Source organism: Arthrobacter sp. AOP36-C1-22, from assembly GCF_052377515.1.
Lineage (GTDB): Bacteria > Actinomycetota > Actinomycetes > Actinomycetales > Micrococcaceae > Arthrobacter_H.
On record NZ_JBQSWW010000001.1, the window covers coordinates 1 to 56,619 of the forward strand.

The following is a 56,619-nucleotide window of genomic DNA, read 5'->3' on the forward strand; positions in this document are numbered from 1 at the left end:
CCCCCTCAAAGGACTCCGCAACCCAGGAGGAGTCCGACGGCGGTGTCGCAGCTGTTTCGGCGCCCGCCGGCGGGGGTTGTGCCTGCGGTGGACACGACGAGGAAGGTCTGGCGGAGCTGGACACCCGGGTCATCCCGCATGCCATCCGCCATGCGACGATCTTTGGTGCGTTGGAGGGCTTGGCCCCGGGCCGGGGCATCTTGCTGATCGCCAACCACAACCCGTTGCCGCTCTTGGCCCAACTGGAGCAGCGTGCCGCCGGTCAGTTTGCCGTGGAGTATGTCGAGGAGGGGCCGGAGACCTACCGGTTGTCGATGATCCGCCGCTAGCCCCCCACCGTCGCTCCCGCGGGAACGCCAGCAACCGAAGAATTCCGGGCACTACTGATCTCGATCAGTAGTGCCCGGAATGGTTTTAGCAGCCTTCCGGATGCCGCTTCCCGACCGCAGGAAGGGGTTGCTAACCCAGGGTGTGGGCCGTCGCCCCCGGGGCTTCTCCCGCTGCGACGTCCTCGTCGGCCGGATCTTGTGCCTGCGCGCCAAGGTTGCCGCTGGTGAGCTTATTCATGATCATCGCGATGGCGCCATCGCCGGTCACATTCGTGGCCGTGCCGAAGCTGTCCAGAGCAATATAGGCGGCGAACATGAGCCCCACCTCTGCCTCGCCGAACCCGAGCATCTGCGTGAGCAGCCCGGCAGCCGCGGCGATCGCCCCGCCGGGCACGCCCGGAGCGGCAATCATCATGACACCCAGCATCAGGATGAACGGCAGGTAGGAGCCGAAGCTGGTTTCCCCGCCCGTGAGTAGCAGGACGGCGAACGAGAAGCAGGTGATCTTCACCATCGACCCGGAGAGGTGGATGGTGGCACACAGCGGAACCACGAAGCCCGCAATGGAGTCGGAGACGTTATTCTTTTTCGTCGAGGCCAGGGTCACCGGAATCGTCGCCGCCGACGAGGAGGTACCCAGCGCGGTGAAGTACGCGTCACGCATATTCCATAGGGCCTTCAACGGGTTCACCCCGGCCATTCCGCCGGCCACCGAGTACTGCGCCAGCAGCACGACGAAGGTCAAGGCAAAGGAGACCACTGCCACGAGCAGGAACTTCGTGAGGACCGTGACCGCGGAGCCGCTGGCGGAAAGATCCATGAAGATCCCGAAGATGAACAGGGGCAGGGCCGGCACAATGATGCGCCGAATCACGATCTCGATGATGGTGCGGAACTCGACGGCTCCCCGGAACAGCACCTTGCTGCGGAATGCCGTCAGGCCGATGCCGATGATAAAAGCCAGGACCAGCGCGCTCATGACACCGATGACCGGTTCTAGAACGATTTCCGTGGCAGAATCTCCTGCGCTGGCCACCACCGTGAGGTAGGGGCTGAAACCGGATCCGGAATCTTCGCCGATGGTATCCAGGCCCCCGCCCGCCAGCGACGAGGTGAACAGCCAACGACTCACGAAGTAGGCCAGCAGTCCAGCCAACACCGTGGAGCCATACGCGATCAACGCCGTCACCCCCAGCCATTTGCCGGCGCCCTTACCGAGTTCGGCGATCGCGGGCATGACGAGCCCGAGGATAATCAGCGGCACGATGAAGCCCAGGAAGCCAGAGAAGATCGAGTTGTAGGTCATGAAAACCCCGCCGAGCCAGGCAGGCATCACGGGGCCGGTCAGGACTCCCAAGACGATGGCGATGATGACCCAACCGAGCAGCGGGAATGATTTGAGCAACTTGATGACGGTCCTCCGGTCAACTGAATTACAGCGCGCCGGAATGCACGACGCGATTGTGGCGCAGACCACGCCTCGGCAATATTAGACGGAGCGTGGCAAAACACACAATCCAGCACAGGGCCCTGCTGGCGGCGGCTGGTTCCCCCCCCGGGCCGGAACTGCGAGGGAACGCCAGATCCCGCGGATCAGCGGGCCGGGCCCTGGCCGTCGTCGTCGTTCTCGGTCCCGTCGCCGAAATGAATACTGCCATCGGGGCCCGGGTTGCTGCGTGGCGGGAACTCGTCGCTGGCCGCCTGGCGTTCGCGCCCGCGTTCCACCAATTCGTTTTGGCGTTCCTCAGCGGTTCCGGCATAACGGACCCGCCGGATGCGCCGTGTCATGTCCCTGATCAGGAAGATCACCACGATCACCATCGCCGCGGTGGCAACGAAACCCGCGAAGCCCGGGCCGATCTCACGGGCGGCATCTCCGGTGGGGACAGCCGGAGCGGAGCTGGCGGCGACCAGCACTGAAGACAACAGGTTCACTTTTGCTCTTTCTTGGTGGGTACCGGCCCTGGCCGGCCCGCCTAGTCTACCCGTGAGGCGGACAACGGCAGACTTAGCGTAGACCCGCGAAAAGATCTGTTTCGGGTGTCGGGGCTTCGACACGGGAGGTGACCAACGTGTAGTCCTCCCAGGGCCAATACTTTTCGTAGACCCACGTGGGAACGGCAAAGAAGAAGCCCGCCGGGTCGATCTGCGTCCGGTGTGCCACCAAGGCGCGGTCACGGGCTTCAAAGAAGTCGGAGCAGGCGATCTGCGTCGTGGTCTCGTGCGGGCTGACCCAGCGGAACATCTCTTCGTCGGGGTGCGCTTCAAAGGCCTTGACCCGCTCTTCGTAGGGGGAATCAATGCCGTTCTCCACCATGGCGTAGTGCAAGGTGCGAATACGGTCCGGGCTGAAGGCGCGGTCGTAGTAGAGCTTGGAGACCTCCCACGGCTCACCCAGTTCGGGGTAGCGGGCGGGATCGGCAGCTGCTTCGAAAGCCTCGACGGATACCCGGTGGGTCATGATGTGGTCCGGATGCGGGTATCCCCCATTTTCGTCGTAGGTGGTCATCACCTGGGGACGGAACTCACGAATCAATTTCACCAACGGGGCGGCAGCCCGCTCGAGGCTCTGGGTGGCGAAGGACCCGAAAGGCAGCGGTGGCAGCGGGTCCCCCTGCGGAAGGCCCGAGTCCACGAAACCGATCCACCGGTGCTCGATGCCCAACGCGGCGGCGGCTTCGGCCATTTCCTTGCGACGCAGGCCCGCCAGATCCCGGTGGGCGTGGGCCAGTTCGCCTGCGGACGCGTTGAGAATGTCTCCGCGTTCCCCACCGGTGCAGGAGGCCACCATGACACGCGCCCCGGCATGGGCGTAGGCGGCCATCATGGCCGCACCCTTACTGGACTCGTCATCCGGGTGGGCATGGACAGCCAGAAGTCGGAAACCCTCTGACGGCGGGACGGGAACGACCCGGGATTCTTCCACGATGAGCTGCTCCTCAATGCCATCAGGACGGCCGGTTTGCCGTCCTGCGAAAAGACCTAGACTGGTGGGGATGAACACCCAGCAGCCGGCGCCCCCTCCTTCAACGGACGACGCGCCACCGTCCAGCGTAGCCAATCGTTATGGCGCACCCAAGCGCGGCCTGACCCGGCGGCGCAAAATCGTCATGATCTCCGTGGCCCTCGTCCTGGCGATCATCGCCGCAGGCGTGGTCGCCTGGTGGAACGTCAAGCCCTATTCGAGCAAAGATGTTGCGTTCGACATCACCTCAAACACGAGCGCCAACGTCACCATCCAGCTGGAAAAGAAGCCCCGGGACACCGTTTCATGCAATGTGCGGGTGATGAATGAGTCCTACGCCGTCGTCGGTTGGAAGACCGTCACGTTCGGGGCCACCGAAGGCACCGGACGCGAAACGATCATCAAGGACTTTGACCTGCGCACCGAATCGCTCGGAGTCACCGGTGGAGTGACCACCTGTTGGGTCGCCGGCTAGGCCAAGTATGACCACCGTGGGGTAGGCCACTTGGGGTTTCGCCGGATAATGGCTAAAATCGTTCACATACGATCCACCCCGCCTTGAACTGGTGACGGACCGCGGTTCTTCACCACGTATGGCGGGGTCTTTGCTTGCATCGCCTCGGGCGGGGCAAACACTGCAGTTCAGTGGCCGGTCATCCGACCGGCCCATTTACTACAAGGAGAAGTACGTTGACCACCAACCATGAACCGGCTCTCTGGCTCACCCAGGAGGCATACGACCGCTTGTCCGCTGAACTTGAGCACCTGCAGGGTCCCGGCCGCGCTGAGATCGTCGACAAGATCGAGCAGGCCCGTTCCGAGGGCGACCTGAAAGAAAATGGTGGCTACCATGCCGCCAAGGAGGAACAGGGCAAAGCCGAAGCCCGGATCCAGTACCTCTCGGACTTCCTGCAGAAAGCCGAAGTCGGCGACGCCCCGGCCGATGATGGCGTGGTGGAGCCCGGCATGCTCGTCGAGGCGAATATCGCCGGCGACAAAACCACCTTCCTCTTCGGCAGCCGCGAAGTCGCCGGCGACTCGGGTCTCGAGGTCTACAGCGAAAAGTCACCCATCGGCGCTGCCGTCCATGGCAAGAAGGTCGGCGATAAGCTCAGCTACACCGCGCCGAACGGTAAGTCGATCGACGTGGAGATCATTTCCGCGACGCCTTACGTCGGCTAAGTACCTGCCGCTGCGGCCTGCATCTCCCCCCGGGGAGATGCAGGCCGCAGGTTTTTAACCAGAAAACCTGCTCAGGTGGTGATGATGAGCGGCTGGAAGCCTTCCGCGCGCAAGTTGTCCAGCACCTGTTCGGAATGCAGGTGGCCCTTGGTCTCCATATCAATGGTGATGGCCACATCCCCCATCGACAGCGAACCACCGATCCTGGTGTGGTCCACTCCGGTGACGTTGGCATCGGATTCGGCGATCACCCGGGAAATCGTGGCCAGCTCTCCGGCCCGGTCATCGAGCATCATCCGCACCGTCAGGTAGCGTCCAGCGACCGCGAGGCCACGCTGGATCACCTTCAGCAGCAGCAACGGGTCGATATTGCCTCCCGAGAGGACGACGGCGGTGCGCTGAGAATCGATGCCCAGTTCGGCCAGTTTGCCCTCCAACAGGGCCGCGACCCCGACGGCGCCCGCCGGTTCCACCACGAGTTTGGAGCGCTCCAGCAAGAACACCAGGGCCCGGGCCAGCGCATCTTCGCTGACCGTCACGACGTCGTCCACCAGCTCACGGATGATCGTGAACGGCAGTTGGCCCGGACGGCCCACGGCGATGCCGTCGGCGATCGTGGAAACCTTCTCCAAGGGCACGAGCGCGTCGGCGGCCAGCGAGGGCGGATAGGAGGCAGCATTCTCGGCTTGGACGCCGATGACCCGGATCTCCCGGCCCTGTTCGCGGGCCTTGGCTTTCACCGCCGTCGCCACGCCGGCCAGCAGGCCTCCCCCACCGACTCCCATGAGCACGGTGTCGACGTCGGGCAGTTGTTCCAGCAGCTCCAACCCGATGGTTCCCTGACCGGCAATGATGTCGGCGTTGTCGAAGGGGTGCACAAACACCGCTCCGGTGGCGTCGGCATAGCGTTGGGCCTCCGCAAGCGCCTCATCGACGTTATGCCCGTGCAGGATCACTTCGGCACCGTGATCCTTGGTCGCGGTGAGTTTGGGCAGGGCCACACCCAACGGCATATAGATCCTGGCGGTGATACCCAGTCGTGCGGCGGCCACGGCGACACCCTGGGCGTGGTTGCCGGCCGAAGCGGCGACGACACCGCGGGCCTTCTCTTCCTCGCTCAGCCGGGCCATGCGCACATAGGCGCCACGGACCTTGAAGGAACCAGCACGCTGGAGGTTCTCGCATTTGAGGTAGACATCGCTGCCGGTCAAGGTTCCCAAGGCACGGGAGTGTTCCACCGGGGTGTGCGCGATGACGCCCTCCAGGAGCTCGGCGGCTGCTTCGATATCGGCCAGGGAGACGGGCAGGGTCTGGTGGGTGGTGGTATCGGGTGGCTGCTGCATGGGGACGCTTTCATCAAGGGAGTCGGTCACCGGGGGGGTTCTCCGGTGCGGGGGCCGGGCGACGGGACGGCATCGGTTTCGCCGTCGAGGTCTGCCGGCGCAGTGAATGGCGCGCTGGGACCCGGGGGCGGATCGCCATCCACGGCCCACGCCCCGGGGGTTTCCCAGCCGCGCGCCGAAATATAGCGGATCATGGTGTTCAGCACGGCCATCACCGGCACGGCGAACAGGGCGCCGGTGATACCGGCAATGAGCGTGCCGCCGGTCACGGCCAAGACGACGGCCAAGGGGTGGAGGCTCACCGCCCTGCCCATGACCAGCGGCTGCAAGATATGAGATTCTGCCTGCTGGACCAGCAGGACGACGGCGAGCATGACGAGCGCGTTGATCCAGCCGTTGGCCACCAGGGCCAAGAGGACGGCCAGGGCGCCGGTGGCCAGCGCACCGATGATGGGGATGAACGAGCCCAGGAAGACCAGTCCACCCAACGGAAAGGCCAGCGGTACCCCGAGGATGGCGGCACCAACACCGATACCGACGGCGTCGATGAAGGCGACAAAGAGCTGCACCCTGGTGTAGTTGACCAGGCTGATCCAGCCCCGGCGTCCGGCGCCATCGGTCGCGGCGCGGGCCCGACGGGGCATCAGCCCCACCACGAACGTCCAGATGCGTTCGCCTTCGAGGAGGAAGAAGACCAACGAGAAGAGGGCCAGCAGCAGGCCGGCGGCACCGTGCCCGAGCGCACTGCCCCAGGACACGGCACCGCTGAGGATCGTGTCACTATTGGATTGCAGCTGGCTCAGGGCCCCGTCGAGGTAGCGATCCAGGTCTTGGTTGCTCAGCTGGAGGGGCCCGTCCGATAGCCAGTGCTGGACCTGGGAAACGCCGGCCAGTGCCTGCTGCCATAGGCTCATCATGCCCCGGGCCATGGTCCGCCCCACCAGCGAGAGCAAAATGGTGATGACGGCCAAAAACAGCAACATGGTGACCCCGGTGGCCAACCCGTTGGGGAGCTTCCACCGCCGCAGCAACCGCACCACCGGCATCAGCAACCCGGCCAGAAGTGCAGCGATCATCAGGGGGATGACCAGCAGGGAAACGTGGCTGAGGAGCCAGAGCATCAGGCCCGTCGTGGCCACGATGATGGCTACTCGCCAGCTCCAGGCTGCGGCCATTCGCACACCATACGGAAGATCCCCGGTGACGTTGCGGTGTCCCGGCTCGGGGGTTAGAGCCATGATTCGATGCCCCAACGCCCGATCAGGTGCTCATGTGGGGCCAACCAGGTCAGTCCGTCACCTGAATTGAAGGCATTCGCCGGCGCCGTCATCGGCTCGATGGCCACCGCCAACGGCTGGCCGGCGTACCCCTCGGTGACGAAGACTTGGGCGTACCCGAAGCCGGCATCGGCCCACAGCCCGACGGCCCGCCCGTCGGGCGCGGTGAGACGGTGGTGGTGTACCCCGTCGTCGTGCAGGGTCAGTCCGGTCAAGCCGATATCGATGCGCAGGTCTCCCACGCGGCGTCCGGCGCGCAGATCAGTATCCCCGTCCACGGGCGAGGTCCCGGTGGGGATGAGTCGTTCGTCGGTTTCCAGGACGGTGTCGGCCTGCACGGTCACCAGCAGTTCTTCGGTGGGCACCTCCCCCAACCGTAGATAGGGGTGGGCCCCGAGTGCTGCGGGGGCCTTGCGTTCACTGTGGTTCAGCAAATCCTGGGTGACCGAGAGCCCGCCTTCTGCGTCGAGGGCGTAGGTCACGGTATGGGTCATCCGGAAGGGGAAACCGTGCTGCGGGAAGATCTCGGCCGAGAGGCAGATCAACGATTCGCTGGAGGCCTCGAGGCGGTATCCGGTATTGCGCAGCAGGCCGTGGATGGCGTTGCCGTTGGCCACCTCGGTCAGGTCCAGTTGCTGGGTCTGCCTGTCCAGTTCCCACCGCCCGTCACGGATCCGGTTCCCCCAGGGGGCCAGCAGGATTCCCGAGCCGGAGGGCGGCAATTCGTGTTCACCGAAGGGCTGGGCCAGGTCGATGCCGTTCCGGCGGTAGATGCGCAGGGCCGCAGCCAATTCGGTGACGACGGCTTCGGCTCCGCCGCCGCGGATCGTGAACTGCCGACCCGTGGGCGCGGCCGTGGTTCCACTCATCGCTGTTCCCTTCCTGGCTGGATGTTCTCCTACGATATCGCCGCGGGGAACCGGGTGCCGCATACATGACGACGGCGGCACCCTGAGGGGCACCGCCGTCGTCCGTGATGGATTCGTGCCTAGAGTTCTCGCATGATGGCGATGATGCGCAGAATCTCCACGTACAGCCACACCATGGTCACGGTCAGGCCGAAGGCTGCGGTCCAGGCGAACTTCGCCGGGGCGCCCTGTTCGACGCCGCGCTGGATCTGGGTGAAGTCCAGCACCAGCGAGTAGGTGGCCAGCAGGACGGCCAGCGCACCGATCGCGAGGCCCATCCATCCCGAACGGAGTCCGAACATGGAATCGGTGACGCCGAACAGCATCAGGCCCAGGTTCACCAGGCTGAACAGCAGGTAGGCGCCCATGGCGATGGTGAACATCTTGGTCATCTTCGGGGTCGCCCGGTATTTGCCGGAGCGGTAAAGCAGCAGGGTCACGGCGAAGACGGAGAAGGTGGCCAGTACCGCCTGGACGGCAATGCCCTCATACATGCCGTTCAACACCGCCGAGATGGCACCGAGGAACACGCCTTCGGCCGCGGCATAGAGCATGATCAACACCGGGGAGGGCTCGCGCTTGAAGATGTTGACCAGCGCCAGCACGAAGCCGACGAGCATCCCTGGAAGCATCAGCGCCGGGACCTGCCAGCCGATCACTGCCGTGATGACCAGGAGGCCCCACATCAGCACGGTCTTGGAGACGACGTCGTTATAGGTCAGCCGTCCGGTCTGGGCCGGTGAGGCTGACGGTGAGTTGTAGAGATCCTGCAGGGACTGCGAGCTCATCGGCTCGGCCGTGCGCTGGTCACTGGTGGTCGTGTTCCCCTCGGGCCGCATTTGCTCGCGGAACGCCTTGGACTGGAACATCGGGTTGCCCCCACGGGCCATGGTGTTCTCCTCAATAAGTTCGTTTCACTGATCCTACCGGGTACAACGCATGGGCCGACAAAAATGATCCCCGAAGTGACAACGGTTTTTCCGGCGCTCTTCCCGCCGTCGCCGCTCCGCCACGGACGCCGCCTACTCGCTGATCGTGGCGAGCACCTCGACGAGTCGGGTTGCCGCGTTTTCCTCGGCCACGGCCAACGGCTCCACCCGGTCGGCGATGGCTGCGAAATGCCCGCTTCGTTCATCCGGGTCGATATCGGGATCAATCATGTCGGTCAGCTCATCCCACTGTCCGGCCACAGCCCGGTAGTCGGGGCTGCACTCGGCCAGCCGTTCAAGGCCCGGCAGCTCCGAGGCCTCGTCGAGGAAGTCTGCGTAGAGTCCCCGCAGTCCTCCCGGGCCTCCGTAGCGTCCATCGGTGAGGAACTCGACGACCGTGTCCAAGGCGTGGGCCAGCCGGCCCGGTTCGGAGAGGAGCCCGGTCCACCCCTGAGCCGAAGTGGTGTCACGCAGTTGCCCGGCCCAAGTGCGCAGGCCGGTAATCCCCACCTGTGGGGCGAAGTGTGCCGGCAGGTCGTTCAGATCGCTGGTCCCCAGCAGACGCCCGGTGGTCTCTTCGATGGCTTGAAGGATGTTTCTTTTCAGCGTTTCAACATCGGGCCCACCGGAAGAAGGCACCCATGCCTGCCAGTTCTTCAGGGCCTTGAGTCGACTGCGGGCAGCGGCCAAGGTTTCGGGGGCAATCAGCTGCAGTTCCCCGGAGCCGTCATCGATGATCAGCTCCTCCTCGTCATGTTCGCCGAGTACCGCCACATCCACTGGTTCGTCCTCATCGGCGATGCCGATCTCCATCCACGGCAGGGAAGCCCTGCTGATCCGGACGACGACGGCACGGCCGGCGTCCAGTCCGGCGTCCAAGTATTGGGCAGCCAGCCGGGCGCTGCCGGTCTTCTGCTCGCGAACCTTTGCCCCGCTGCGGGTTAACAGATTCGCCGTATAGGGCTCGGGGTGGGCCCGGGTGACCACCGTGGCGGTCGTGGTCGATGCATCGTCGAAGACGAACACCATGAAACCGATGCCCCCGGCCAGGCCGGCCAGCAGTGCCTCGCTGAGCGGCTGGCCGGTCAGCGGGTGGGCCACCCCGGCCTGGGTGAGCACCCGGTGCCAGAGACCTGCGTCGTACTGGGTCACCCCAGCCGGTGCCGGGTACTCCGGTAGCTCATGAGGATCCGCCGCCGGTTGACCCGACCGGGCAGCCGGATCGCCCGCGCGTATCGGGGTACCCGCTGGAGCGGGGCGCGCCGAGGGACGTTCGGGACGGCCGTCGAGGAGGGCCTTGCGTGCTGTGGTGTAGGACTCCCCCGTACGCTCCATGCGTTCACGGGTGAGCTTCTTGAGCTGCTTCGGCTGGGCCACGTGGTTAGCGCGTTCGGTAGTTCGGGGCTTCGACGGTCATCGTGATGTCGTGGGGGTGGGATTCCTTCAGCCCCGCAGCGGTGATGCGCACGAATTTCCCACGCTCCTTCAACGCCGGAATCGTGCGTCCGCCGACGTAGAACATGGTCTGGTGAAGCCCGCCGACCAACTGGTGTGCGACGGCTGCGACCGGGCCGCGATAGGGAACCTGGCCTTCGATGCCTTCGGGGATCAGCTTCTCGTCCGAGGGGACGTCGGCCTGGAAGTAGCGGTCCTTCGAGAAGGACGTGTTCTTCCCCCGGGTTTGCATGGCGCCCAAGGAGCCCATGCCGCGGTAGGCCTTGAACTGTTTGCCATTCATGAAGACCAGTTCACCCGGGGATTCGGCCGTGCCGGCCAACAGGGAGCCGAGCATCACCGAATCGGCGCCGGCGACCAGGGCCTTGCCGATATCGCCCGAATGCTGCAGACCGCCATCGGCGATCAGTGGCACGCCTGCGGGGATGGCCGCCTTGGCGGATTCGTAGATGGCGGTGATCTGCGGGACACCCACGCCGGCGACAATACGCGTGGTGCAGATCGAGCCCGGACCGACCCCGACCTTGATCGCGTCCGCGCCGGCATCGATGATCGCCTGGGCCCCCTCACGGGTGGCCGCCTGACCGCCGATGACATCCACATGGGCTGCCGCCGGGTCCTTCTTCAGCCGGGCGATCATATCCAGCACACCCTGGCTGTGGCCGTTGGCCGTATCCACGACCAGGACGTCAACCCCTGCCTCGACCAGGGTCATGGCGCGGTCGTAACCTTCACCGAAGAAGCCGACGGCTGCACCAACGCGCAGACGCCCCTCCTCGTCCTTGGTGGCCAGCGGGTACTGCTCGGCCTTATCGAAGTCCTTGACGGTGATCAGGCCCTGCAGGACGCCGGCGTCGTCGACCAGCGGGAGCTTCTCGATGCGGTGCTTGCTCAACAGTGCGATGACTTCATCGCGGGGAACACCGACCCTCGCGGTGATCAGCGGCATCGCGGTCATCGCCTCGTAGACCTTGGTGGTCAGGAACTGTTCGAGGGGGATGAAGCGGGTGTCCCGGTTGGTGATGATGCCCAGCAGCTTCTTTTCCGCATCCACGACCGGCAGTCCGGAGACCCGGTAGTGGCCACAGAGGTCATCCAGCTCCTGCAAGGTAGCATCCGGGCTGATGGTCACCGGGTCGGTGATCATCCCTGATTCACTGCGCTTGACCTGGTCGACCTGGCGGGCCTGGTCGTCGATGGAGAGGTTGCGGTGGATGATGCCGATGCCGCCTTGGCGGGCCAGCGAGATCGCCATCGGCGCCTCGGTGACCGTATCCATGGCCGCGGAGAGCAACGGGATGTTGATGTTGATCCGCTTGGTCAGCCGCGTGGAGGTATCCGCTTCCGAAGGGATGACGTCCGTGGGCCCGGGCAGCAGCAGTACGTCGTCGTAGGTGAGGCCTTCAAGGGCAAAGGGATTGAACTCGGACACGGGGAACCTTTCGAAGCCGTCAGAGGATTGCTTACATCCTAGGACCTTCGGCGCCCGACTGACACGCCTTAGCTCCGGTGGTGTGTGCAACGCAACCCTGGGGCGGGGTGCCTTTACCAGTCCAGTGCCGATTTCAGTCGGCGTTCGAACACCTCGGAGGTGCTGCGCGCGTAGGTCTTGGTCAGATGGGATTTGTCGAGATAGACCAACACGTTGCCGATGACGGGGCGGCAGATTCCGTCCGGGCAGAGTTCGCTGGTCATATCCAAAAAGCCCAGGTCGCCCGGGAGTTCTCCCCTCATGGCTTCGGCGTGGAGGTCATCCAGCGGGGAGTCGGCGGCGATGAGCTCATCTCGGGGGACCTGGCATTGTTCGGAGTCCGGCCCGTTGAGGTCCACGCATTCGGGCACACCGAGCCCGAAGCGGGGGGTATCGCGCATCGCAATGACCTGTTTGCCTTGTTCGAGGAAGGGCCGGATTCCTTCTTCGTAGCCAGGGACGACGGTCTCCTCATCGGCAGGGGTGCGCTCATCGGTGGACCCGTAGGCCTGCGTGAGAGTACCGAGCGTCAGTACGGCGTCTGCCTCGTGGTCCAGCACGTAGTCGGTGGCCGCCTCGTTGAATTCGTTGCATTCGGCATCACGGCTGCGGTCCTCGGCGCCGAACCGGCAGGCGTTGCGGTTGATCAGCACCCACGCCCAGTTGTTCTTCTGGGCCGCCTGGTCCAGTGCGCTGGTCCAATGCTGGGCGTGCGAATCCCCCAGGACGATGATGGTCTGATCGGCGGTCTGCGGATCCCCGCCCATTTGGCAAAATTCCATGACCGGGTCCGTGAGTTCATAGCCCTGGCCACATTCACCGCCGTAGTTCGCCCACTCCCCCGAGAGTTGGGTCGCTAGTGGACGCACCATGGCTTCGGGGTCTCCGGTGGGCTCGTAACCCGGCGTCAAGGATGCGGCACCGGGGTTGTCCAGCTTCGGTTGGGACTGGGCTGCCGTTTCGTCGGCGGCAACCCGAGCCTGCCAGCCGCTCAGGGGCATCGCGACCATGCCCACCAGCAGACCGACGACGAGTCCGAGCCGTCGGCGCCGTAGCGTGGGCCACCGCCAGCCGTGGAATGGGGTCTCAACGCCCTTGGTCGTCACCCAAGCCAGCCCCAAGGACAGTCCGATGACGCCAAGACCACCCAGAAAGTCGGGTTCATCGAGTCGATTCACCGACAGATAGATCACCAGGATGGGCCAGTGCCAGAGATACAGCGCGTATGAAAGGTCCCCCAGCCGGGTCAGCGGGCGGGCCGCCAACAACCGGTCGACGCCGAACGGATGTCCCGTCCGTCCGGCGGTGATGATCGCCGCAGCCGACAAGGTCGGCCAGAGGGCGATGTATCCGGGAAACTGCTGCTGGACCTGCAGCAGGATGCCGCAGGAAAGCATCGCCAGCAGGCCAGCCCACCCCAGGGCCACACGCACCGCCATCGGCAATTGGCCGATATGGGGAAGGAGCACGGCCAGCAAGGACCCGAGAGCAAACTCCCACAGCCGGGCCCCGGTGTCGAAATAGGCCCAGGACTGGCTGGTGCTCGTGATGTGGATCGAGTACGTCAAGGAACCGATGAAGACGAGGCCGAAGGCCACCGCTAGGACGGAGCCGAATCCTACGTGTGGACGAGCCCTGCGGAGCAGTTTCCAGACGAGTGCGGCCGCTCCGATGACCAGCGGCCACAGGATGAAGACCTGCCCTTGGATCGACAGCGACCAGAAGTGCTGCAAGGGGCTGGCGGCTCCATGGTTTTCGGCGTAATAGTCCACCGATTCCCGCGCCAGCGTCCAGTTCTGCGTATAGAAAAGAGTCGACCAGGTCTGTTCGAAGACCTCGCCCCACCGGGTCCTGGGCAGCAGCGCCGCGGTAGCTAGAAGAACGGCCAAGAGGACGACGACGGCTGCCGGCAACAGTGATTTGAACCGGTGCAACCAGTACCTCAGCAGCCCGATCGGCTTCCCCGCGGACACTTTATAGGCGAACGATGAGGTCAGCAGGAACGCCGAGATCAGCAGGAAGACATCGACGCCTCCGGAGACGCGTCCCAACCAGACGTGGTAGGTGACCACCATGAGTACGGCGAAAGCGCGAAGGCCCTGAACTTCGGGGCGGTAATGCGGTTTGCTCGGGGCCGGAGTCGCGGTTCCGGGTCGGTAGCGGCGTGGATCAGACATGGTTTCGCCGCCTTCCTGTGGCTGGTACCTAACATCCGCCGGGGTCCGCCCCTGCCCGGCGTCCACCACTCTAGCAGCCCACCGTTACCGAACTGTTACAGGACGGGTGGGTCCAACCGAGGGCCACCACTGCTCAGGCGGCACAGCCCACCCCCGTTAACGCAGGAGACCCTCCCACCGCAGTTGATGCGGGGAGAGGGTCCTGCGTCGCGTGACGACCTAGTGCTGATGGCCGTCGCTGTCGTCGTCTTCCTGCTTATCGGCGACCAGGGTCTCGGTCGTGAGCACCAGGGCGGCGATCGAAGCGGCGTTCTGAAGTGCTGAACGCGTCACCTTCACCGGGTCGATGACACCGGCTGCCAGCAGGTCCTCGTACTCACCGGACTTGGCGTTGAAGCCCGAGTTCACCGCCGACTCGGAGACGTGGTTCGCCACGACGTAGCCGTCGAAGCCTGCGTTCTGTGCGATCCAGCGCAGCGGCTGAACCAACGCACGGCGGACGATCCCCACCGCAGCGGCGGCGTCGCCTTCGAGCGCGGTCACGTTCGGGTCGGTGTCGAGCACGGAAAGCGCATCGACCAGGGCGGTACCGCCACCGGCGACAATGCCTTCCTGGATCGCGGCACGCGTGGCGGAGACTGCGTCTTCGATGCGGTGCTTGCGTTCCTTGAGCTCAACCTCGGTGGCTGCGCCGACGCGGATCACGCCGATACCGCCGGAAAGCTTGGCCAGACGCTCCTGGAGCTTTTCCTTGTCCCATTCGGAATCGGTGCGGCCGATTTCGGCCTTGAGCTGGGCCACGCGATCATCAACATCAGCGGTGTCGCCGTTGCCGTCGACAATCGTAGTGTTGTCCTTGGTGACCGTGATGCGGCGGGCGGAACCGAGAACCTCGGTACCGACCTGGTCCAGCTTCAGGCCGAGGTCCTGGGACACAACCTGGGCACCGGTGAGGATCGCAATGTCCTGCATCATGGCCTTGCGACGATCGCCGAAGCCCGGTGCCTTGATGGCCACGACGCTCAGCGTGCCACGCAGCTTGTTGACCACCAGCGTGGACAGGGCTTCGCCCTCGACGTCCTCGGCAATGATGAACAGCGGCTTATTGGCCTGCAGGACCTTCTCCAGCAGCGGCAGGAAGTCCTGCACTGCGGAGATCTTGCCGGAGTGAATCAGGATCATGGCGTCTTCGAGGACGGCCTCCTGACGCTCCGGGTCGGTCACGAAGTGCGGGGACAGGTAGCCCTTGTCGAACTGCATGCCCTCGGTGATGCTCATCTCGGTCGAGGTCGTGTTCGATTCCTCAATCGTAATGACACCCTCGGCTCCGACCGTGCCGAACGCCTTGGCCAGCAGTTCGCCGATCTCGTCGTCCTGAGCGGAGATCGCGGCCACGTTGGCCACGTCCTCGCCTTCGACGGGGCGGGCGTTCTCTGCCAGACGGGCCGTCACGGCCTGGACCGAGGCCTCGATGCCGCGCTTGATCTCGCCCGGCGCAGCGCCGGCCGCGACGTTGCGCAACCCTTCCTTGACCAGTGCCTGAGCGAGCACCGTGGCGGTGGTGGTTCCGTCACCGGCGACATCGTTGGTCTTGGTGGCGACCTCCTTGGCGAGCTGGGCTCCGAGATTCTCGTAGGAATCGTCAAGCTCGATCTCGCGGGCGATGGTCACACCGTCGTTGGTGATCGTGGGTGCGCCCCACTTCTTGTCCAGGACCACGTTGCGGCCGCGCGGGCCGATCGTGACCTTGACGGTATCGGCCAGCTTATTGATGCCGGCCTCGAGCGCCTTGCGGGCGTCGTCGTTGAATGAAAGCTGCTTTGCCATGTTGCTACTCCTTGCTCACCGCGTGAAGCCCCGGCCGCTGGGGCCAGGGCTTCACGCTCGGGAACTACTTGACGACGATGGCCAGAACGTCGCGGGCGGAGAGGACGAGGTACTCGGCGCCGCCGACCTTGACCTCGGTGCCGCCGTACTTCGAGTAGATGACGACGTCGCCCTCGGCGACATCGACGGGAACGCGGTTGCCGTTGTCGTCAACGCGACCCGGGCCTACTGCCACGACCTTGCCCTCCTGGGGCTTTTCCTTGGCGGTGTCAGGGATGACCAGGCCGGAAGCCGTGGTCTGTTCTGCCTCGAGCGGCTGAACAACGATGCGATCCTCGAGAGGCTTAATGGAGACCGACATGCGGATCTCTCCTTTGCGTGAGTTACCAATGGTTACGGGGCCGTTGGGGTGTACCAACCGTCGTCGCGGTGCCAGCTGGCAAGTACCTCAGGCTTTAGCACCCGATGACTTCGAGTGCCAATACAGACTCTATGAGGTCGCTGGCACTCGGTCAAGGCGAGTGCCAAATTGTACGGCCGCGGCAGGCCCTCCATCGGGTGGGACGGTGCCGGTCTAGTCTTCGCGGCGGATCACGGTCCGGCGTTCGCCATCGGGATTCTCCACGGGCGGCCCCTCAGTTCCCCCGGGCTGGTATCGGGGATCGACGCCGAGGCGGCGATACAGGGCACCACCAGGACGCATGGCCCGTGAGTACCGGTCCTCCCCTGCCCGCATTTTCCTGCGGGTTTCCTTGATCCAGGCGGGAAGCATGAAAGAGGGCAGCCAGAACATCCCGATGATGCCGATCCCCAAGGAGGGGAACAGCGTGAAAAAGATGGCCAATATGAGTAGCGGTGGTCCATGGTCCAGCACCAGCGGCGAGACGCTCAGCAGGGTGAATGCCACCCCAAGATATAAGGATGCCAGTCCCGGCCAGCCCGGGAACGGACCGCCTTTGAGCAGCAGCCACGCCTGGTATCGGCCACGATAGGCCTGGATTCCGGCGATCAGGTTGACCAGCCCGATGGCTGCTGCCACCCAAGGCGCCCATTCTTCTGCTGTCATCGTCCACTTCCTCGTCGTTCTCTGCCCGCCCAGCGGAACGCGGCCCCGGATTCCTCACGCCTGGTCGACGCCGTGTCCGGGCTGAACGCCGGCTCCCTGATCGAATACCCGCCTGGGCCGGAGGGGGCTGTCGTCGGGCACCGCCGGTTTACCGGGCCCTTGCGAGTTCACCGACATCCTGCAGGAGGGCCTGCCAAACAACAACGGAGGGCACGGCCGAGAGCACCATACCGTCGCTCTCAACTCCCATCGCATAATACCCGGCCGCACCGGCATTGAGCCAAGCCCTGGCCAGGTGCGTGGCTTCGGCGGTCAACCGCCAGGCAAACCACGGTTCTGCCCAGAGGCGGGCCAGGAGCTCATCACTGGCATCAGGCACCGGCGCAGAACCCTCCATCCGCTGCCCGAAGGTCTCCATATCAATCCGGTCCGGACTCATTTGCACCGTCCAGGCAGGAGCCAGCCCCGTCCATGAAGCGATCACCCCGGGTAGCTGGGCCGGATCCACGACATCGAGCCGGACCTTTTCCAGATCGATGGCGTCCTCCTCACTCCCGAGCACGATCTGCGAGTAGGAGGGCCCCGCAGCGATGAGGGCCTGATCCCACCCCATCCAGACGGTCAACGAGGTATCAATGGCCCCGTAGTGGGCTTCGATCTGGATCAAATGCGGCGACTGCTCCAACGCGAGCGCGTGGAAACGAAACCGGTCAGTCAACTGGCCGCGAGGGTCCATGAAACCGGCATCGACGAGCTCGGCGCGTAGTTTGCCGATCCTCAGCAACTGGAACTTTCCGAGCTTCTTGGCGCTTCGATGATCCAGAAGGAACTGAACGCCTTCCTCGGAGACAACGGGGCCCTGACTTGTGAACGGCTGTGCCGTACCGATGCGGCTGACCCGTTCGACGTCGTGGCCAACGGTGGCCATGAACTCGTCCCTGCATGGTTCAGGTAGGGCTTCAGTGCCGTCGGAATCCGCGGCGGCGACGGCCAGGGCCACCGACCGGTCGATGGCCACATTCGCGGCGATCGCGTCGGCGACCGGGCCCAGGACTTCCGATTGCCCCACGGTGAAACTCGTCGTGATTTCCACCCCGAGGTTCCCGACCAGGGCCAGCCGTCGGTGGACCACGATGGAGTACCCGCCGGCGTCGTAGGTGAAAATCTGGGCCCGAGCAGCGTGCCCATCAATTTCGGCGATGTCATTGGCGATGAAGTGCGCGCCGTCAAAAGCGGCGATCGTCGTGGCAATGGCCTCACTGGCCAGCGCAGTCAAAGTCGCGTTGGTCGGTGTCTGGCGAATGACTGTGTTCGGGCTGAATACCCCCTCGGGGGCGTCCTGATGACCAATGACCACCGTTTCCCCACCATCGGAGATCATTCCCCAATCCCCGGGAACGCTGATCGTCAGCACCCCAATAGGCCACTCAACCCACTCGTCGAAGACATTGGTCCGTTCATTGTTGATCATGAAAGTCCTTGCAGCTGAAATGAGCATGTTGATTCTTTGTTCCTCGTCGAAATGCCGTGACCGTCCGGGCGGGTGGAAACCGGACGCGCTGAAAACCCTGTTTCATCAGGTCAAGTTCAATTCCAGCAGCCCCTGATTCCGGCTGATGGAACCCCAGGATCAGTTCCCCTGCATTCTCCGCAAGGACGCACGTACCTCGCGCTTTCGTTCCTTCTCTGCCCGATACTGCTCGCGCATCCACCGCGGATGCATGAACCGCGGTAACCAGAAGAACCCAATGAACCCAATAAACAAGCAAACGAGCACGGTGCCGCCCAGTAGAAGCGCCAAGATCGGCGGCATGACATCCATCAGCGGGACAGTGAAGGGTAATAGGGTGAAACTAATCCCGATGTAAAGAAGAGCCGGCCCCGATTGTCCAGGCAACACGGACTTGGTGATCATCCATGACTTATCGCGGCCTGAATAGGCAGCGATCCCCAAGGCAAGGGAAACTATTCCAAAGCCCAAGCTAACGAGCGTTGCGCCGAGTGACATGTGTAGACTCCAAATTTTGGATGATGAGGTGAGCGAGCGCTGGGCTCCGCCACCGCTGAAATACTATCCAAAGATTGAATGCCAGACCTTCTTTCCGGCATCCTTCACCTTCGCCGCGGTTTCCTTCGCGCCGTCGTAGACATCCATCATCTCGTCAGCCAGCGCGTCCCGACCACCCCAATGATCGATTGCCCACGAAATCCCGATGCCGGCGACGAAACCGACCCCAGCTCCGACAGGCCCACCAATCATCATGCCGATACCCGCCCCTGCGGCTCCAGCCCCGAAATCGACGGCGGCCTTCGTGGTGCCTTTCACCACCGTTTCCTCGCGGGCGCGGGATTTGATTTGGTCCTGGGTCCAGTCGGGATGTTCTTGTGCTGTGTCCGCCATGGATTGTGTCCACTGGTCGTGGTAGGTGATGCCGGTGCTGGCAATGGCAAGCACGGGTCCTGCCCCGCGCACGAATTTGGTGTAGCGGGAGCCATTCTTCAGCCCGTCCGTCATGTGATCCAACCGGCCCTTGACGTCCCAGGGAGCCGGCCCGGTCGTGGTCCGGTTGACGTACTTCTTCAGGGTCCCATTGATTTCAAGCTTGCTCATGGAAATCCCACTGCGCGCGGTGACCTTATAGGTGCTTGGAGGGGTGGACGCCACCCCCTTCGAGTCCACTATGAAATCGGCGCTCGGTGTCATCTTGGTGACATCCCACGCGGTCCATCGGGTCACCGTGACGCGGGTGTACTTGAAGTTGACCGTGTCCGCATCGAACCATTTGGCCAGAGCCATCCCAGATGAGGTCAACGCGGTGCGATCGTCACTGGCGATCCAACCATCGTTGTCCAGTGTCTCGAAGCTAATCCCATCGAGTTCCTTGGAGTACTTGTCCCCGATTTCCGATAGTCTCCTCCCCGTGCCATCTACGTACGCTTGGAGATTGGATTCGTCATAGATCGAATTCGGGGAAAGGTCCTCGCCGTCGGCGATCAGTTCATGGTGCCGATCGATCCGCTCCAGGGCCGTGGCGCGCCGGCCAACGATCAAGGTGCGGACTTCACCGGCATAGTTCTCAAGCGTCGTCGCTCCGGCATCGCAAGCACCTTCCACGAGGCTTCCCTGGGTCTTGATGACCCGGAAGGCGTTGGTGACGTTGGCTTCATCCGAATGGTTCTGACTGCTGTAGTGGTTGAGCACCCCGCCCCAGGTGCCCGAGGCATCGTCGACCTTCGAGCTGAACTTCTTCCCGGAAGCACGCAGACTCTTCCCAGTACCTTCAAGGGCAGAGGGGTCAGGCCAGTTTTCGAGCGCCCTCGTGTCAATCATCGTTCTGGTCCACCGCAATAAGATCATCAACATTCAGGTCGGGAGCTTTCAGCAGCTCCTTTTCCGCGGCATCCATCATCGATTCGTCGCCTTGAACATAGGCGTTGACAACACTGCGCATGGAGCCGATTGCTCCGGCGGTGCGCGTTTCGACAGCTTCAGCTTGGAGGGCAATCAGTTCGTTCCAGAGTGTGGACAGCGAGTCGGCCATGGCCGACGTCCTGACTTGGCCGATCGCTTCGGTCATGTCATCGAGAATGTTTTTCCGGGCAGCGGGGAAATCCTCCGCATCGCTTTCGACGTTGTTCAGCACGCCGCGAACGGCACCGGGGTAGATGGTGTAGCCAACTACAGACATTCGGGTCCTCACTCCTTTACTACTTCACGGCAGCCGATTTTAACCTCCACGAGCATAGACACCCCGACGACTTGCTGCCATGGGGAGAACTCCCCATGACCGTGTCCGCTGCGCTTCCAATTGTTCCCCCTCCGCCACGGAAGGCCCTGAAACCGGGCCCGCTGTGGCACCATGAAGGTCTCGAGCCCGAACTGGTCACCGCAGGTGTACATCTCTCCCGGCTGCCGATCTTCACTGGGCCTTCGGGGCCGGGAGGGCCCACCACCCCTCTGGGGCGACATCGCTGATGACGCCGGCGAGGACTAGTCTTAATCCCATGCCATCCCCCGCGCCCGCCTCGGAAAACCTTGCCGCCATCCTCTCACCCGAGGGTTTCGGTCTGCTCAACTCCCTGCCGGCAGATGCCGCGACCACCGACCAGGCAGCGTTAGAACTGAACCTGCGCTTGCGCAAGGAGGGGCACGAGGCCGAACTGGTCACCGCCGTCGTCCACCAGGCCCGACTCCGCGCCCAGGGAACCAGCAAGCTCGGCCCGTTCGCCGAGCACATGATCTTCACCCGCGTCGGGCTCGAACAGGCCACCCGGCTCAATATCGCCGCCTTGCATGCCCAACGGTTTATTGGCGCGGGATTCTCGCGGGTGGCCGACCTGGGTTGCGGGCTGGGCGTCGATTCCATGGCCATGGCCTCACTGGAACTGAACGTGACCGCCGTCGAACTCGATGAGACGACCGCTGCAGCGGCCACGGTGAACCTCATGCCCTGGCCGAATGCCCGCGTGGTCAATGCCGATGCCACCAACTTCGATCTGGAAGGCTTCGACGCCGTCTGGCTGGATCCGGCTCGGCGCACCACCTCGACGTCGGGCACCTCCCGGCTGTTCGACCCTGAAGCGTTCAGCCCGCCGTTGTCCCATGTCGAAGCGTTGGCGGACAGCGGCCTCCCCGTCGGCGTGAAGCTCGGTCCGGGGATCCCCCACGAGTCGCTCCCGGCCAACTGCGAAGCCCAGTGGGTTTCCGTCAATGGCGATGTCACCGAAGTCGCACTCTGGTTCGGTCCCCTGGCCCGCCCCGGGGTCCGCCGGGCCGCCCTGGTGCTGGGCCCCGGGGGGTCCAACGAACTGACCTCCTCCACCGACCACGACGCCGGTGCCTCATTACGCGGAGAGGTTCCCGTCGGCGACATCGAGGGCTACCTTTACGAACCCGATGGGGCGGTGATCCGGGCCGGACTGGTGGCCGAGGCGCTGGAGCAGGTCGGCGGCCACCTGGTGGATCCGCATATTGCGTACTTCTGCGCCCCTGAACACGTGCAGACCCCCTTTGCCCGGGCCTATGAAGTGCTGCGGGTCCACCCTTATAACGTCAAGGCGTTGCGCATGTGGGCCAAATCCGAGGGGATCGGCGTGCTGGACATCAAGAAGCGCGGGCTGGATGTCGCGCCGGAGGAACTGCGCAAGATGCTGTTGGCGGGTGTGGGCAAGAAGGCCAAACGCCGGGCGACCTTGGTCCTCACGCGGATCGGCGATCGCCGCGTGGCCATCGAGGTCAAGCCTCTCTGAGCCCCTGGCCACCATCGGTTCTCCATGATGTGGAGGCCCGTTGAGCCAGGCAGTGCAGAACATGCCGGTTGTCGCCCAAAATCCCCGGCGGTTCCCGCCATGGCTTGCAGAACATGGGCCACAAGACCCGGGCACCAACATCTTCTGTGCATTTCCTACCCTTTGAGCGGGCCTGGCACGCAGTTCGACCATGCTGCCTGGGGCGATGTGATGCCCCGCTGGCGAAACGCTGCAGCGAGGCGTTCGAGAAAACATTCGCGCCCGGCTGCGTGGAAGATCGCCCGATCGGCCTTGACGGTGATCCAGCCCAATGAAGTGAAAGCGAAGTCCCGTCCGATGTCCTTGCCGATCTGATCGAGCTCGCCATGGTGCTTGCCTTCGTATTGCACGGCGATCCGATACTCGGCGAATTGCAGATCGGGAACGAGCCGCCGCCCGTCGGGGAGCAAAACGGGCAGGTTGACCCCGGGTTCGGGATACCTGGCGTCCCTGATGATCCACCGAAGGTGAGTTTCCGGCGCGGAGTCAACGCCCGGGCGGAGCAGCTCCAACGCCTCCCGGGCGGCCTGGATGCCGACGGCATTCGATCGCCGGTGCACCGTGTTCCGGAGGTCGACGAGCGTCGTCAGCGGGTTGGTCCCCAGGAATCGAGCCGACTGCGGCGGTCCATCAGGTCGTTGCAGCAGGGCATCACCAGCGACGACCAGCTCCCTGACCGATAGTCCTATCGAGGCCAGATCCACCCAGGTCCGTGCCGGTGACGTGAGCCGAATCCTTCCCGCGACCAGCGCCTCCCCGACCGATAATCGGGTTCCGTGACCCACGACGTTCCGGCGGCGCGGGACGGTCCCACCGGCATCGCAGGTCAGATGAACCGGATACGCCTCGACGAAACGGGCGTCCAACCAGATACCCCAAGCATGGGCCGCGCTCACATGGCTCAGTACCGTTCCGGCCTCCACGGTGGAGAACGCCCGGTACGCATCCAGAGGGTCGACCCGGACGTTCGTCCATTGGAGGATCCCGCGAGAGGGCGACATGAGATTCTTCCGGCGTAGTTGCTGCCTGCTGGCTCCTTCGTTCAACGCGTCGGCGATCAGGAATACGGTCCGTCTCGCCGCCGGCGGCAAGGGCACTCCGGTGGTCATGATTCCATCGTGCCGCCCAAACCGAGCTTCAAGGAGTTATCCACAGCTGAAGACAACCACAGTCGTGCCGGAAACCTCCGTTGCGCCGATAGACTGAGCCGGTCCTCATACCCCCGACGTCAGGAACGCGGATGCAGATCGATTTCGCCGACTCCCGGCAGTCAACGCTCGGCGTCGAGTGGGAAGTTGCGCTCGTGGACCACCACAGCGGGGATCTGCGATCGGTGGCCCAGCAGGTCTTGGAGGGCGTTCATGCCGCCCACGGCGGGCTGGCTCCCGATGAGGAGCACCCGCATGTGAAGCAGGAGCTGCTGTTGAACACGGTCGAGATCGTCACCGACGTCTGCGACACGGTCCGCCAGGCCAAGACCCAGCTCCACGAGAACCTCGGGGTCATCCGCGAGGTCACCGACCCCATGGGGATCGACCTCTATAGCGCCGGCTCCCACCCGTTTGCCTCCCCCAAGCTGCAACCGGTCACCGACCAGGAGCGCTACGCCAAGCTCATCGACCGCACCCAGTGGTGGGGCCAGCAGATGGTGATCTACGGGGTTCACGTCCACGTCGGGCTGGATCGTCGGGACAAGGCGCTGCCCGTCGTCGATGGCCTGATGAACTACCAGCCCCATTTCCAGGCGCTTTCGGCCTCCAGCCCGTTCTGGGGAGGCGAGGACACCGGCTATGCATCCCACCGGGCCTTGATGTTCCAGCAGTTGCCCACCGCGGGACTGCCCTACCATTTCGAGACGTGGTCGCAGTTCGAAGGCTACGTCGCCGACATGCTGCATACCGGTGTCATCGACGACATCTCCGAAATCCGCTGGGATGTCCGCCCGGTCCCCCGGTTCGGAACCGTGGAGATGCGGATCTGCGATGGTTTGTCCTCGCTGCAGGACATCGGCGCCATTGCGGCACTCACCCAGTGTCTGGTGGATGACATGTCCACCACTTTGGACCACGGCGGCAGCATCGACGTCATGCCTCCCTGGCACCGCACGGAAAATAAGTGGAGGGCCGCCCGCTATGGCATGGACGCGATCATCATCCTCAATGCCGCTGGCGATGAAATGCTGGTCACGGACCACCTGATGCGAGAGTTGGACCGGCTGGAGCCGGTGGCCCGCAAACTGGGGTGCAGTGATGAACTCGCCGACGTCGAACGCATCATCCGGGGTGGAGCCGGCTACCAGTGGCAACGCAAGATCGCTGCCGCCAACTCAGGGGACCTACGCGCCGTGGTGAAGGACAACATCGCCAGGATGCACATCGCCTGAGGGCACGGCGGTTTCGACAGGCGACGGGCCATACCCAACCCAGTGGGGCACCTCAGCGACGGGGCTTCACGCGGAGGCCCCGCGGTGCGATCCATCGACAATGGCGGTGACGCGTTGCAAGAAAGCCCCGGAGTCCAGCAGCGGCGCCGCGCTCACGGCAGTCCCCGGCCGCAGCGAGGTCACCTCACGGACCGATCCCTCAAGGGGCACGAAGGAGCCCATCAATTCGTGGGTGCCCCGGGTGAAGTTCCAGCCGTTGGTTTCCGCGTGGCTGTGCAGCCAACCGATGATGGCCATCGGGACCGCGGAATGCGGTAGGGCGTCGACGCGGAACAGCTCCCCTTCGGTCCAGATGGCATAGTCGAATTCGGTACTTCGGAAAAGTGAGAGTTCTCGTGGTCGACCGGCGTCGTCGGTGCTGATGCGCAGGATGGGTTTCCCCGCGCGTCGCGGCAAGGTCAGCAACAGGCCGGCGGACGTGGGCGCACCATCAAATTCAGCCAAGCCTGCTCCAACCAGTTCCGTCGCACTCGAGCGGACCCGTTTCCAGGCCCTGCGATCGTGATAGGAGATCCGGTCCAGATAATCCAGTCCCCGTCGGCCCAACCGGGGCCCCTTACTGAGGGACAAGTCTACCGGTCCCGCCTCTGACGGAACCTCCGAATCCAAGACCGCGAAGGTCCACTCCGGAAGTGGCCCGGCGGGGGCCTCCTCGGGCGCATTGCCTTCGACCTCCCGCACCCAGGTCGGGCGCAGCACACGGGGCATCCAAATGAAAGCAAAGAGTCCCCCGGCCATCCCCAGGACCAGAGCCAAGGCCAGGAATGCGGTCATCACCCATCCCACCGGCCCATTTCGCACCGTTTCCCCACCGGGGACGAAGAGGGTGGCGCCCAGGACGACGAACGCAGATCCCAGATACAGCAATCCCGGCCCCAGATACCCGGCGTACAGTGTCCGACCACGCCAGCGGCGGAAGGCCCCACGATAGGCCTGTACGCCGAGGGCAACCAGGATCCCTCCCAGCCCGAGCAGGAAGAAACCGGCGTCTGCAGTCTCGGCCAAAGTCATCGCCCGCGGCTCCCTTCCACTGATTCATGGTCGAGCGGACCCGACGCAGTATCGTCGGGCCATCCCCTCAAGACTTTCTGGAAGGCAGACACTAGTTCCATCCATACGGAAAAGGAGGGGGCCGGCGTCAGCCGGACCGATGCGCCGTCGTCGGCATAGTGGAAGTGACCGGCTCTGCCCGCGTTGACGAAACGCATTTCAATCCCAGTCGCCGGCACTCCCCCGGTGTCCATCACTTCAGCGGGCCCGGCTCCGAACCTGACTGACCATTCGAACCACGGCTCGTCCCAGAAGCGTCCGAATCCATCCGGCGCGTCAACGCCGCTGTCGACCGGGCCGCCTGCCTGAAGGATGCCGGCAAACGAGGAAGAGGCCATATCGATCGGGATACCCAGACTCCATGCCGGACCCAGCCCCACCCACTGGGCGATCAGCCCGGGTACGCCTTCGACTCTGACGATATCCAACTGCCGGTGGGTCGTGGACATACCAACCCCTGAAAGGACGGCCTGGATTTCGGGCCCGGCGACGGCGATGGCGGACAGGTTCCCGACCTTGATATCAAGCCGTGAACGGGTAGTCCCGTGCCCGGCATCGACTTCGACGCTGACGTGTTGCTGGCGGAATCCATCGGTGGCGAACTCCCCTGCTTCGTTCCATGCACCATTGGGGCGCATCAGGTCGGCGTCCACCAACGCCTTGACTTGCTCCTGGTTCCGCCGGATTTCCAGACGCCCAACCCGACGTCTTGCCGCGTACATGGCCATGAAATCGATGGTCTCCAGCGACAGAAGTGGCCCCCGTGACGACCATGGTTCCACGGTCCTGATCTTGTTGAGTTCCTCGACCCCTTCGCCGTACACTGCGCTGGCCTCCGCGTCCGTGCGTGGTTCGCGACCAGGATATTGCCTTCCAACATCCGATTGGCTGTTCATGCGTGGTGCTCCCCTGCCTCGACGATATGGGTGACCATGTAGCGCATCAGTGGTTCGATGAGCGTCGCCTGCTCGGACGTGTAGCTGCCCGTGGCCTCGAGGGTTTCGGAACCGAACGGAAGGAGCCATCTCTGCACCATCAAACTATGTGCCGCAACTCGGTGGAGCGTGACATGCATTCGTCCCAGTTGGTTTCCATGGGGCCACACATCGTCGGAGATGAACTGTGTCCCGGTCAGTAGTGCACGGTCGGCGGAGAAGGCGACGGTGGATTGTCTGGCCATGGACACTCCGGTGGGGACCTGCAGGCGGCGCAACACCAAGTTGGGCCGGAACCCACCGGTACGGTCCGCTGGGCGCGTCACGACCGCTCCTCCGTCGACTTCGTCGATTTCCCAGGCGCTGTCCACCGGCAACGTGATACCGACGAGCGTCGTGCTGACATATCCTGCTTGAGCGTCATCGCTCATGGCATCATCCTCTTTCATACCCGGCCACAATGCGGCGCAAGGTCACTAGTCCCATAGCGAGCTCCAGGCATCATGCACCTTGTCTCCAACATCACCGACGAATTCCTGTGCCTTGTCGGGCACGACGGCGTTGAACCCGTCGTAGATCTTATCGGCGATCCAGTCGTTGATTCCCGAGAGCTCCATGGCGCCGACGATGACGACACCCGCGACGAGGCCGACAACGGCACCGACGAGGGTACCGGGCCCGGGGATCACCGAGCCGATGGCAGCTCCTACTCCCGTGGCCACGAGGATCTTCGTGCCACCCTTGACGACGGCGGCTTGGCCGGCTTCGTTTTCCAGTTCGTCCGCGGAAATTTCGGGGTTCTCGTTCAGGAGCCGGTTGTACTCCTTGGAGTATTCGCTGTCGATGGTGATGACACCTCCGACGACCGAAAGAATGCCGCCGCCCAGCTTGATGGTCTTGGGCATCTTGAGGCTCTTGGCCTCCGGCGTGTTCGGGTCCACCACCGTCCAGGGGTTTTGGTACCTGTAGACGTATCGTTCCGGAACCGGCGGGGACACTCCGGGTTTGGGGTAGGCCGCCATCTTATACGAATTGCCGTACGGTATTTTTTTGAAATTGTAGTATTTTGCGGGATCGTAGGCAGGCGTGCGATATGCGTAGACGGGATTCTTGATGTTGGAGACCTTGATCCATTTGGTCGCGTTTCCGGCAACCCCAAAGGCTGCACTTCCCCACGGCCCGGCTATCGCGCCGCCTTCATCCACGACAGCGTCATAGGCCCCGTCGAGTGCTTCGGCACATGCTGTCTCGAGGTTCTCATATCTGGTCTGGCAGCCGTCGACAAGGCCCTGATAGTAGGTCTGACTTCGGGATGCATCGGACACAGCGGCCTCATCACCGAAGTCCAGTTTGCTCGTGTCCTGGTGGAAGAGCGCAACCTGTCCCAGCACAATCTCCGCATAGGCCAGCTCGTCGTCCAGCCCGTCGGCAAAGGAATCAAGTGCGGTCTTTGCCTCACCACCGCCCAAACCCACGTATTCCCCATGCTTATTGATCTCCACGAAGCGGGAGTAGAAATCCTCACCAAGCCTCGTGATCTGTGAGTGATATCGCAGTTTGTCCCACGTGTTCTTCGAATCCTGGACCAGTTCCTTGATGGAGTCTGCTTTGGAATCGAGACTCTTCGCCGAGGATCGGACCTCACTCGGGTCGGCCCACTTCTCCAGGGCGGAGGTGTCAACGGTGTATGCCATATCGCCCTACTTTGGCTCGTGGAAGTCGGGAACCTTGTTGATGTCTTGCCGGGCGTCGCTGGCCATCTTTTCGTCCGAGGTGATGTAGGCGTCGGCGATCTTGCTCGCGCCCGAATGTGCGTTCCGGCCCCGGGTCAATGCGGCTTCGGTATTCGCCAGTAGAATTCGCGCGTTGAGCCGATCAAGAGCACTGGTGACGACAGTGCCTTTCACCGCCTCCTTGCAGTCCTCCAGTGACGTATCCAACGGTTTCTTTGCTACGTCCAGGTCCCCAAGATTGGTGTCCAGGTCCGAAAGGACCGCCCGAAAGGGCACAACAGAAATCTGATAGTCATCTAGGCTCATGCCCATCCCTTCCAGTTCAACGGCAGTTCGATGCAGGGCGCACCGCCCACAGTCCCTAAATCCTATGAGTTCCGACGTTGTCGCGCGATGGGGAGAACTCCCCATCCCCCTACAAGCTGATGGACGATACGGGTTGGCCCGAATCGGCAGAGAACTCGATGCCGGTGGGCTCGACCCCTGCGATGACCAATTGTGCGGCCAGCGCCGCGACCATCGCCCCGTTGTCGGTGCACAACCCGATCCGCGGAACCCTCAACGTGATGCCGGCAGAGGCGCACCGGGCGGCCAGTAGTTCACGCAGGCGCGAGTTCGCCGCGACGCCACCACCGAGCAGGAGGTTGTCCAGGCCGTGTTCGGTACAGGCCATGATGGCCTTCTTGGTCACCACGTCGACCACCGCTTCCTGGAAGGAGGCGGCAATGTCGGCCACCGGGAGTTCCTCACCGCGGGCCCGGTACTGTTCCACGCAACGGGCCACCGCCGTTTTGAGTCCTGAGAAGGAAAAGTCGTAGCGGTGATTTCCCGGGGATTCGGGGGTGCCGGTGAACTTGGGCAGTGTCAGCCCGCGGGGGAAGCGGATGGCCTTCGGGTCACCTTCCCGGGCGATCTTGTCGATGGCGGGGCCTCCCGGATAGCCCAGCCCCAGCAGCCGGGCCACCTTGTCATACGCTTCCCCTGCCGCATCATCGATGGTTGCCCCGAGCAGCTCCACATCGGAGGCCAGGGAATTCACCCGCAGGATCTCGGTATGTCCGCCGGAGACCAGCAAGGCACCGAGCCGGTCGGGAAGTGCCCCGCCGTCGAGCACCCCCACCCCCACATGGGCCACCAGATGGTTGATCGCATAGAGCGGCTTCCCCGAGGCCAGGGCCAGTGCCTTCGCGGCGGCCACCCCGACCATCAGCGCGCCGGAGAGGCCGGGGCCAGAAGTGACGGCGAGCGCGTCGACGTCGGCTAGGGTCACGCCGGCAGTGGAGAGGGCTTCCTCGAGCGTGGGGACGAAGGCCTCCAGGTGGGCGCGGGAGGCGATTTCGGGGATGACACCGCCGAAACGGACATGTTCGTCCATGGAGGAGGAGACCGTGTTGGCCAGCAGTTCGGTGCCCCGGACGATCCCGATACCGGTTTCGTCGCAGGAGGATTCAATGCCCAGAACCAGGGGTGCCGCGGAAGTCATGGCTCCAGTTTAGTGCGTTGGTAGGGGGATCATGCCCCGTGGGCGGCGTGACGGGGCCGAGCGGCGCGGTATCCGACGCCGCGGACCGTTTCGATCCAGCGGGGTGCCTTCGCGTTGTCCGCGAGTTTGCGCCGAAGGTTCCCGATGTGGACTTCGACGCTGCGCTCATCGGCTTCGGAGACGAAGGTTCCGGCGTCGGCATCCTCTTCACGCAGCCGTCTGACCAGCGAGGTCTTGGTCCGGACCGTGCGCCCGCCGACCAAAATGGCCTGGAGCAAGGTGAATTCGGTCGGGGTCACGGCAATCTCGACGCCTTCGGCTTCGATGCAGTAGGCGGCCGAATCGAGCACCAGTCCGTTGAGGCCCAACGCCGTCGTCGACTCAGGCTGCGCATTCGATGGCGACGGCTGACCAGACGGTGGTTCTTCGTCAGCTGGGGCGGCCGGCGCGCCCAGCCTTGCAGGGGTGTCACCGGGTACCTTGTTTCGCTCCCGGCGGCGCATGATGGCTTCGACCCTGGCCCGCAGTTCCCGCGGGCTGAAGGGTTTGGTCAGGAAGTCATCGGCTCCGGTCTCGAGCCCCAGGATCGTGTCGATCTCGTCCGTCCGGGCGGTGAGCATCACGATATGGGCATCCGAGCTGTGGCGGATTCTGCGAGCCACTTCGAACCCGTCGATATCGGGCAGGCCCAGATCAAGGGTGACCAGATCGGGAGCGTTTCGTTTCACCAGTTCGACGCCGTCGTTCCCCAACGCCGTGGAGTGGACAACAAAGCCGGACTGCGACAGCACGGCCTCCAAAAGTCCCCGGATATCCTCGTCATCCTCGACGACGACGGCCACGCGACGTTCCTGCACAACGAACTCCCCAGTATCGACGGCGATGTGAAAGCCCAGTCTATAGCCGGAGTTTGTGCCCGGCGCCACATGACGGGCTCCGGCAACCCGTAGGCTGATCGGGTGAACGAACGCGTTGAGGCACCAGCTCGTCCTCTCTCCCCTGCCGGACACCTCAGACGCATCCTGCGTATCGGCTTCCTGCGTGAACCTCTTCCCGTGATGGGGGCGCGGGGGCTCGCCTCGGTGAACCAACTTCCCTCGGCCATTGCCGCGGTTATCGTCATCGTCCTCTTCCTGGTGGCCGATGCCCAGGCGGCGCTCTCGGCTCCCGGGGTGTGGATCGGCTTCGTCGTTATCACCGCGGCCACCGTTGCCGCGTCCGTGCTGCCGTGGACGCGGTGGCCCGAGCCGGCCGTGCTGCTCGTACCGCTGGTGGACATGCTGGCCTTCTTCGTCATGACACTCGCTGGCTTCAAGACCTTGACCGGCATTTCGATCCTGATGGCCCTGCCGCTGTTCTGGTTGGCGTGGTCCCGCTACCGGACCGGCCTCGTCTTGGCCGCGTCCTTCGTCATGCCACTGGGCGTGGTCTGGGGCCAGGTGATCCTCTCAGGAATCGAACTTTCGACGAAGGCGCTGGTCAAACCGCTACTCGTTCCGGTCGTTCTGTTTTCCTTCACGATGACCATTGCCGTGATGTCCCTGGCCGTCGCCCGGACACAAGCACGCACGCGTCGAGCGTTGGAGAAGGCGGAGAAACACGCGGTACTGCTCAACGCCGTCCTCAATACTGCCAATGTCGGCGTGGTCGTCGTGGACGAGGCAGGGCGTGATTTGATGATGAACGACACCCAGCGAACCATCCATGAATCCCTCATTCCCGATGACAACAGCAACCCGGACGAGGCGGGCCTGTTGATCTTCGGTGCCGACCGCACGACGCCGCTGCCGGCTGACCAGCGTCCGGTCCGTCGCGCCGTCCTCGGCGCGGAGTACTCCGACCAGCTGGTCTGGGGAGGTAGCCAGGAGGCGATGCGCGCTTTCAACGCCTCCGCGACCCAAATGCTCGTCGACGGTCAACCCAGCGGAGCGGTGATCGCCTTCCATGACGTCACCGATCTTCTGGACGCGCTGGCTGCCAAGGACGACTTCCTGTCCACCGTCAACCACGAACTACGCACCCCGCTGACCTCCATCGTCGGCTACCTGGAGATGGCCTCGGAGACGGCCCATCTGGATCCGGCCGTGAAGGTGTATCTGCGGGTGGCCGAGCGCAACGCCGAACGCCTGCTGGCCCTGGTGGGGGATCTGCTCGATGCCGCCGCCGGCAAGGTGGAGATCGCCAGGGAACCGGTAGATCTGTCGGAGGTGCTCGAGGGTTGCCTGCCCTCGCATAAAGCGCGTGCCGAACGGCTGGGTGTCGGGTTGAGCGCCGAGGTCGCGAACCGGCTTGATCTGCTCGGCGACGAGCGGCGACTCGGGCAGATCGTGGACAACCTGCTCTCCAACGCGCTCAAGTACACGCCCTCCGGTGGCTCCGTCAACGTCTCGACGTATCGCTCCGAGACCGGCGATCCGATACTGGAGGTCACGGATACGGGCCAGGGCATGACCGTAGACGAGCTGGGACGCCTCTTCACCCGTTTCTACCGCACCGATACGGTCCGAAGGTCCAACATCCCGGGGGCAGGCCTAGGGCTGGCGATCACCAACGACCTGGTTGAGGAACACGGCGGATCGATCAGTGTCAGCAGCGAACCGGGACTCGGCAGCACGTTCAGGGTGGAGTTTCCTTCAGCTGTCGTTCGGAACTAGAACGTCAACACGTGACCTCCTTCAGGATCTACCCACAAGATGCCTTGACGTTCCCCAAGAAACGCATATCTACCGTGGCTGTCTTCTTCAGGGAATCGGCTGCGGTCCCCTGATACGAGGGAGTCAGGGAAAGGGAAAATCTGGTCGTCTTCAGCCACTCACTGCTCACGGGGAGCTTGGCCGTTGCTTGTGCACCATTGCTGACTTTCACCTTTTGGATATGAGTCACCTGAGCAGCATCGATGATGGTCACTTCGATTTGGTCGGCATCGATAGGCGGCGTGAAGGTGACGATCAGAGTGCCTTCGTTCTTCGGCCAATCGAAGTCCGGGGAACACTTCACTGGTGCGCCTGCCATCGATTGGGGTGCCCATTTGCCGGTGGTGACGTTGGAAACCACGGAGCCGCTCTGACTCCACGCAGCATGTGCCCCGGTGCCGGCAAGACCCACGATGACAACGACGGCATAGACGATGGCGGCCACACGCACTCTCGACGGTTTACGGGTAATTTCCGTGATGGTTCCAGAGGGCTGGCGGCTGCTCATCGGGACACTCTTTCCTGGCGACGGCGTCCGCGGGGACGCGGCCCGTCAGTCGAGTAGCTGGCGTTCGGTGAACGGGCCGTCGAACGTGATCCGAGCTCATGCCATGAGTGGCCGAGTGAAACGGTGGACTCGATACTGACATCCGAAGCCGGGAGCGCTTCGTTCGCCAGCAGGGCCTGCGGGCCGGTGTCCTCCGCCGGGATACGGGACTTCCGGCGGCGGGTCAAAACACCACCGACCACGTTCCATGCGCCGTAGCTGATGAGGGCCAAGGCAGCGATCTGTGCGCCCAATCCGCGGTCCTGGTTACCTAGCCAGTTCGCCAGGAATCCTGCGTAGGGCACGGCGTAGAAGAGCTTACCGCGGACCTGGACCTCGCGGACGGGTTCCTCGTCTGGCAGTGAGTTGTTATCCCCCTGCGTGATCAACAAGGTGTTGCCCTGCTGGTCGGCACTAGTCGAAACGATTCGGTGGGTGATCACGTCGGCCTGCCCGGATTCGAGCTGGTAGGTGATCACATCCCCCACCGACAGGTCCCCGAATGCCGCCGGTCGCGAGATCAGCAAAGTCCCTGGGGGCAGATGCGGTCGCATGGAGTTGGTCAGCACGGAGTAGGTCTGCGATCCGGTGGCCATCGGCACGACGATCAGTACCGCCGCGGCAAGCACCGCAAGAACCAGCGCGACGAAGCTCAATGCCCTCCCCAGCAGAGCGGCCGTGGAGCCCTGGGCCGTGGTCCTCGAAGCTGCGTGCTGTGCCATGGTGTCCTTCGCTGTGGGGTGATCCGGTGGAACGTGTGGATGGGACTCAGAGTTGGGTAGCGGTAAGCTCCACGCTGAGGTTGCTCGTCTGCCCACCCGCCGTGGCCGGGGCATCGGATTTCAAGGTCACCGTCACACACAGGGTCGCGCTACCTCGATGCTCCAAATCAGCGGAGGACGGACCCTTCGCCGGGCTTTTGTCCGAGCAGGAGAACTCTGCCGTCGTCGTGAGGTAATCGGCCGCGCCGTCGCTGACATCTGCAGAGGCCGTGACCCGAATGCGGAAAGTGGCGAGTCCGGCGTCCGTGTCATCGGTGACAGTCAGCCGGACCGTTCGCTTCTCCCCCGGCTTCAGTCCGTTGAGCCCGGGAAGCTGAATCTTTGCCGGCGCGCCGTTCACGGGTAGTCGCTGGGCTTCAGTGGAGCCGGACTGCAGGGTGACCGCAAAATCCGCTGCCTGGACCGTCCCTGCACTGGTCGACGTTGCGGTGTTCCACACGGCGAGGCTGCCCTGGACAGTGCCGAGGGCGAGAACGACGGCGACGATGAGCAGTGCTGCTGTCTTCAACGCCGACGTCGTTCTCATTCGATCCTCCCGGACTATCCGTGATGTGGTGTGCTTCGGTGTGGTGGGCCGTAACGCGGTCCTAGTCGCTGGAGGAGGCGACCTGGTCCAGCTTGTAGGCGACCTTGCTGAAGTCGTAGGTCGAGTTCGTGTCGTCCAGGTTCGTGGTCGACTTCAGGAATGCGAAGGTCACCGACGCCGTATAGTTTCCGTCCTCGGTCAGTTCCTGACCCGTGACGCTCTTCTTGGTTGAATCGGTGATGGCGACGGGGCCCACGGTGTAGTTCTTCTTATTGAACGTCGTGTCCCCGGTCAGCGCGGTATCAGTGACCGAGAGCGTGGCCTTGAGCAGGTCCCCGCGGAGAGTGACCTTCACCGGCTGGGTGAAGGTCAGGGAATCACCGGGAACAATCTTGTAGAAACCGTCCTTGATCTTGCCGGTGACCTCGGTACCGGCCGAGTTCGTCCAGACCCCTGCTTCTGCCTTCAGGCCCATGTCCCCGGCGACGATCGTTCCTGCATTTGCCTGGGCACTGGTGTTCCAGACGGCCAGCGATCCGCCGCCGCCGATCAGCAGTGCAACGCCGAGTCCGGTGGCCAGCGCGCCCTTGGTCATCTTGTTCATGGTGTCTCCCTCAAAACCGCTGCCGGCGACCTGTTTCCCCGGCTGTTGAAATAAGCATCATCGGGCAGCATCAAGAACACCCCCTGGATTGACAAAAGTTTTACACAAGTTCTGCGCAGTCTTGCCGGTCCTGATCTTGAGCGGATCTTGAGCATTGCTTGAGGGGTTTCGGCAGGGGCGAGGGGCAGCATGGAAACATGACCGAGTACCGCCGCCTGAAGCATCCGGGGACCAGCCTGCTGGTACGCCCGTCGGTACTGTGTGCCCTGGTCGATCAGCTGGGCGAGGCGGAAGCTGCGGCTTTCGTGGACCGGTTCGTCAGATTGTGGCCCCAACGGCGACGACGCCTGCACCTCGCGGTGGACCAGCACGACGTCGCAGCGGGGCTGGATGCGGCGCTTTCACTAAGCAGTGGCGCCTCGATGGCCGGAGCCAACAGCCTGGCCGCCCTTGCCTCGCGGCTGCATGAGGGGATCCCCGCGGCAAACACCCCGGGCGCGTGGAGGAAGGCGGCGGCCATGCTGGACGAACTCGATCAATTGGGGAACGCAACGATCAGCGACGTCGTCCGTCTGCGCCGGACCATCATGCCCTCCGAGCAAGATAGCCACGGCTGATCAGCGGCCGGACGGATTCAGCCCTTCAAGCCCAGCTTCATGATCCGGGCATCCACACCGCCGGGGTAGTACCCGCGTCGTGTATGGATGTGTTCGAACCCCAAATGCTCATAGAGTCCTTGGGCTCGGGGATTATCGGCACGTACCTCGAGCAGGACATCCTTCGCGCCACGTTCGGTGGCCTCCTCGATGAGCCCACGCAGCAGCGTTGACCCGATCCCCCGGCCCTCGTAGGCGGGGAGGACGGCGATGGTCTGGACATCGGCCAGCGGCAGCACGCACATCATGCCGCAGTAGGCCACGATCCGCCCCTCGTCCTCGGCCACCCAGTAGCGCCGGGTGCGGGTCTGGCCCAACTCCTCGTGGAACATATCCAGCGGCCAGGCGTCCTCGGGGAAAAGTGCGCGTTCCAGCTCCCAGACAGCAGGGATGTCGGCTTCGGTCATCTCGCGGAACTTCACGACGCCGGCGCCCCCTTCATCTGCCGTGGCACCTTGGCATCGGATTCACGCAGATACAAGGGGGTGGTGGACAGGAGTTCCTGACCCTGGTCGAGCGCCCGGATGGCCCAGGCACCCAGGGAGGCTGCGGAGGGCCTGCGGTCGTTGAAGGTGGGAACCGCCGTCGCCCCGACTGCTTCCAGACGCTCGGCATAGAGTCCTGCCCCGGCCCCGTGAGTAGGCAGTCCCGGCAGGGTTTCCGCGACTCCGACATGTGGTCCGTCCAGCAGTTCCCCATCGGCTGCATAGCGAGCCCAATACAGTTCCTGACGACGTGCGTCGATGGCCACGGAAAATCCGCCTTCCCCTGCCTCCGGTTGACCGGTCCGTTCTCCTTCGACCAACACGTCCCAGGCAATCGCGTCCAGGCTCATGGCCCCATGGACGGGAATCCCCCAGGCGAAACCCAGGGTGCGGGCGGTGGCGATGCCCACGCGCAACCCCGTGAACGGTCCTGGGCCAACGCCTACGACGATGCCTTCCAGCTCCGCGCCGGCGACCCCCGCCTCGGCCAGTAGGGATTCGATGCCCGGGGCCAGGACTTCCGAGTGGGTGTTCGTTGCCGTGGTCTCGAAAGACGCGAGCACCTCGGCGGAGCGGTCGGCGGAAGGTCGCGAGAGCACGGCCGCGGAGGCGGCGGCGGAAGTATCTATGGCCAGGATGAGCACCGGTCCATCGTATGCCGGTCGGGCCCTGGGTGTCAGCCGGGTGCTCAGGCGGCCCACACCATCCGCTCCTGCAGTGCATCGAAGTCGGCGATGAAGTGGCTGAAATGGTCCAGCGCGCAGGTCGCGGCGACTTCCAACATGGTCTCCCCGAAGTCGATGACCCACCGCCGGGTGAACAGGGCCACCCCACGGTGCCGGTGGGTCAGGTCCATCCTCCAGGCTGGCTGGCCGGCCATGGTGGAGGCGGTCTCCTCGATGATATGCAGCCCATCGACCCCCTCCAGCAGGTCCCTGGACGGATATTCGACAGCGATGATCGTACTGGGTAGGGCAGTGGATCCGGGGCGGAGGGAATCGAGTTCCCTGCTGATCGAATCCAGGATGTCCAGCCCCTGGACGCTGACCGGCACGGCGTCACTGCCCACGAACAGATGGCGTTCCTCCGGTAGCGGCGGGGCACCGGTGTGGAAGGCCAGAAACCGGCACCCCTCGGTCTCGATCCGCTGCCAACCCGCTGGCAGCTGCGCACTCACCTTCAACATCTCCGGTCGCCTTCCATCCGATCCACCCTAGGGCGGTGGCCCGGAACCCGCGATGGGGAGAACTCCCCATGCGGTGGTCTCAGAACAACCGGCGGTCCGCCCAACGGGGGCCGAAGGCAGCAAGATAAAGGGCCCGGGGGTCCTCGAGTTCGGTTTCGGAGAAGTCCAGCACCAGTTCGCTGCCCTGTTCGGCCATCGTCTCCCCGGTCGCGCGCACCAGGGTCAATTCAAGACGTGAGGCGCTGAGTTGTTCGGCTTTGCCGGCGCCCCACTCGATCACGGTGACCGAGGAATCCAGGCTCTGGTCCAGGTCCAGGTCATCGAGTTCCCCGGCGGTTCCGAGGCGGTAGGCGTCCACGTGAACCAGGTCCGGGCCCCCACGGGTGGACGGGTGGATCCGTGAGAGCACGAAGGTCGGCGAAATGATCCCTGGGCGCACACCCAAACCCGCGCCCAAACCCTGCGTGAAGGTCGTTTTGCCGGCACCGAGTTCGCCGTTGAGTAGGATCAGGTCCCCGGCTTCGAGCTGCCGTCCCACGCTGGCTGCAAGTTCCTGCGTGGCCCTCGCATCCTGCGTGGTCAGCTCGGCGGTCCAGACCGGGCGGTCCTCTGCGCCGGGATCAGCCATCGGCGGGCCCCCACGAGCCCTCCACGTAGACCCGCGGAACGCGCTGGGAGACCCGCGTGACGATCTCGTAGTTGATCGTGCCTGCCGCAACGGCCCACGCATCGGCGGAGGGCCCGTCGCCGCCGAACAGGACCGCCTCGGATCCGACCAGGGGTTCCGGGTCCTCCAGCGGCCCCAGGTCGACGACGAACTGGTCCATGGCGACCTTGCCGCGGCTGGGCAGCATCCGGCCGTCCACGAGCACCGGCGCCTCGACCGCCGAGCGCGGGACGCCGTCGCCGTAGCCCAGCGGGATGAGCGCCAGCGTCGTGGCTTCCCCGGTGCGGTACGTCAATCCGTACGAGACCCCTTGGCCCCTCGGGACCTTCTTCACGTTCGTGACCCGAGCGACCAGCCGCATGGCAGGGCGCAACCCCAACTCATCCGAGGTCTGGTCCGCGAAGGGGCTCAGTCCATACATGCCCAACCCCAGGCGGACCAGGTCGAAGTGTGCATCTGGACGAGACAGGATGGCCGGGGTGTTGGCCGCGTGTCTGACCTCGAGGTCGAAGCCGGCGTCTTCGGCCAAGCTGACGGCCTCGCGGAAGGCCGTCAACTGCTCATCGGTCTCCTCGCGGTCAGGTTCATCGGCGACGGCCAGATGCGTGAACACACCGACCACCCGCAGCAGGCCTTCCTCCTGGAAGGCATTTGCCGCTCCCAGCAGTTCGTCCCAGCGGTCCGGCGGGCAGCCGTTGCGGCCCAGACCGGTGTCGATCTTCAGGTGCACCCTGGCGGGCAACTCGGCTTGCTGGGCCGCTGCGGCGATATGTTCCAGTTCCCACCCACTGGAGACCCCGAGGTCGATATTGGCGGTGATGGCTTCGGCGAACGGGGAATCGATGGTGTGTAGCCACGCAAGCAGTGGAGCCGTGACACCCGCAGCGCGGATGGGTAGCGCTTCGCTGATGTGGGCGGTCCCGATCCAACCGGCCCCTGCTTGCAGGGCTGCGTGGACGACAGGGATGGTTCCATGGCCGTAGGCGTCGGCTTTCACCACGGCCATCACGGTGGCCGGGGCCGCCAGCTCGACCACCCGCTTGACGTTGTCTCGGATGGCCGACAGGTCGATTTCGGCGCGGCGTTCGAAGCCGGGTACGGTCTCGGGGCCTCCGGCAACGTCGGGCCCGGTCCGGGGATCAATGTTCGCAGTCACGGTTCCATTCTCGCACTTGCCTCGGGGCCTCGACCCCAGGGAGCCGACTCAGTGCAGCAGTTCCAACAGGTAGCCCCCGTATCCGCTCTTGACCAGCGGACGGGCCAGCGCTTCAAGCTCGGCATCGGAGATGAATCCCTGCCGCCAGGCAATTTCCTCCGGGGCACTGATCTTCTGTCCCTGTCGGGCATCCACCGTGCGGATGTAGTTCGAGGCATCGTTGAGCGATTCGAAGGTCCCCGTGTCCAGCCACGCCGTACCGCGGGCCAGTACGGAAACCTGCAGCTGGCCCATCTCCAGATAACGTCGATTGACGTCGGTGATTTCCAATTCGCCCCGTGCCGATGGCTTCAGTCCCCGGGCGATCTCCACAACCTGGTGATCGTAGAAGTACAGCCCCGGGATGGCATATTTGCTGCGCGGGCGCTCGGGCTTCTCCTCGAGCGAGACGGCGCGACCGTCGGCATCGAATTCGACGACACCATAGGCGGTCGGATCGGCCACCTGGTAACCGAAGATGGCAGCGCCCTCCAGGTCGGCGAGCTTCTGCAGTTGGGTGCCCATGCCGGAACCGTAGAAGATGTTGTCACCCAACACCAGGGCCACGTTGCCACCGTCGATGTGCTCCTCGCCGATCAGGAAGGCCTGGGCCAGGCCGTCAGGGGATTCCTGCACGGCGAAGTCCAGTTTGATCCCCCATTGCGATCCATCCCCGAGGAGCCGCCGGAATTGCTCCACGTCATGGGGAGTGGTGATGAGCAGGATGTCCTTGATGCCGGCCAGCATCAGGGTCGCCAGCGGATAGTAGATCATCGGCTTGTCGTAGACCGGAACGAGCTGCTTGCTGATGCCCTGGGTGATCGGGTTCAGCCGCGACCCCGTACCACCGGCAAGAATGATTCCCCTCATATGCCTTCCGGACGCTCGGACGACAGTGTTGGAAAAAATGACCTATGCTGGCAACACGGCCTCGCTGGAGGGGCTTGACCCGCAACGGTTCTGGCTGGTCGAAGGCGATATCTGCGATGCGGGCTTGGTGGACCGGCTGGTGGGCGAGGCGGACGCAGTCGTGCACTACGCGGCGGAATCGCATAACGATAATTCCCTGCGCGACCCGCGCCCTTTCCTCGACACGAACATCGTCGGTACCTACACACTGTTGGAGGCCGCCCGCAAGCACGATGTGCGGTACCACCACATCTCCACCGACGAGGTCTATGGGGATCTGGCCCTCGATGCCCCGGAGCGGTTCACCGAGCACACCGCCTACAACCCATCGAGCCCCTACTCCTCGACCAAGGCCGGATCGGATCTGCTGGTACGTGCGTGGGTGCGCTCCTTCGGGGTACGGGCCACTTTGAGCAACTGTTCCAATAACTACGGCCCGTACCAGCACGTGGAGAAATTCATCCCGCGTCAGATCACCAACCTCATCGATGGGGTCCGCCCGCGGCTGTATGGCAGCGGAGAGAACGTCCGCGACTGGATCCATGCCAACGACCATTCCAGCGCCGTATGGACGGTTCTGACCACCGGTCGGATCGGGGAAACCTACCTCATCGGGGCCGACGGAGAGCGCAACAACCTCCAGGTTGTCCAGGCGCTGCTGGGCATCATGGGTCGCGATGCCGACGACTTCGACCACGTCACCGATCGCGCTGGCCACGACCTGCGCTATGCCATCGACTACACCAAGCTGGGCTGGACCCCCGCCCACGCCGATTTCGATTCCGGTTTGGCGGACACGGTTGGCTGGTACCGCGACAATGAGTCCTGGTGGCACCCACAGAAGGCCGCGACCGAGGCAACCTATCGGGCAGCGGGGCACTGAGATGGCCACGAACCAGCCCCCCACTCCTCCGACGGGCCCATCGGTCACTGCCTCGGACACGATTCCCGGCCTGTTGGTGGTCCGTCTGCCTGTCCACGGGGACAACCGCGGCTGGTTCAAGGAGAACTGGCAGCGGGCGAAGATGACCGGGCTCGGGCTGCCTGACTTCGGGCCCGTGCAGAACAACATCTCCTTCAACGCCGCCGTGGGTACCACCCGGGGCATCCATGCCGAACCCTGGGATAAATACGTCTCCGTCGCTACCGGCAGGATCTTCGGCGCCTGGGTCGATCTACGGGCCGGGGCATCCTTCGGCCAGGTCTTCACCATCGAACTGGATCCCTCCACCGCGGTCTTCGTGCCCCGCGGCGTGGGCAACGCCTTCCAGACACTGGAACCCGATACCGCCTACACCTATCTGGTCAACGACCACTGGTCGGCCGAAGCTGTCCAGAAGTACGCGTTCGTGAATCTCGCAGATGAAACGGCGGCCATCGACTGGCCCATCCCGCTGGAGCAGGCGGAGCTATCCGAGAAGGACCGCAAGCACCCCCGCTTGGCCGACGCCAGGCCGGTCGCCCCGTTACCTTTTTAGTAGCCCCTAAATGAGCAAGTATTGGGGTTGCTGGCCTGTCGGCCCCGGCATTGATTCCTGCCCCCAGTCTTCAATGGTCCGGGGGGTGTTGTCACCGGGGTCCGATAGGCACCAGGGAAATCGCTAATAGGGGCCGGATGTAGACGGGGAACCACCGCCAATATCGGCCGTAACGTGGATGCCGAGCCTTGGAGCCGCAGGACAAGCCAGCACCGTCCCACCCGTTGGAAACCATGCTCCAAGGAAGGCAAGACGATGATCCCCGAACACGAATCCGTCGATGTTTTCATCGGCATCGACGTCGGAAAATCCAACCACCACGCCGTCGCCCTGGATCGATCAGGCAAGAAACTCCTGGACAAGGCCCTGCCCCAGGACGAGGCCAAGCTCAAAACCATCATCACCTCACTGTCCCGCCATGGCCGGGCACTGTTGGTCGTGGACCAGCCCGCGACTATCGGTGCCCTGCCCGTCGCGGTGGCCCAGGCCGCCGGGATCATGGTGGGCTACCTGCCCGGACTGGCGATGCGCCGCATCGCGGACTTGCACCCCGGGGAAGCCAAAACCGACGTGTTAACCGAACTACCCAAGCCCGTCCGGGATATCCATATGGGCTGCTTAGGAGTTTTCGGACAGCGGATTAGTGGTTTATCTACGCTGCCGTGGCCGGCAGCTGGTAACTATAATGGACTTCATTGGGCCGCCGATAATCGAGCGCCGAATGACGTCTGCGACTGTTGTAGAAGCCCTCGATGTAGCGGATGATGTCCCTACGAGCACGGTCCTTCGTGGCGTACGTCGTACGGTAAACACGCTCGTTCTTCAGGGCTGAGAAGAAAGTTTCGGCCTGGCTGTTGTCCCAGCAAATTCCCGTTTTCCCCATGGATGACCGCATCCCAAGACCGGTGACCAGGGCCCGGAAAGAGGCCGAGGTATAGACGCTCCCGCGGTCCGAATGCCAAATCGCGTCCGGCTCGACACGGGCCGTGTCGGCGGCATTGCGCAGGGCACGTTCCACCAGCTCGGCACGCATATGGTCATCGATCGCCCAGCCGACGACCTTCTTCGAGTAACAGTCGATGACCGTGGCCAGGTAGATGAAGCCCTGCCAAGTGTGTATATACGTCATGTCTCCGACGAACTTGATGCCCGGCCGGTCGGCGGTGAAGTCCCTTTGCACCAGGTCCGGCATTGTCGTGGCCGCTTCGGCGTCAGCGACCGTGGTGGTCCTGAAGGGGCGCGGTTGGCACGGCGCCAGGGCTTCTTGCCTCATGATCTGGCGCACCAGCTCAGGGGAACATTCGGTTTCCTCGGCCTGGAGGTCGGCGTGGATCCGCCGGTATCCGTAGGTCCCCTCGGATTCTCGAAGAAGTGCGGCACGCGGGCAGACAGAGCCTGTCTGCGGGCCGCGGTGGCCGAGACGGGGCGGGATCGCCAGTGGTAGAAGCCCGAGCGGGAGACCTCTAACTATCGGCACATCTTCAGCAGTGCCGGGGCCTTCGGGGTTGCTGCTGCGTAGGAGTCGATGAATTCATGCTTCGCCACTATCGTTGCTCCCTTGCGAAGTATGCGGCCGCTTTTTTTAGGAACGCGGCCTCAGCTTTCAATTCCTGGTTCTCGCGTTCGAGTTCTTTGAGCCGGGCACGCTCGGAGACGTTCAGGTCCTTCTCGGCGGCACCGTGCGCTTCCTTGTATTTCTTGAGCCAGTTGCGCAGCGTCTCGGTACCTACGCCGTATTCGGTGGCGACGGTCTTGACGGGCTTGGACGAGTCGATGACTTCGCGGCACAGTTCATCCTTGAATTCTTGGCTGAACCGTCGACGTGTTGCTGACATTTCGGTGTTTCCTCATTCCAGTAGTCCCCATCATTTCATGGGGTACCACTGTCCGAAATCTCCATAGCAGCCCAGTTCAAAAGATGTTTTACGGAGTTGAGTATTTGAAGGTTTGGGGTCTCTGATATTGTCGGCGGGAGCGAATGGCCGAGCCCGTCGCGGGCAAAGTCCGGGTACTAACACCCAACGCGCTGATCAACTCCTAGGAATAGCAACACAAGCGCGTCTACAAGCGTTGGGCCCAGGAAGTACCGATGCGCCTGTGGCAGCTGGATCTCGTCAGTGGCATCCACTCTGCCCGTGGGCGAGAGTGCCAGTTGCTCATGGGGATCGACGAGCTTTCCCCTTCGTTTTGGTATCCGCCGCCCAGCCAAATAACAGATACGACGAAAATTGTACCTGAATCGCACTACTACAGGGGCTCAAAACCGTGGAACTCCTCCCATCAGCACCGGTAATCTGATAGGCATCCTAGTTGACGGGTCGCGTCTTAAGAGCCCTGCATCCGGTCGTGCGACGCGGTAGGAATCATTACACGAAACTAAGTCCGTCCATCAGATGCGCGGACACACGAAACACCTGGGACGGATGGTATCCCTTCTCCCTGACCAAAACTATGATCACTGGCAATCATAACTAAGAAGACTGGATTCCCTTGGAATCAAGGGCGCCCACAATACCCGCCTGGAAGTTAGCCACCATATTCTCAACAGTAAATACCTGACGTGAGGCTTTACATCCATCTTCTAGGGAACGACGTCGGGCACTGTCCTTGAATATCGCTAGAAGCTCCGTCACAAACGAGGCTCTGTCGTCCGCAGTAACTACTGCATTTACTCCGTTTACCAGATACTCGAATTCCGGGGCGTGGTAAGGCCAGTTGGTCGTAATGATCGGCGTTTCCGAAGCGAAGCTATCGACAGCAACCAGCCCGACTCGTCCAGGCATCGCCAAGATGTCCGCCATGCTGAGCAAGGCTGCCTTGCGCTCGCCATGAGCTGGACCCGCGTACTTGATCCAAGCGTGTTCAGCGCACCAAGCCTCTACGATTGGCCTGGATTGGCCGTCTCCAGCTATGACAAGTTTGAACTCGGGGAGCAGTTGATGCACTTGTTTCGCAGCTGAGAATAGAAAATTAAGTCTCTTAGACGCGTCAAGACCGCCAAGGAAAAGAGCAACCGGTCCAGCGGCGTCAAACTCAGCACGCATATTTTCGTCGTCCTGAAATGTTTGTGCCGCGACGATCTTTGCGAGCTGCGCGCTATCGATGGCGTTCTGAACCACAGTGATTCGAGTAGGATCGAACCCAGCCTCTGCGACGGCGTCACCCCCCCCCTGTGTGTATGCGAAAAACCACGAAGCCCGACCTAGAATTGCGCTTTTGAAGCGCTCCTGAAAGCGCGATTGAGGTTGGGTGTAGGTCCTCCCATGTCCCCAAAAAGCTACGTTGTGTTTCTTGAACCACAACAATTTGTACGTTTCTAGATTCCGTACTGCGTGTTCGACTATAGTCAAATCATACGGTCCGGCGTGTCGGTATTCTTTGAGGTCCTTGTAGACGAGACTTCGCTTCCTCACACGAAAGAAGCGCGAGCTAAGCCGCTGCGCCCAAGGGCGCCGTACTGAATCCCCACGCTCACCCCATTCTGGAGGCGGGTCCCCATGAAATACACAAACTTCGATCCCGTGGCCGGCAGAAAGTTCTATTAGCTGTTCAAAAAATTCCACTCGATACTGAGGGAACCAGGGATGAATAATTGCGACGCGACTCATTTTCCATCCTCAGTCGAATGCGGAAACCGCCTGATTCCGCGCTCCGTTAATGCTTCCCAATGCGCTCGGAAATCGTCTACGGAGAATCTCTCACTATGCGAGTGACTAGAGCCCCCAACGACAATCGTATTTTCAGGAACGTCCCGCGTAACGACGGAACCTGCCCCAATCACACTGCTTGAGCCAATATGCACCCCGGACAACACAATTGCGCCGAAGCCGACCCAAACATCGGAGCCTATAACCACGCTCCCGCGAAGAACAGCGCAGTCCCCAACCCATGGTGCACTTCTTATGCCTATGCCAATCGCGCGGATGTCGTGATCCGTCCGCCCGACGACGCCAACATTGTTGGCGATGAGTACATTGTCACCGATCACTCCATCAACTTCGATGGTGACATGCTTACCGATATACACGTCGTTGCCTAATCGCAGACCACTCGGTGCCCATATACGTGAATACGGCCCCACGTGAAAATTCTTGCCGTGTTCCACTGGTCCTCTAAGCGCCAATTTACGTAGTAGATAGCTTTTCACGTTTATATCGTCCGATTCTTCACTGCCGCTAGAAGGAATTTAAGGTTGCCAACGGTATACCGCTTCCAGAGACGTCGAGGTTCCTGAATCAGTCTGTATACCCACTCCAACCCAGCTTCACCTATCCAATTAGGAGCTTGCCGGAGCCCACCCGCGGCGAAGTCGAAAGCCGCCCCGACGGCAATTGCCGTTATCCCAAGTTGCTCTGCCAGACGCCTCGCTTCCAAGTCTTGCTTAGGCGTGCCCAAACCTACCCATATGACATTTGCTCCCGAGTCTTCGATAATCTGCTTTCTACGAATCTTTTCCGACTCGTCAAGCGGCCCATATGACGGACTGTCCCATCCCACTAGAGACGTATTGCGAAAATCAGATTTCACTCTGTCGACAAGGCTAGCGAGCGTGCCAGGAGATCCGCCAAGCAAGAAATGCTTCAGTGGACCATCTGCACTCGCTTCCAGAACATCCAGAAACAGGCGAGGCCCGCGGACTTGGCTAAAAGCCTTATCACCGTGCTTGAGCCGCGCAAGCCATATGAGCGGACGCCCATCTGGAAAGTTAATCGCATCCCCTTGCAAGCTAGAAAGAACTTCAGGATTATCGTGCGCACATGCCACCGTATAAGCGTTGACTAGATGGACATGCGCGGAATGGCCGCTTTCAATGAAGTCCACGACAAGCTCCGCCGAATGCCGGCGGTTCGAACTCACGATATCTAACCCGACCAACCGTCGAGTCATACGCGATAAATTATTAACAGGGTTGACGAACTCCAATTAAGTTCCTTCTACGAATCCGAGCGAAGATTGCCTTGCAGGTGGGGCGAACTCGTAGCCACTCTAGGAGTCGAGCTGCAAGCCATGGCACTCGAGTACCAACCCAACGAACCTCCGCTAGTATCGCAGAGTACCGATAAGGGCGCGAAACGGCGCTGCCGACCAAGGGGCTGCATGAAAACAACGGGGCTGTTAGATACCTCACTCAAATCTGAAAATGACGGCGATAGGATCATTGTTGGAGACATCCTGAGCTATTTTCCATTTCTCGATAATCACCGTCGCGTTGCCACACATAAGAAATTAGATTGGCAGGCGCGACGCCTTGTTAGAAGCACTGACGTTCTCGCAGTCACCGGCACCAATCTCCTTTCTTCGGATATATTCTCGCTACGACAGTGGCCTCTTCGCCCGCAAGATATATCTGTGCTTAGCGGAAAATTGGCTTTCATTGGCGTTGGATGGTGGCAGTACCAAGGCGAACCAAATCAAAAAACTATTGAAGCCCTTCTTTCCCTGATGGCTCGGGACCTGCCGATTGCAGCACGTGACAGTTACACCGCAGAAAAGCTAACGACTGCCGGGATACCTGCGATTAATACGGCTTGTCCCACGATGTGGACCTTGCCAGACACACTTCCCGGCATCGGCCAGTCGTCAGAATGCGTGTTTACATGGACCAACTACAACCCGCATGCAACCCGCGATACCGAGTTGATACATTGGCTTCTAGAAAAATACGAGCGTGTACACATTTGGCCTCAGAGCGCTGAAGACGAACGGGCGATCCACAAACGGAAACTACCTTCAGGGGTGGCGCCACTTCCGCGCGGGCTCTCCGCGTTCGCCAGCGCTATGGAAGGACGGGACTACGTGGGGACGCGCCTCCACGCCGGGATTAGAGCTGCACAGCTAGGACGCCCTATAGCGATTCTCGCAGTCGACAATCGGGCGATGGAAATCGGGAAGGATACCGGGCTCCCGGTCTTACCTCGTGAAGCAGACATCGATGTTATAGACCACGCGTATTCGACGTGGATGTCGGGTGTGGAGTTACGACTCCCCAGGAAAGCTATCGCGCAATGGAGTGGCCAGTTCGCAGCGATTGCATCCACCGCGTAGTTCGTCTCAGAACTTGGCACCCAAACCGCGAAGGAAAAATATATGACTACCGGCTCGCGATTGATGAGCGGGGCCGCGTGGACGTACTCCAGCCAAGTCTTGACCATCGTCATGCAATTTGGGTACGCCGCCATTACAAGTCGAATTGTTGACAGTGACGGATTCGGTGCTTACGCGGTCGCACTAGCCGGCGGCGGACTGGCAACCTTACTAGCTAGCGGGGGAGTCGGTCAGGCCGTTGGCCGCATGACAGACCTCGAGTCTCACCGGTTATCGGCTCTCGCTATTTTTTCTCTCATCATTGGTACTGCCGCGGCAGCTATCCTTTTCTTGGGCGCCACCGGGTGGTCGACATTATGGCGATCACCAGACTCTGTCGGCGCAATCGAGCTCTTGTCGGTCAACGCATTCACTGCACCGTTAGTGGGGTTGGTAACGTTCCTCCTTCGTCGTCAAAATCGGTTCAGATATCTCGCAACAGCCACTCTTGCCGCCAATTTGCTTGGCATGGTCCTCGGCACCGGGTTTGTTGCCTATGAGGCGAGCCCTCGCAGCTTGGTGGCTTCCACGATAATCGCCCAGTCGACAATTTTGATCGCCTGCGCAGTTGCAAACCGACATCTATTGATAAGCCAGCCCGCTTTCGGCAGAATCCAGGGTGACATTAGATTCAGCGGTGCTTTGTCGTTGGTAAGGCTCGTCACCTACTTCAACGTCAGCGCAGGTCCTTGGTCCGTCTCTGCCTTCTTGGGGCCAGCGGTATTGGGATCGTGGAATCGAGCAGACGTCGTCTCTACGGTGCCCATGCAGCAACTCCAAAATGTCGTTGTCCAAACTGTCTATCAGGAATTCCGACACGATCGCAGGAACAACGAACGATCCAGCATAATGTGGCCAGATCTCTTCAGCTTCGTCGCTTGGGTCTCCTTGTCTGCGGCTAGCGCCGCAGCTTTTATCGTTCCTTTAGTCGTTCCCCTCCTTTTCGGCGACGGCTGGGAGCAAGCTCGGGAACTCATCCCCTACCTGGCCGTCATTGGCGGCCTCACTATCGTTGCAGCATTAATCAGTTCTGCCATCGAAGCTCTGGGGCGCTTCCGATGGATATGGGCAGCCCAAGGAATACAGTTTGTAATAACAGCAGCAGGTATAGCTGTGACTATTTACCTGCACGATATAAAACCACTCATGGTGTCCGGAATTCTCGTTGCAGGGACCAAGATATGGTTCTACCTTCGCTTAGCAGTCGCCTCAGGGATCGTGGACGCCAAACATCTACGCCGTCGCTTTCTGCATCTCGCCGGGGGGCTCTTATTGGAAGTCTTCATCGGTGCACTAGTGCTACTACTCTGCACGAGCGAGGCTGTGAGTATTGGGATGAGGGCAACATTGCTAAGTAGTCTCTTATTGGCGACCACTTTTGCGATTCTCAAGACGTGGCGAAGGTGGGACCCGGTTGTCATAGCACGCCAGTATGGCTTGTTTGGCGTTAAGAAAACGTAGACTAAGAACGTCACGCTGGGCAGCCCGAATGGCACTCTGAAACACTCTTCTCGATAGGGACTTCTTAAGAGGTTTCAGCGTCTATACGTCCAACCAATCTTTTAACACTAGTCGTACATCCGAGGAGGCCGATACAATATGGTCAAACTACAAAAGCCGCTTCGATTTTCTGTACCCGCCATTCACGGCCTTAGGGGGGCCGGACTAGGCAACGAAATCATCCCCTGGGGTAAGGCGATTATCGGTGCCCAAGAACTCCACGCAAAGCTCATCAATCCCCCGTGGGCGCTCAACTCCCGCGGTTATCGGAGAGATTTCCATTCGAGCCTGCTTGACTGGCCTGCAGTAACTGCACTTAGAGTCCTGCCAACTATCACAGTCAATTCGGATGATGCGGCTGCCTCTGACGACTACGCCGAAATAATGGAAGCTATGGTGTCTAAGCTCGAGCGGCGACGAGGTCCGCTTCAAATCGTTCACTCGTCTGGCATGTCAGGCGGATACTACGGAATTCGCCGAGCCAGATCATTTCTTCGTAATATTCTAGCTTCTCCGGTCCATGTGCCAAAGGATCTTTACGCAATAGAGAAACGATTCAACCCGGATAAACTTACGGTAAGTATGCACGTAAGAGCAGGAGACTTTACGGAGCAAGATCGAAACCCACAGCCAGGGCAATTCAACCAAGTCTTGCCCCTGAGCTACTTCATGGAGATAGGCTTAAATCTCCGAAAGACATTCGAAGATAGTGTCGAAATAGCAATTTTCACAGACAGCCCAGAGGACGCTGGTGTTCTGGCCCTAGCTTCGCGCCTGAGTGCGATCCCGATCCCCGAGCGAAAACTACCTCTCCTCTCGGACATAGCATTTATGGCGTCGTCTGACCTGCTAGTTTGTTCGATCTCCAGTCTTTCAATGTTGGCTGGCTTCCTATCCGATAAGCCCTACATTTGGTATGAACCACATCTCGGCAAGGTCGGTGGTTGGCGAAGCATCTGGGGGCACGAGCAATCCCAACTCACGGGGGTCACAGGACGCCACGCAGAGGAAACCTCGACCGAGCCGCTCTTTACTCGAGGGATACCGGGCGGAGCCGACGGATCCATACCAAGTTGGGCACTCCAGCAATTATCGCGGGCGCTGATGGGAAAGCAATCTAGAAACAACTTGCTTATGTATGGCGTCGTATAGAATCCCTCATTGTGGGTGCCAGGGCCACTAACTAGGAGCACCATCTAACCCGTTTGTTGGGTTAGCCGGACTGACCACGTCTAGGCGTACGGAGGGACTGCTGTAAGTCGAGGTGACAGTTTGAGTGTCATGCTGCGAGAGCAGCTGGCTCTATGATTGCTTCGTACTCCACTGGGGTCAAACGACCCAGCCGGACCTGACGTCGACGCCGATGATATGTCCGCTCAATCCAGGTTACGATGGCGATCCTCAGATGGTTCCGGGTGGCCCAGCGGCCACGGGTTGCGTCCCCTGGAGTGGTGTAGTTTCCCTAGTCAGCGAGTTGCGCACTTAAAGTAGCGAGCCATCGTGCGATGGTCAGTGAGTACCGATCAAAGAACTCACAGAAAGACACAAACACACGATGGCTCTAGACCAGTCTGCCCTTCTCGAACTCCTTGGACAACTCAAACTCACCGACGTCCCCGACCGGATCCGCACCGCAACCGAAACCCTCTATCAGCAGCTCATCGAAACCGAGGCGACCGCGTTCATCGGCGCCGCCCCCTTCGAGCGCTCCGAAGAGCGCACCACCTTGCGCAACGGGTCCCGGCCCAGGACGCTGAGCACTACCGCGGGGGATCTGGGCTGCAGGGCAACGACCAGGAATGTGTGGTCACGCCGCCCGGTCCAGGTTCCGTGATCCGGCGCTGCCAATAGCGCTTCGCACTCGTCGTCGTCGAGATAGTCGACGAGGTGGCGATCGACGCGTTGGGGCGGGATCGCCAACACCCGCGCGATGCTGGCGGCATGTTCGGGATGGTGCAGGGCGGCGTAACGGAACAGGCTGTGGATCGCACTCAGCCGGGCATTACGGGTCCGGGCACCGTTACCACGGTCCTTTTGCAAGTGGTCGAGGAACGCAGTGATCTCAGGCGCATCGAGCTGGTTCCACTGTAGCGACGAGGCCGTGACTTCATGGGTGGTAGCGATGAATCCAAGAAGCAGCCTCAGGGTGTCGCGGTAAGCGGCTATCGTGTGGGTGCTGGCGTCCTTTTGCCGGGTGAGGCGGTCCGTGAAGAACGACTGCAAGGTTGCGTTGATGGCGGTCATGACTGCTCCTCGTACGCGGCCAGGCGGTCGGCGGCCGTGGCCATGAGTTCAGGTGCGGCGGATAGGTACCAGTACGTTGCCGCGGGATCGATGTGTCCTAGATAGGTCGAGATCAAGGCCAGCTGTGCCTGGCCGTCAGCACCAGTGGTGTAGGCATCGAGCATCGAAGCAACTGCGAACGAGTGCCGGAGGTCGTGGATCCGTGGCCGGCATTTGCTCGATCGTGCCGACAGCCCCGCCTCGGCAGCCATCCGCTGGAAGGCATGGTGGACGTTGCAATACGAGAGGCGGGTTCCAGCCAGCGAGAGAAAAAACGCCGGGCAATCACTTGCCGACTGCCACTGACCGCGCTCGGTACGATACTTTTCCAACGCAGCGATGGCGCTCGGATGCAGCAGCACCTCACGGGACTTGCCGAACTTGGTGTCGCGGATCCGGTATTTTTCAAGTCAAGCGGTACCAAGGTGAGTTAGGCGGCCGTTAGGCTGCTGGGTTTTCGGCGGTTTCGAGTGGCTGGTTGATCCAAGCCGGCCCGGGTAGAGCCAGGATCTTGGGATCAGCGGCTGTGCTGAATCGGTGGGGATGCTTCGCCCGGGCCGCAGCCAGGGTCTGTGAACGCTTTACGGCGACCCCATCGGCGAAGCCGTAGTGCACGTTGGCCGGGGTGTGGAACCCGATGCCGGAGTGCTGGTGGTGATGATTATACCAATCCACGAATCCGCTGATGAAGGTCCTCGCATCGCCCAGAGAGGCGAAACGCTCCGGGAATTCCGGCCCGTACTTCATCGATTTGAACAGGCTTTCGCTGTACGGGTTGTCGTTGCTCACCCGGGGCCGGGAATGCGATCGGGTGACCTCCAGATCCGAGAGCAACCCGGCAACGGTCTTCGATGTCATCGAGGTCCCGCGGTCCGCGTGCACGACGTCTGGTATCCCGTGGATGCCGAAAATCTCCTTCATCATCTCCACCGACAGGGCCCCGGATTCGGTGGCGTGCACGTGCGCGCCGACGATGAACCGAGAATGGATATCGATCATCACGTAGCAATCGAAGTACTTGCCCTTGACCGGGCCGGCCAGCTTGGTGATATCCCAGCTCATCACCCGGCCGGGGGCGGTGGCGACCAGTTCAGGGATCGCCCGAGCCGGATGCTTGGCCAGCCGGCGGCGTTCCTTTACCTGCTGGTTCTCGGCAAGGACCCGATAAAACGTGGAGACCGAACCGAGGTAGATGCCCTCATCGAGCAGCTTGGTATAGACCTGTAACGGCGCCAGGTCCACGAACTGTGGTGAGTTCAGTGCCGCGAGGATCTCGGCCCGCTCCGCGGTGCTGAGCCTGTTCGACGGGACTACCGGCTCGTGATCTTCCGGCACGGCGGGCTTGCGGTAGATCGTGGTGCGCGAAAGACCGACCAGCACCGCTGCCTTCCGCGTCGGCACCGAAGCAGCCACCAGTTGGCGGTAGGCGGTGGTCATTTCTTCTTGGACTTCGGATCTTCCGGCAACTCGGCGATGGCGTTCTCGAAGAACGCCGAGAGTTTTCCCATCTTATGAGAACGTTCTCATAAGATGGGTTATCCGGATCTTCTGGTTATGCGGATGTCTGCATGACGTGCCTGATCAGCGGGCCAAGCGGTGCCGAAAGTTCCACATAATCCCTTAGAGTCCCTCCAGGAATGCTAGGAGGTCGCCTGTCGGTTTGTATCTTCCTGTTTCGGTGGCCAGCGGAGCTGTCCGATCCAGGGCGCGTTGCTTAATGGCCAAGTCGGCATGGAGATACGACGCGATCGAGTCGAGCGACTCATGTCCGAGCCAAAGCGAAATGGTCGCGGCGTCGATGCCGGAGGCGAGCATTCTCATCGCACAGGTATGGCGCAGAACATGGGGTGTCACTGATTTGCCGTGCAGCGTAGGGCATCCAGTCTGCGCAGTTTTTGCATGGGCAGCAAGACGCTTGGTGACGGCCGAGGTCGTGATCGCACGATTGCTGCCCTGGCCGGTGAAGACCGGTCCGTCCGCGTCGGCGACCTCGCCTCGCCAGGACCGCAGCGCCTGCACCAGCGGCGGCGGCAGTGGTGTGGTTCGATCTTTGCGTCCCTTGCCGTGGCATCGTAGATAGCTCGGCTGCTCGAGTTGGACTTCCGGCCAGCAGGTGCCGGTCAGCTCGGATACGCGAAGGCCTGTGACGACGAGTGTGCTTATGATCAGCCTGTCTCGGCGGCCGACCCACCGCGTGGCATCCGGTGCGGCCAACAGCGCGTTGACCTCGGGATCGGTGAGGTAGCAGATGTCGGGGCGGGCGGTGCGTTTCGGAGCGATCGCCAGCACCCTTGCGATCAGGTCTGCATGTTGTATCTGGTCGTAGGAGGCATAGGCGAACACGGCATGGATTCCGGCCAGTCGTGCGTTTCGGGTGACTGGGCTGTTGCCACGGACCTCTTCCAGATGACTCAGGAACGAGATAATCATCTCGGCGTCGAGGTCACTGAAGTCTGCTTGGTCCGGGCGCACGTGCTTGTGCTGGTGGACATATTGCAAAAGCAGTCGCCAGGTGTCGCGGTAGGAGGCGATCGTGTGGTGGCTGGCCGCTTTCTGCCCGGTGAGATACGAGGTGAAAAACGTTTGCAGTGTCGAGGTGAGCGCGGTCATGGCAGTCGTCCGTCCCGCTGGGCTGCGACGACCTTGGCCTGCACCAGTTCCAGCAGCTGGGGTGTGGCCGTCAAATACCAATACGTGCTGACCGGGCTGACGTGCCCGAGATACGTTGCCAGCACCGACACCGTTGCATCGACGTCGGCCCCTTCCCGGTGGGCTCGAACCAGTGCATTCGTGCTGAACGTGTGCCTCATATCGTGCAATCTCGGGCGCCGGGTTCCGGGGTGGGCGGCGTAGCCGAGTTTGTCGATCAGGGAACGGAAGGCGACCTCGGCGCTGCTGGCGTGCACCCGGGTGCCGATGAACGTGAGAAAGAAGGCCTGAGCGTCGGGCCCGTCGATAAGGGCGGTCGTCGCCCGCCGGTAGTGGACAAGCGCGGCAGTGGTGCTGGGGTGGATCGGCACCAGCCGTGGCCGACCGCGTTTACCGGTCACCGCCAGTACGTTGTTCCCGGCATCGAGGTCCGCGACGTTCATCGCCAAGCATTCGCTGATTCGCAGGCCCGTGGCCGCCATCAGGCCAATGATCGTGGAGATGGTCAAAGCGCGAACCGTTGGATGCAGCGCCGATGCGGCAGCGATCAACGCTCGAATCTGCTCGTCAGTGTAGATGTAGGGCACCCTCCGGACCGTCCGGGCCGCGATGGCGCCGGGCGGGATCAGCTCGGCCCGGTCGGGCTCACGGCTGTGAATGTATTCGGCCAGGCCGCGCACTGCCGATAGCCGCTCAGCCCACCAGCACGGTGTGGCCCCGTCCGGAGCGCAGGCCCATCTGATGGCGCTATCGACGGTGATCGAATCCTGCCCGGTGGCGGCCAGCGCGGCGAAGAAGCCCGAGAGTATCTGCTCGTGTCGAGCCAGCCGGTGCCCCATCGCCCGGCGCAGCTGCAGATACTCACCGCTGTACTGGACCAACTTCTTCTCCGCGGTCACCACGACACCTGCGCACCACTGGCAGGATCACTGACGGCCACCGCGGCAGTAGGCCAAGGCACTACCATTGTTCGCAATGACTGCAGGTCCACTTTCGCGTAGATCTGGGTCGTGGCACGATCGGCGTGGCGCAATAGTTGGCTGGCTTCGCTCAGGTTGCCACCGGCGGCCATAAGGGCGGTAGCGGCTGTGTGGCGCAACCGGTGCGCGCCGATCCGCTCGCTGATGCCTGCCCGGACGCCCAGGCCGGTCATGATCTGGCTGATGCCCCCGGCAGTCATGAACCTGTGCGGCGCCAGGGCGCGGACAAATACATGCCGATCGTCCGTGGCTGGGCGCCCCGCGCGCAAATAGTCGGCAAGGCCGACTCCGACATCGGCCGGTAGTGGCATCAGCGCAGGCAGACCCGCCTTGCCGGGCACCGTGATTGTGCCCGCACGCCAATCGATGTCATCGATTCCCAACGCAGCGGCTTCCCCGGAGCGAAAGCCTAATCTGGACAGTACCGCGACCAGCGCCACGTTGCGCAGTGCCTCGGCGCCGCAATCGCCTGCCTGCCGGCGTATATCTTGCAACTGCGTGTCGGATATGGCCTTCGGCAGCCCGGAATATGAGGAATAGGCGACCGGGCCGGCCGCTCCATCGAGCCTCGTGGCAGTCATGCCGGTCATGAACATCCACCGCAGCAACGACCGGATGGCGGTCGCCGCGACCGACACCGAGCCAATGGATTGCCTCCCGGCAAGCCCCAACAGGAAACCGCTGACTTCATCGGCGGTCAGGGACCTGAAATCCTCGCCGCTGCGTTCTGCCCGCCGCCGAATGAACGGCCCGGCCTGATTCAGGTAGTTCCTCACCGTTGCCGGGCGCAGCGCCCGCTCCGAGGTCAGGTGCAGAGCGAATCCGGCAAGCAGCCGATCTGCCTCCGAGAGCGGTTTCGGCGCATCGTGTTCGCGAGAGATGCCCTGCGCGTCGACAAAATCGATGAATGGCCGCAATGCCCGCGCCGTGCGCAAATTCACGTGCGTGCGCCGCCACGAGAGCAGAAACGATTCGACTACCGACTCCGATAGGCCGGCCGCGCCCATTTCTCTGTCGGCAAGCCAACGGGACAGGCCCGCGATAAACCGCAGCTGGTGCGTGACCGTGCCTGGGGCATAGCCCAGACGAAACAGTTCTTCCCTAAATTCGGGCACCAGCCCCGCGAGCGGGCCCGAGACCCGCACCTTCAATGGATCACCCATGATCCTTGTCCTTCCACTTGACGAATGGAAGAGCAACGATCCTCCGATCGGAGGGATTATGTGGAACTTTCGGTACCACTTGGCCCGCTGATCAGGCACGTCATGCAGACATCCGCATAACCAGAAGATCCGGATAACCCATCACGTCCAAGGCTGCCTCGGTCTGTTGCAACCGGCTCTCGCTCACCCCCAGCTGGCGACGCAGGCGCGCGATCTCGGCCTGCTCCCGGGAGAGCTTCCCGATGGCCTGACCGGCCTTCTCACCTTCGAGGACACCGGCATCACGCAGCTTGCGCCACTCGGTGATCTGGGAGGAATACAGTCCCTGTTCCCGCAGGAAGGCACCACCTTGCTGACGGGTGCAGGCGTC

The 56,619-nt window shown here is 62.5% G+C and carries 52 protein-coding genes and 8 pseudogenes (1 of these 60 only partly in view); 13 read left to right on the plus strand and 47 right to left on the minus strand.

Features of this window, described 5'->3' with window-relative positions:
* On the plus strand, window positions 1-329 hold a 329-nt coding region (locus tag ACT3S6_RS00005), incomplete at its 5' end, for a DUF2249 domain-containing protein (RefSeq protein ID WP_444553218.1).
* A 130-nt stretch (window positions 330-459) separates the two neighbouring features.
* Here the strand turns inward: ACT3S6_RS00005 and ACT3S6_RS00010 are convergent.
* The 3 genes from ACT3S6_RS00010 to mca form a co-directional block, all read right to left on the minus strand.
* The gene (locus ACT3S6_RS00010) at window positions 460-1,740 is read right to left on the minus strand and encodes a dicarboxylate/amino acid:cation symporter (protein ID WP_096223404.1); all 1,281 of its coding nucleotides are present in this window, start codon (window positions 1,738-1,740) and stop codon (window positions 460-462) included.
* A gap of 182 nt (window positions 1,741-1,922) precedes the next feature.
* Window positions 1,923-2,255, minus strand: a complete 333-nt coding sequence (locus ACT3S6_RS00015; protein WP_143413271.1) for a hypothetical protein — start codon at window positions 2,253-2,255, stop codon at window positions 1,923-1,925.
* 82 nt (window positions 2,256-2,337) lie between these two features.
* Window positions 2,338-3,255: a mycothiol conjugate amidase Mca gene (mca, locus tag ACT3S6_RS00020; protein ID WP_441379824.1), complete on the minus strand. Its 918-nt coding sequence runs from the start codon at window positions 3,253-3,255 to the stop codon at window positions 2,338-2,340.
* Window positions 3,256-3,325: 70 nt separating this feature from the next.
* On the opposite strand from mca, the gene ACT3S6_RS00025 reads away from it, so the two are divergent.
* Window positions 3,326-3,769, plus strand: a complete 444-nt coding sequence (locus ACT3S6_RS00025) for a DUF4307 domain-containing protein (protein WP_087000426.1) — start codon at window positions 3,326-3,328, stop codon at window positions 3,767-3,769.
* Window positions 3,770-3,984: 215 nt separating this feature from the next.
* Entirely contained in the window at window positions 3,985-4,476 is a 492-nt protein-coding gene (gene greA / locus ACT3S6_RS00030; RefSeq protein ID WP_087000423.1) for a transcription elongation factor GreA, read from the plus strand.
* Window positions 4,477-4,547: 71 nt separating this feature from the next.
* Here greA and ilvA read toward each other — a convergent pair whose 3' ends face one another.
* The 14 genes from ilvA to ACT3S6_RS00100 form a co-directional block, all read right to left on the minus strand.
* The gene (gene ilvA / locus ACT3S6_RS00035; protein ID WP_096223406.1) at window positions 4,548-5,819 is read right to left on the minus strand and encodes a threonine ammonia-lyase; all 1,272 of its coding nucleotides are present in this window, start codon (window positions 5,817-5,819) and stop codon (window positions 4,548-4,550) included.
* A gap of 26 nt (window positions 5,820-5,845) precedes the next feature.
* Complete coding sequence (locus tag ACT3S6_RS00040) at window positions 5,846-6,994, minus strand: AI-2E family transporter (RefSeq protein ID WP_444553219.1); 1,149 nt, start codon at window positions 6,992-6,994, stop codon at window positions 5,846-5,848.
* A 53-nt stretch (window positions 6,995-7,047) separates the two neighbouring features.
* Entirely contained in the window at window positions 7,048-7,965 is a 918-nt protein-coding gene (locus tag ACT3S6_RS00045) for an aldose 1-epimerase family protein (RefSeq protein ID WP_096223344.1), read from the minus strand.
* A gap of 119 nt (window positions 7,966-8,084) precedes the next feature.
* Entirely contained in the window at window positions 8,085-8,894 is an 810-nt protein-coding gene (locus tag ACT3S6_RS00050; RefSeq protein ID WP_096223345.1) for a Bax inhibitor-1/YccA family protein, read from the minus strand.
* Window positions 8,895-9,026: 132 nt separating this feature from the next.
* Entirely contained in the window at window positions 9,027-10,310 is a 1,284-nt protein-coding gene (locus ACT3S6_RS00055; RefSeq protein ID WP_096223346.1) for a BtrH N-terminal domain-containing protein, read from the minus strand.
* A 4-nt stretch (window positions 10,311-10,314) separates the two neighbouring features.
* Entirely contained in the window at window positions 10,315-11,820 is a 1,506-nt protein-coding gene (gene guaB / locus ACT3S6_RS00060; RefSeq protein ID WP_096223347.1) for an IMP dehydrogenase, read from the minus strand.
* Window positions 11,821-11,933: 113 nt separating this feature from the next.
* Window positions 11,934-14,036 (minus strand): acyltransferase family protein, encoded by a 2,103-nt coding sequence (locus tag ACT3S6_RS00065; RefSeq protein WP_441391762.1) that lies wholly within the window; start codon window positions 14,034-14,036, stop codon window positions 11,934-11,936.
* Window positions 14,037-14,255: 219 nt separating this feature from the next.
* A complete protein-coding gene (gene groL, locus ACT3S6_RS00070) occupies window positions 14,256-15,863 on the minus strand; it encodes a chaperonin GroEL (RefSeq protein ID WP_444553220.1) in 1,608 nt (535 codons plus the stop codon).
* 64 nt (window positions 15,864-15,927) lie between these two features.
* Complete coding sequence (gene groES / locus ACT3S6_RS00075) at window positions 15,928-16,224, minus strand: co-chaperone GroES (RefSeq protein ID WP_087000407.1); 297 nt, start codon at window positions 16,222-16,224, stop codon at window positions 15,928-15,930.
* Window positions 16,225-16,437: 213 nt separating this feature from the next.
* Window positions 16,438-16,929 carry a hypothetical protein gene (locus tag ACT3S6_RS00080; RefSeq protein ID WP_444553221.1) on the minus strand — a complete coding sequence of 164 codons (492 nt, stop codon included), beginning with the start codon at window positions 16,927-16,929 and terminating at the stop codon, window positions 16,438-16,440.
* Between the two features lie 148 nt (window positions 16,930-17,077).
* A complete protein-coding gene (locus ACT3S6_RS00085; protein WP_444553222.1) occupies window positions 17,078-18,400 on the minus strand; it encodes a hypothetical protein in 1,323 nt (440 codons plus the stop codon).
* Between the two features lie 159 nt (window positions 18,401-18,559).
* Window positions 18,560-18,937 carry a hypothetical protein gene (locus ACT3S6_RS00090; protein WP_444553223.1) on the minus strand — a complete coding sequence of 126 codons (378 nt, stop codon included), beginning with the start codon at window positions 18,935-18,937 and terminating at the stop codon, window positions 18,560-18,562.
* Between the two features lie 63 nt (window positions 18,938-19,000).
* On the minus strand, window positions 19,001-20,287 hold the full coding sequence (locus ACT3S6_RS00095; RefSeq protein ID WP_444553224.1) for a hypothetical protein: 1,287 nt from the start codon (window positions 20,285-20,287) through the stop codon (window positions 19,001-19,003).
* Entirely contained in the window at window positions 20,253-20,618 is a 366-nt protein-coding gene (locus ACT3S6_RS00100; protein WP_444553225.1) for a DUF6507 family protein, read from the minus strand. Before ACT3S6_RS00100 ends, ACT3S6_RS00095 begins: the two co-directional genes overlap by 35 nt.
* 316 nt (window positions 20,619-20,934) lie before the next feature.
* Here ACT3S6_RS00100 and ACT3S6_RS00105 point away from each other — a divergent pair, with 316 nt between their 5' ends.
* A complete protein-coding gene (locus ACT3S6_RS00105; protein ID WP_444553226.1) occupies window positions 20,935-22,179 on the plus strand; it encodes a class I SAM-dependent methyltransferase in 1,245 nt (414 codons plus the stop codon).
* A gap of 155 nt (window positions 22,180-22,334) precedes the next feature.
* Here the strand turns inward: ACT3S6_RS00105 and ACT3S6_RS00110 are convergent, their stop codons facing one another.
* Window positions 22,335-23,327, minus strand: a complete 993-nt coding sequence (locus tag ACT3S6_RS00110; RefSeq protein WP_444553227.1) for a hypothetical protein — start codon at window positions 23,325-23,327, stop codon at window positions 22,335-22,337.
* A gap of 131 nt (window positions 23,328-23,458) precedes the next feature.
* Between ACT3S6_RS00110 and ACT3S6_RS00115 the strand changes: the two genes are divergently transcribed.
* Entirely contained in the window at window positions 23,459-24,601 is a 1,143-nt protein-coding gene (locus tag ACT3S6_RS00115) for a glutamate--cysteine ligase (protein ID WP_444553228.1), read from the plus strand.
* Between the two features lie 66 nt (window positions 24,602-24,667).
* On the opposite strand, the gene ACT3S6_RS00120 is transcribed toward ACT3S6_RS00115, so the two are convergent.
* From ACT3S6_RS00120 to ACT3S6_RS00150, 7 genes are all read right to left on the minus strand, one after another.
* Window positions 24,668-25,672, minus strand: coding sequence for a hypothetical protein (locus ACT3S6_RS00120; RefSeq protein ID WP_444553229.1), 1,005 nt, complete (start codon window positions 25,670-25,672; stop codon window positions 24,668-24,670).
* Window positions 25,669-26,439 (minus strand): hypothetical protein, encoded by a 771-nt coding sequence (locus ACT3S6_RS00125; protein WP_444553230.1) that lies wholly within the window; start codon window positions 26,437-26,439, stop codon window positions 25,669-25,671. The genes ACT3S6_RS00120 and ACT3S6_RS00125 overlap by 4 nt, the downstream gene beginning before the upstream one ends.
* 164 nt (window positions 26,440-26,603) lie before the next feature.
* Entirely contained in the window at window positions 26,604-27,077 is a 474-nt protein-coding gene (locus ACT3S6_RS00130) for a hypothetical protein (RefSeq protein WP_444553231.1), read from the minus strand.
* Window positions 27,078-27,122: 45 nt separating this feature from the next.
* The gene (locus ACT3S6_RS00135) at window positions 27,123-28,340 is read right to left on the minus strand and encodes a hypothetical protein (RefSeq protein WP_444553232.1); all 1,218 of its coding nucleotides are present in this window, start codon (window positions 28,338-28,340) and stop codon (window positions 27,123-27,125) included.
* Between the two features lie 6 nt (window positions 28,341-28,346).
* Complete coding sequence (locus ACT3S6_RS00140) at window positions 28,347-28,685, minus strand: DUF6507 family protein (RefSeq protein ID WP_444553233.1); 339 nt, start codon at window positions 28,683-28,685, stop codon at window positions 28,347-28,349.
* Window positions 28,686-28,794: 109 nt separating this feature from the next.
* Complete coding sequence (tsaD, locus tag ACT3S6_RS00145) at window positions 28,795-29,862, minus strand: tRNA (adenosine(37)-N6)-threonylcarbamoyltransferase complex transferase subunit TsaD (protein ID WP_444553234.1); 1,068 nt, start codon at window positions 29,860-29,862, stop codon at window positions 28,795-28,797.
* Window positions 29,863-29,891: 29 nt separating this feature from the next.
* The gene (locus ACT3S6_RS00150) at window positions 29,892-30,719 is read right to left on the minus strand and encodes a response regulator transcription factor (protein WP_444553235.1); all 828 of its coding nucleotides are present in this window, start codon (window positions 30,717-30,719) and stop codon (window positions 29,892-29,894) included.
* A gap of 102 nt (window positions 30,720-30,821) precedes the next feature.
* Here ACT3S6_RS00150 and ACT3S6_RS00155 point away from each other — a divergent pair, with 102 nt between their 5' ends.
* Entirely contained in the window at window positions 30,822-32,516 is a 1,695-nt protein-coding gene (locus ACT3S6_RS00155; protein WP_444553236.1) for a sensor histidine kinase, read from the plus strand.
* Between the two features lie 28 nt (window positions 32,517-32,544).
* Here the strand turns inward: ACT3S6_RS00155 and ACT3S6_RS00160 are convergent, their stop codons facing one another.
* The 4 genes from ACT3S6_RS00160 to ACT3S6_RS00175 form a co-directional block, all read right to left on the minus strand.
* Window positions 32,545-33,063 (minus strand): hypothetical protein, encoded by a 519-nt coding sequence (locus ACT3S6_RS00160; protein WP_444553237.1) that lies wholly within the window; start codon window positions 33,061-33,063, stop codon window positions 32,545-32,547.
* Window positions 33,060-33,824, minus strand: coding sequence for a signal peptidase I (locus ACT3S6_RS00165; RefSeq protein ID WP_444553238.1), 765 nt, complete (start codon window positions 33,822-33,824; stop codon window positions 33,060-33,062). Before ACT3S6_RS00165 ends, ACT3S6_RS00160 begins: the two co-directional genes overlap by 4 nt.
* A gap of 46 nt (window positions 33,825-33,870) precedes the next feature.
* Entirely contained in the window at window positions 33,871-34,410 is a 540-nt protein-coding gene (locus ACT3S6_RS00170) for a hypothetical protein (RefSeq protein ID WP_444553239.1), read from the minus strand.
* Between the two features lie 61 nt (window positions 34,411-34,471).
* A complete protein-coding gene (locus ACT3S6_RS00175) occupies window positions 34,472-35,014 on the minus strand; it encodes an alternate-type signal peptide domain-containing protein (protein ID WP_444553240.1) in 543 nt (180 codons plus the stop codon).
* A 197-nt stretch (window positions 35,015-35,211) separates the two neighbouring features.
* Between ACT3S6_RS00175 and ACT3S6_RS00180 the strand changes: the two genes are divergently transcribed.
* On the plus strand, window positions 35,212-35,631 hold the full coding sequence (locus tag ACT3S6_RS00180; protein ID WP_444553241.1) for an Hpt domain-containing protein: 420 nt from the start codon (window positions 35,212-35,214) through the stop codon (window positions 35,629-35,631).
* Window positions 35,632-35,648: 17 nt separating this feature from the next.
* On the opposite strand, the gene rimI is transcribed toward ACT3S6_RS00180, so the two are convergent.
* The 6 genes from rimI to rfbA all read right to left on the minus strand — a co-directional run bounded on the left by rimI (window position 35,649) and on the right by rfbA (window position 40,073).
* Complete coding sequence (rimI, locus tag ACT3S6_RS00185; protein ID WP_444553414.1) at window positions 35,649-36,077, minus strand: ribosomal protein S18-alanine N-acetyltransferase; 429 nt, start codon at window positions 36,075-36,077, stop codon at window positions 35,649-35,651.
* An 11-nt stretch (window positions 36,078-36,088) separates the two neighbouring features.
* On the minus strand, window positions 36,089-36,799 hold the full coding sequence (gene tsaB / locus ACT3S6_RS00190) for a tRNA (adenosine(37)-N6)-threonylcarbamoyltransferase complex dimerization subunit type 1 TsaB (protein ID WP_444553415.1): 711 nt from the start codon (window positions 36,797-36,799) through the stop codon (window positions 36,089-36,091).
* A gap of 44 nt (window positions 36,800-36,843) precedes the next feature.
* Window positions 36,844-37,341 carry a hypothetical protein gene (locus ACT3S6_RS00195; protein ID WP_444553242.1) on the minus strand — a complete coding sequence of 166 codons (498 nt, stop codon included), beginning with the start codon at window positions 37,339-37,341 and terminating at the stop codon, window positions 36,844-36,846.
* Between the two features lie 79 nt (window positions 37,342-37,420).
* Window positions 37,421-37,969 (minus strand): tRNA (adenosine(37)-N6)-threonylcarbamoyltransferase complex ATPase subunit type 1 TsaE, encoded by a 549-nt coding sequence (tsaE, locus tag ACT3S6_RS00200; protein WP_444553243.1) that lies wholly within the window; start codon window positions 37,967-37,969, stop codon window positions 37,421-37,423.
* On the minus strand, window positions 37,962-39,152 hold the full coding sequence (alr, locus tag ACT3S6_RS00205) for an alanine racemase (protein ID WP_444553416.1): 1,191 nt from the start codon (window positions 39,150-39,152) through the stop codon (window positions 37,962-37,964). The genes tsaE and alr overlap by 8 nt, the downstream gene beginning before the upstream one ends.
* A 60-nt stretch (window positions 39,153-39,212) precedes the next feature.
* Window positions 39,213-40,073, minus strand: coding sequence for a glucose-1-phosphate thymidylyltransferase RfbA (rfbA, locus tag ACT3S6_RS00210; protein ID WP_444553244.1), 861 nt, complete (start codon window positions 40,071-40,073; stop codon window positions 39,213-39,215).
* On the opposite strand from rfbA, the gene rfbB reads away from it, so the two are divergent.
* The 3 genes and pseudogenes from rfbB to ACT3S6_RS00225 form a co-directional block, all read left to right on the plus strand.
* The gene (rfbB, locus tag ACT3S6_RS00215; RefSeq protein ID WP_444553245.1) at window positions 40,060-40,995 is read left to right on the plus strand and encodes a dTDP-glucose 4,6-dehydratase; all 936 of its coding nucleotides are present in this window, start codon (window positions 40,060-40,062) and stop codon (window positions 40,993-40,995) included. The two genes, rfbA and rfbB, sit on opposite strands and share 14 nt — an antisense overlap.
* Window position 40,996: 1 nt before the next feature.
* Window positions 40,997-41,584 (plus strand): annotated as a pseudogene (locus ACT3S6_RS00220) (dTDP-4-dehydrorhamnose 3,5-epimerase family protein); the annotation flags it as partial.
* A 261-nt stretch (window positions 41,585-41,845) separates the two neighbouring features.
* Window positions 41,846-42,160 (plus strand): annotated as a pseudogene (locus ACT3S6_RS00225) (IS110 family transposase); the annotation flags it as partial.
* Window positions 42,161-42,242: 82 nt separating this feature from the next.
* On the opposite strand, the pseudogene ACT3S6_RS00230 reads toward ACT3S6_RS00225, so the two are convergent.
* The 4 genes and pseudogenes from ACT3S6_RS00230 to ACT3S6_RS00245 form a co-directional block, all read right to left on the minus strand.
* Window positions 42,243-43,425 (minus strand): annotated as a pseudogene (locus ACT3S6_RS00230) (IS3 family transposase).
* 636 nt (window positions 43,426-44,061) lie between these two features.
* Window positions 44,062-45,198 (minus strand): glycosyltransferase family 4 protein, encoded by a 1,137-nt coding sequence (locus ACT3S6_RS00235; protein WP_444553246.1) that lies wholly within the window; start codon window positions 45,196-45,198, stop codon window positions 44,062-44,064.
* Entirely contained in the window at window positions 45,195-45,737 is a 543-nt protein-coding gene (locus ACT3S6_RS00240; protein WP_444553247.1) for an acyltransferase, read from the minus strand. Before ACT3S6_RS00240 ends, ACT3S6_RS00235 begins: the two co-directional genes overlap by 4 nt.
* 2 nt (window positions 45,738-45,739) lie before the next feature.
* Window positions 45,740-46,513, minus strand: coding sequence for a WecB/TagA/CpsF family glycosyltransferase (locus ACT3S6_RS00245; RefSeq protein ID WP_444553248.1), 774 nt, complete (start codon window positions 46,511-46,513; stop codon window positions 45,740-45,742).
* Between the two features lie 174 nt (window positions 46,514-46,687).
* On the opposite strand from ACT3S6_RS00245, the gene ACT3S6_RS00250 reads away from it, so the two are divergent.
* Both ACT3S6_RS00250 and ACT3S6_RS00255 read left to right on the plus strand, forming a co-directional pair.
* Complete coding sequence (locus ACT3S6_RS00250) at window positions 46,688-47,635, plus strand: polysaccharide pyruvyl transferase family protein (protein WP_444553249.1); 948 nt, start codon at window positions 46,688-46,690, stop codon at window positions 47,633-47,635.
* Window positions 47,636-47,677: 42 nt separating this feature from the next.
* The gene (locus tag ACT3S6_RS00255) at window positions 47,678-49,135 is read left to right on the plus strand and encodes an oligosaccharide flippase family protein (protein ID WP_444553250.1); all 1,458 of its coding nucleotides are present in this window, start codon (window positions 47,678-47,680) and stop codon (window positions 49,133-49,135) included.
* A 1,318-nt stretch (window positions 49,136-50,453) separates the two neighbouring features.
* Here the strand turns inward: ACT3S6_RS00255 and ACT3S6_RS00260 are convergent.
* Window positions 50,454-50,606: pseudogene (locus tag ACT3S6_RS00260) on the minus strand (IS3 family transposase); the annotation flags it as partial.
* 123 nt (window positions 50,607-50,729) lie between these two features.
* Here ACT3S6_RS00260 and ACT3S6_RS00265 point away from each other — a divergent pair.
* A pseudogene (locus tag ACT3S6_RS00265) lies at window positions 50,730-50,960 on the plus strand (transposase); the annotation flags it as partial.
* A 185-nt stretch (window positions 50,961-51,145) separates the two neighbouring features.
* Here the strand turns inward: ACT3S6_RS00265 and ACT3S6_RS00270 are convergent.
* The 7 genes and pseudogenes from ACT3S6_RS00270 to ACT3S6_RS00300 all read right to left on the minus strand — a co-directional run.
* Window positions 51,146-51,418 (minus strand): annotated as a pseudogene (locus ACT3S6_RS00270) (site-specific integrase); the annotation flags it as partial.
* Window positions 51,415-51,852 carry a tyrosine-type recombinase/integrase gene (locus ACT3S6_RS00275; RefSeq protein WP_444553417.1) on the minus strand — a complete coding sequence of 146 codons (438 nt, stop codon included), beginning with the start codon at window positions 51,850-51,852 and terminating at the stop codon, window positions 51,415-51,417. The pseudogene ACT3S6_RS00270 and the gene ACT3S6_RS00275, both read right to left, overlap by 4 nt.
* Window positions 51,853-51,898: 46 nt before the next feature.
* A pseudogene (locus ACT3S6_RS00280) lies at window positions 51,899-52,963 on the minus strand (transposase); the annotation flags it as partial.
* A gap of 114 nt (window positions 52,964-53,077) precedes the next feature.
* Window positions 53,078-54,067, minus strand: coding sequence for a tyrosine-type recombinase/integrase (locus tag ACT3S6_RS00285; RefSeq protein WP_444553251.1), 990 nt, complete (start codon window positions 54,065-54,067; stop codon window positions 53,078-53,080).
* Window positions 54,064-55,005, minus strand: coding sequence for a tyrosine-type recombinase/integrase (locus ACT3S6_RS00290; RefSeq protein WP_444553252.1), 942 nt, complete (start codon window positions 55,003-55,005; stop codon window positions 54,064-54,066). The genes ACT3S6_RS00285 and ACT3S6_RS00290 overlap by 4 nt, the downstream gene beginning before the upstream one ends.
* Entirely contained in the window at window positions 55,002-56,249 is a 1,248-nt protein-coding gene (locus tag ACT3S6_RS00295; protein ID WP_444553253.1) for a tyrosine-type recombinase/integrase, read from the minus strand. Before ACT3S6_RS00295 ends, ACT3S6_RS00290 begins: the two co-directional genes overlap by 4 nt.
* A 136-nt stretch (window positions 56,250-56,385) precedes the next feature.
* Window positions 56,386-56,619, minus strand: a pseudogene (locus ACT3S6_RS00300) (IS3-like element ISAar46 family transposase) (its annotated part continues 90 nt past the right edge of the window); the annotation flags it as partial.

What these genes read in the sequence shown, in the direction of transcription:
- ACT3S6_RS00025 (WP_087000426.1), top strand. Translation starts at nt 3,326, where the DNA reads ATGAACACCCAGCAGCCGGCGCCCCCTCCTTCAACGGACGACGCGCCA.
- ilvA (WP_096223406.1), bottom strand. Translation starts at nt 5,819, where the DNA reads ATGCAGCAGCCACCCGATACCACCACCCACCAGACCCTGCCCGTCTCC.
- ACT3S6_RS00040 (WP_444553219.1), bottom strand. Translation starts at nt 6,994, where the DNA reads ATGGCCGCAGCCTGGAGCTGGCGAGTAGCCATCATCGTGGCCACGACG.
- ACT3S6_RS00045 (WP_096223344.1), bottom strand. Translation starts at nt 7,965, where the DNA reads ATGAGTGGAACCACGGCCGCGCCCACGGGTCGGCAGTTCACGATCCGC.
- ACT3S6_RS00050 (WP_096223345.1), bottom strand. Translation starts at nt 8,894, where the DNA reads ATGGCCCGTGGGGGCAACCCGATGTTCCAGTCCAAGGCGTTCCGCGAG.
- ACT3S6_RS00065 (WP_441391762.1), bottom strand. Translation starts at nt 14,036, where the DNA reads ATGTCTGATCCACGCCGCTACCGACCCGGAACCGCGACTCCGGCCCCG.
- groL (WP_444553220.1), bottom strand. Translation starts at nt 15,863, where the DNA reads ATGGCAAAGCAGCTTTCATTCAACGACGACGCCCGCAAGGCGCTCGAG.
- groES (WP_087000407.1), bottom strand. Translation starts at nt 16,224, where the DNA reads ATGTCGGTCTCCATTAAGCCTCTCGAGGATCGCATCGTTGTTCAGCCG.
- ACT3S6_RS00080 (WP_444553221.1), bottom strand. Translation starts at nt 16,929, where the DNA reads ATGACAGCAGAAGAATGGGCGCCTTGGGTGGCAGCAGCCATCGGGCTG.
- ACT3S6_RS00085 (WP_444553222.1), bottom strand. Translation starts at nt 18,400, where the DNA reads ATGATCAACAATGAACGGACCAATGTCTTCGACGAGTGGGTTGAGTGG.
- ACT3S6_RS00090 (WP_444553223.1), bottom strand. Translation starts at nt 18,937, where the DNA reads ATGTCACTCGGCGCAACGCTCGTTAGCTTGGGCTTTGGAATAGTTTCC.
- ACT3S6_RS00095 (WP_444553224.1), bottom strand. Translation starts at nt 20,287, where the DNA reads ATGATCTTATTGCGGTGGACCAGAACGATGATTGACACGAGGGCGCTC.
- ACT3S6_RS00100 (WP_444553225.1), bottom strand. Translation starts at nt 20,618, where the DNA reads ATGTCTGTAGTTGGCTACACCATCTACCCCGGTGCCGTTCGCGGCGTG.
- ACT3S6_RS00105 (WP_444553226.1), top strand. Translation starts at nt 20,935, where the DNA reads ATGCCATCCCCCGCGCCCGCCTCGGAAAACCTTGCCGCCATCCTCTCA.
- ACT3S6_RS00110 (WP_444553227.1), bottom strand. Translation starts at nt 23,327, where the DNA reads ATGACCACCGGAGTGCCCTTGCCGCCGGCGGCGAGACGGACCGTATTC.
- ACT3S6_RS00115 (WP_444553228.1), top strand. Translation starts at nt 23,459, where the DNA reads ATGCAGATCGATTTCGCCGACTCCCGGCAGTCAACGCTCGGCGTCGAG.
- ACT3S6_RS00120 (WP_444553229.1), bottom strand. Translation starts at nt 25,672, where the DNA reads ATGACTTTGGCCGAGACTGCAGACGCCGGTTTCTTCCTGCTCGGGCTG.
- ACT3S6_RS00125 (WP_444553230.1), bottom strand. Translation starts at nt 26,439, where the DNA reads ATGGCCATGTACGCGGCAAGACGTCGGGTTGGGCGTCTGGAAATCCGG.
- ACT3S6_RS00130 (WP_444553231.1), bottom strand. Translation starts at nt 27,077, where the DNA reads ATGAGCGATGACGCTCAAGCAGGATATGTCAGCACGACGCTCGTCGGT.
- ACT3S6_RS00135 (WP_444553232.1), bottom strand. Translation starts at nt 28,340, where the DNA reads ATGGCATACACCGTTGACACCTCCGCCCTGGAGAAGTGGGCCGACCCG.
- ACT3S6_RS00140 (WP_444553233.1), bottom strand. Translation starts at nt 28,685, where the DNA reads ATGAGCCTAGATGACTATCAGATTTCTGTTGTGCCCTTTCGGGCGGTC.
- tsaD (WP_444553234.1), bottom strand. Translation starts at nt 29,862, where the DNA reads ATGACTTCCGCGGCACCCCTGGTTCTGGGCATTGAATCCTCCTGCGAC.
- ACT3S6_RS00160 (WP_444553237.1), bottom strand. Translation starts at nt 33,063, where the DNA reads ATGAGCAGCCGCCAGCCCTCTGGAACCATCACGGAAATTACCCGTAAA.
- ACT3S6_RS00165 (WP_444553238.1), bottom strand. Translation starts at nt 33,824, where the DNA reads ATGGCACAGCACGCAGCTTCGAGGACCACGGCCCAGGGCTCCACGGCC.
- ACT3S6_RS00170 (WP_444553239.1), bottom strand. Translation starts at nt 34,410, where the DNA reads ATGAGAACGACGTCGGCGTTGAAGACAGCAGCACTGCTCATCGTCGCC.
- ACT3S6_RS00175 (WP_444553240.1), bottom strand. Translation starts at nt 35,014, where the DNA reads ATGAACAAGATGACCAAGGGCGCGCTGGCCACCGGACTCGGCGTTGCA.
- ACT3S6_RS00180 (WP_444553241.1), top strand. Translation starts at nt 35,212, where the DNA reads ATGACCGAGTACCGCCGCCTGAAGCATCCGGGGACCAGCCTGCTGGTA.
- rimI (WP_444553414.1), bottom strand. Translation starts at nt 36,077, where the DNA reads ATGACCGAAGCCGACATCCCTGCTGTCTGGGAGCTGGAACGCGCACTT.
- ACT3S6_RS00195 (WP_444553242.1), bottom strand. Translation starts at nt 37,341, where the DNA reads ATGTTGAAGGTGAGTGCGCAGCTGCCAGCGGGTTGGCAGCGGATCGAG.
- tsaE (WP_444553243.1), bottom strand. Translation starts at nt 37,969, where the DNA reads ATGGCTGATCCCGGCGCAGAGGACCGCCCGGTCTGGACCGCCGAGCTG.
- rfbB (WP_444553245.1), top strand. Translation starts at nt 40,060, where the DNA reads ATGATTCCCCTCATATGCCTTCCGGACGCTCGGACGACAGTGTTGGAA.
- rfbA (WP_444553244.1), bottom strand. Translation starts at nt 40,073, where the DNA reads ATGAGGGGAATCATTCTTGCCGGTGGTACGGGGTCGCGGCTGAACCCG.
- ACT3S6_RS00235 (WP_444553246.1), bottom strand. Translation starts at nt 45,198, where the DNA reads ATGAGTCGCGTCGCAATTATTCATCCCTGGTTCCCTCAGTATCGAGTG.
- ACT3S6_RS00250 (WP_444553249.1), top strand. Translation starts at nt 46,688, where the DNA reads ATGAAAACAACGGGGCTGTTAGATACCTCACTCAAATCTGAAAATGAC.
- ACT3S6_RS00255 (WP_444553250.1), top strand. Translation starts at nt 47,678, where the DNA reads ATGACTACCGGCTCGCGATTGATGAGCGGGGCCGCGTGGACGTACTCC.
- ACT3S6_RS00285 (WP_444553251.1), bottom strand. Translation starts at nt 54,067, where the DNA reads ATGACCGCGCTCACCTCGACACTGCAAACGTTTTTCACCTCGTATCTC.
- ACT3S6_RS00295 (WP_444553253.1), bottom strand. Translation starts at nt 56,249, where the DNA reads ATGGGTGATCCATTGAAGGTGCGGGTCTCGGGCCCGCTCGCGGGGCTG.